This is a genomic window from Streptomyces sp. NPDC059787 (assembly GCF_042732315.1).
Taxonomy (GTDB): domain Bacteria; phylum Actinomycetota; class Actinomycetes; order Streptomycetales; family Streptomycetaceae; genus Streptomyces; species Streptomyces atrovirens.
The window spans coordinates 340,879-398,549 of sequence record NZ_JBHWHX010000001.1 but is presented as its reverse complement, the minus strand read 5'-3'; the positions used below and the strand labels follow the sequence as shown (position 1 = coordinate 398,549).

The following is a 57,671-nucleotide window of genomic DNA, read 5'->3' as shown; positions in this document are numbered from 1 at the left end:
GACGCGGCCGTCCAGGCACTCGGGGAAGCCGGTGAGCTCCTCGACCTTGGTGACGGGGACGCCCGCGGCGGCGATCCTCGCGGCGGTGGACCCGGTGGAGACGAGCTCCACGCCGGCCTCGTGCAGGCCGCGCGCGAGGTCCTCGAGGCCGGTCTTGTCGTAGACGGAGACGAGCGCCCGTCGGATGGCCCGCTTGTTGCTCTCGGCGGTCACTGGATAACTACCTTTCGTCCCTCAATGCGGTAGCCGTTGCGGGCGAGGAGCCCCACGACCTCGACGAGCAGCCTTCGCTCGACGTCCTTGATGCGCTCGTGCAGAGCGCTCTCGTCGTCCTCGTCCCGGACCTCCACCACGCCCTGCGCGATGATCGGCCCGGTGTCGACGCCGTCGTCGACGAAGTGGACGGTGCAGCCGGTGACCTTGGCGCCGTACGCGAGTGCGTCCCGTACGCCGTGGGCTCCGGGGAAACTGGGCAGCAGGGCGGGGTGGGTGTTGACGAACCGCCCGCCGAAACGCGCGAGGAACTCCTTCCCCACGATCTTCATGAACCCGGCGGACACCACGAGGTCGGGTTCGTGGGCGGCGACGGCCTCGGCGAGCGCCGCGTCCCACTCCTCGCGGGTCGGGTGGTCCTTGACCTTGCACACGAAGGTCGGCAGCCCGGCGCGCTCGGCGCGGGCCAGCCCCTCGATGCCCTCGCGGTCGGCGCCGACGGCCACGATCTCCGCCCCGTACGCCTCGGCGCCGGTGGCGGCGATCTCGTCGAGGAGCGCCTGGAGGTTGGTGCCGGATCCGGAGACCAGCACGACGAGACGCCTGGCGCGCTCGGCCACGGGCTTGGCGGCCACGGTGGGGCCCTTTCTCGGGGAGCGTCTGTACGGTCGGCGGCACAGCGCTTTGTACATTCCTACGAATGCTTCGCGTCCCCGGATACGGGGAAGCCTACGAAGCGGCCGACCGTCAGCAACGATACCGGCACACCGGGCGGCCCCCACGGGACGGGGGCGTGGCCGGAAGGTAGCGTCTGGGAAGAGCCGGTCCTGGAACGTCGGGGCGCGTGGGAACGCGAACCGTGCACCGGGCGTTCACAGGATGACGGACCCGGGCAGCGGAGAGCCGACGGGAACGCGCCGGTTCACCAGCCCAGTCGTAGTCGAATACGTCGTGCGAGGCGGCCTCGCCGGACCACGCCGTGCTTCATTAAGGGGAAGACGCTCACTTGATGCCGGACCGCAGCCTGCGACTTCTCACGTTTCCCCAGCAGTCCGCCCAGGGAGGGGAGCGGGGTGCCGTGCTGCTGCGGGAGCGCCCCGCCTCGCCGCCCGACGCGCCCCGCGGCGAGGGCGGCGACGACGGGCGCCGTGGTGACGAAGGCGCCCGGGAGCCCCAGGACAGCAACCCGTTCGCGCCGCCGCCGGAGGGGACTCCCGACCGGCCCTGGCAGCCGAGGCACCCGTCCGGCGGGGAGGGCGGCGACCGCCCCTCCTGGGGCCGGAACTGGAGCGACCGGCAGCCCGGCCGCTCCCCCGGCGGTTTCGGTGAGCGCCCGCGCGGCCCCGAGGGGCAGGGCGGCGGTCCCCAGGGGCCCGGCATGCGCTGGGATCCCACGGACCCGGCCCAGCGCCGGGCGCGCCTCGCCCTGCTGTCCGGCATGTGGGCCTTCTTCTTCGGCCTGTTCAGCTGGCCGTACGTCGCGCTGCTGCTGGGCGCGCTCGCCCTGTACTGGGGCATCAGCGCCCTGCGCGGCAAGCCCCGTGCGCAGGACCCGGACGCCCCGGCGCCCGAGCCGAAGGGCCGCCCGCAGACCACGGCCGCGGTGAGCGGACTGGTCACGGGGTCGCTGGCGCTCGCCCTGGTCGCCGCGTCCTTCACGGCCCAGCTGGTCTACAGCGACTACTACACCTGCACCGACGACGCCCTCACCCAGGAGGCCCGCCAGTCCTGCGGCGATCTCCTCCCGGAGCAGCTGCGCGACCTCCTGGGGGACGGCGGCTGACACCCGTTCTCACTCCCGTGCGCCGGGCGTGGGGCCCTCCTCGCCCGGGGCGGTGATCGCGTCCCGCACGCCGAACGGCATGTCCCAGTCCCACAGGTCGGGCGCGGGCTCCCGGGTGCGGTGGAGCAGGTACGGCTCGTCGGGGTCGTCGTGCGGGAGGGGCGGGACCGGCCTGCCTCGTACGGGCGGCGCCGGCTTCGCCGCCTCCGGGGTGCGGTGGTTCCGTGGCGCACCGGGCATCGGCAGCCGGTTCCCCGGGATCCGGGGATTCCGTGGTGATCCGATCCCAAGAAGCCGGCTCCCCGGGCCCCGGCGGTTCCGTGACGATCCGGGACTCGGGAGCCGGTCTTCCGGAGCCCGGCGGTTCCGTGACGACCCCACTCCCGGAAGCCGGCTCCCCAGGCCCCGGCGGTTCCGTGACGATCCGGGACTCGGGAGCCGGTCTTCCGGAGCCCGGCGGTTCCGTGACGACCTCACTCCCGGAAGCCGGATCCCCACGCCCCGGCGGTTCCGTGGCGATCCCGGCACCGGCAGCCGGTTCCCCGCCTCGCCTCCGGGTGGGCGGCGGCGCCAGGCTCGTACCGTCAGGGCCGTGGGGACCGCCACCAGCGTGAGCCATGCCAGTGTCGCGGCTCCCACCTGCCACCACACCGGGCCGAACCGGGAGAGCGCGGCCACTCCCAGCGGCCCGCCCGCGAGCGCGGCGAGCACGGACAGCAGGGCCGCGCACAGCACGGCCGTCAGTCCCGCCGCCCCGGCGGTCCGGCCACGGGTCCAGGCCGGGGCGGGCGCCGGTCCGCTCCGCGCGGCGCCCCGGCCCACGAACCACCCCGCCACCAGTCCGGCCGTCACCGGCAGCGCCGCCGCCGCCCAGTTCGGCGCGGTCCCCGCTCCCGCGTCCGGCACCGCCGCGAGCAGCGGGAACGGCGGCAGCGACGGGGCGGGCGGGGAGAACAGCGGGGTCACTCGGGCACCGGTCCCGAGGAGGAAGCCGGGGCCGAGGGCGTACGCCGCCGCCCACACCACGGCGTTCGGCGCCAGCGTGACGCAGAGCAACAGCACCGCCAGCCATCCCGACCAGCCCTCCGTCAGCCGCAGGAACGCCTGCCGGGTCTCCCCGCCGTGCCATCCCAGCGACACCGCGAGCAGCAGCGTCCCGCCGCCGGCCAGCACCGCCGCCCCGGCCGCCGCCGCCCGCGCCACGACTCCGGGACGGCCGTCCGGTCCGAGGACCAGATGGCGTGCGCCCCTCGGCAGCACCGCGCCCAGCACCCGCTCCAGCGGTCCGCTCGGACGGCCGTACGCCGTCCACACCCCCGCGCCCGCGGCCAGTCCGGCGACCAGCGGCACGCACACGGCGGTCCCCTCCCACGCCGGCCGCAGCCCGCCGCCCGCGCAGTAGAGCGCGGCGGGCGCGCCGACGGCGAGGTAGCCGAGGAGGACGCCCGCCCACGCCGTACGGCCGGGGACCAGCGGGGTCTCCCCGGCGCCGCCCGCGCCGCCCTCCGCCGCGTCGCGGGCCGCCCGGTGCAGCAGCCACACCGGCAGCGCGAGCAGCAGCAGCGGTGGGACGCCCACGGGTGCGGGAACGCCGGAGAGGGTGTCGGCGCGGACCAGTTCGGCGCCATGGGCGAGCAGCCACAGCGCCGCCGCGACGTGCAGGGCGCCGCCGGGCCCGCTGTCGGGGTAGGGCGAGCTGATCCACAGCAGGATCACGAGGACGGCGAACGCCGCGAGCCCCAGTACGGCCGCGAGGGCGCCGCCGAGGAGGCCGGAGGCGAGCCCCGGCGAGCGGTCGCGCACGCGGGTGAGCAGGGCGGCCGGCGTCGTACGGCGAGCGGTCATCTGGTTCACGTCCGCCATGCTCCCAACGACACGCGCTTTCCCGGTGTAACGGGCGAAGCACGGCTGTGTCGCTCAATATACGTTTATGTACTTTTCCGGACGGAGGGGCGCCCAGTGACACGGAGCCCCGCCACCCCGCTCCCCTCACCCGACGAACGCCGGCACCTGCGCGCGGCGGCCTCACTGACGCGACGTCAGCTCGCGGAACGTGTGGGCGTCCGGCCCGGGACGGTGCGTGCGTGGGAGTCCGGCCGCAGCACACCGCGCGGCCGGAACCGGGAGGCGTACGCGAAGCTGCTGGCCGGCCTGGCGGAAGGGACCGCCGACGGCGGGGCCCGGGAGTCCGTCCCCGTTCGGCGGGAGGAGGCCGCGGCGGCGGTGACGGTGTGCTTGGAGGAACCGGCCGGTGACGGCCTTCGCGGCGCGGTCGCGCCGGAACCCTCCGCGTTCGCGCAGGCGCCCCCGCCGTCGTCGGCCTCCCGCGAGGGGCGGCTGACGCCCGCTCAGGCCTTCGACGCCCTGTACTCCTTCTGTGCCCCCGCCCTCGTCCGGCAGGCCTATCTGCTCACCGGCCACCGCGCACTCGCCCGCGAGTCCGTGGAGCGGGCCTTCCAGCTCGCCTGGGACCGCTGGCCCGAGGTGGCCCGGGACCCGGACCCGGCCGGCTGGGTGCGCGCGGCGGCGTACGAGTGGGCGCTCTCCCCGTGGCACCGGTACCGCCGCCGCCACCGGCAGCCCGAACCGCCGCCCCCCGACGAGGACGACCGGGCGCTCCTGGAGGTGCTGCTGCGCCTGCCGCCGCCGTACCGCCGCACGCTCCTGCTGTACGACGGCCTCGGCCTCGGTCTGCCCGAGACGGCGGCGGAGACGGAGGCCAGCACCCGGGCGACGGCCGGCCGGCTGACGCACGCGCGCGAGACCGTCGCCGCCCGGCTCCCGGAACTGTCGGACCCGGGCGAGCTGCACCGGCGGCTGGCCGAGCTGGCCTCCACCGGGCGGCTGCGGGCGGCCGAGCCGCCGGTGGTGCGCGGCGGCAGCGAGCGCCGGGCCCGGTTCTGGACCCGGGCCGCCGTCACGTTCACGGTCGCACTGATCGGCACCACGGCGCTCACCCTGTGTACGGCCCCGACCGGCTACGAGCCACCGGTGCCGCCGGGCGAGACGGTGCGGGGCGTTCCGCCGCGGGTGGCGCCCGGACCCCTCTCGGAGGACGAGCGGGAGCTGCGCGACCGGCTGCGGGAGGAGCTGCCGGGGGGACCGGAACGGCTGGCGCCGCAGACGCGTTGACCTGGGCCGGAGACGACGGTGGGCCCGTCCCCCACTGCGGGGAACGGGCCCACCCGTACGGTGTCGCTCGGCGTGGCTCTGCGCCGCCCGCTCAGCCGGCGAGGATCGCGCGCGCCAGCTTCGCCGTCTCGGTCGGGGTCTTGCCGACCTTGACGCCGGCGGCCTCGAGGGCCTCCTTCTTCGCGGCGGCCGTGCCGGAGGAGCCGGAGACGATGGCGCCGGCGTGGCCCATGGTCTTGCCCTCGGGCGCGGTGAAGCCCGCGACGTAGCCGACGACCGGCTTCTTCACGTTCTCCGCGATGTAGGCCGCGGCCCGCTCCTCGGCGTCGCCGCCGATCTCACCGATCATCACGATCAGGTCGGTGTCGGGGTCGGCCTCGAACGCGGCGAGCGCGTCGATGTGCGTGGTGCCGATGACCGGGTCGCCGCCGATGCCCACGGCGGAGGAGAAGCCGATGTCACGCAGCTCGTACATCATCTGGTACGTCAGCGTGCCGGACTTCGAGACCAGGCCGATACGGCCCGGCTTGGTGATGTCGCCCGGGATGATGCCGGCGTTCGACTGACCGGGGGTGATCAGACCCGGGCAGTTCGGGCCGATGATCCGGGTCTTGTTGCCCTTCTCCACGGCGTACGCGTAGAAGGCGGCGGAGTCGTGCACCGCGATGCCCTCGGTGATGACGACCGCGAGCGGGATCTCGGCGTCGATGGCCTCGACCACGGCGGCCTTGGCGAAGGCCGGCGGGACGAAGAGGACGGACACGTTGGCGCCCGTCTTCTCCATCGCCTCGGCGACCGTGCCGAAGACCGGGATCTCGTTGCCGTCGATGTCGACGGACGTGCCCGCCTTGCGGGGGTTCACGCCACCGACGATGTTCGTGCCGTCGGCCAGCATGAGCTTGGTGTGCTTCATGCCCGTGGCACCGGTCATGCCCTGGACGATGACCTTGCTGTCCTTGTTGAGGAAGATAGCCATGGCTGTCTTAGTCCCTCTTCCCTTACTTCGCAGCCGCGAGCTCGGCGGCCTTGTCGGCCGCGCCGTCCATGGTGTCCACGCGCTGCACCAGCGGGTGGTTGGCGTCGGAGAGGATCTTGCGACCCAGCTCGGCGTTGTTGCCGTCGAGGCGGACGACGAGGGGCTTGGTGACTTCCTCGCCCTTGTCCGCGAGCAGCTGCAGCGCCTGCACGATGCCGTTGGCGACCTCGTCGCACGCGGTGATGCCGCCGAAGACGTTGACGAAGACGGACTTGACGTCCGGGTCGCCGAGGATGATCTCCAGGCCGTTCGCCATGACGGCGGCGGAGGCGCCACCACCGATGTCGAGGAAGTTGGCGGGCTTGACGCCGCCGTGCGCCTCACCGGCGTAGGCGACGACGTCCAGGGTGCTCATGACGAGACCCGCGCCGTTGCCGATGATGCCGACCTCACCGTCGAGCTTGACGTAGTTGAGGTTCTTCTCCTTGGCGGCCGCCTCGAGCGGGTTGGCCGAGGCCTTGTCCTGGAGGGCCTCGTGCTCCGGCTGGCGGAACTCGGCGTTCTCGTCCAGGGAGACCTTGCCGTCCAGGGCGATGACGTCACCGGAGGCGACCTTGGCCAGCGGGTTGACCTCGACGAGGAGCGCGTCCTCGGCGACGAAGGTCTTCCACAGGGTGACCAGGACGTCGGCGACCTTGTCGGCGACCTCGGCCGGGAAGTTCGCGGCCTCGACGATCTCGCGGGCCTTGGCGGGGGTCACACCCTCGTTGGCGTCGATCGGCGTCTTGGCGACGGCCTCGGGGCGGGTGGCCGCCACCTCCTCGATCTCCATGCCGCCCTCGACGGAGGCGATGGAGAGGAAGGTGCGGTTGGCACGGTCGAGGAGGAAGGAGACGTAGTACTCCTCCAGGATCTCCGGGGCCGTCTCGGCGATCATCACCTTGTGGACCGTGTGGCCCTTGATGTCCATGCCGAGGATGTTGGTCGCGTGCTCGACCGCCTCGTCGGAGGTGGCGGCGAGCTTGACGCCGCCGGCCTTGCCTCGGCCGCCGACCTTCACCTGGGCCTTGACGACGGACTTGCCACCGAGACGCTCGGTGGCTGCGCGGGCCGCCTCAGGCGTGTCGATGACTTCACCGGCCAGCACCGGTACATCGTGCTTGGCGAAGAGGTCCCTCGCCTGGTACTCGAACAGGTCCACGCGCTTCCGTCCCTATCAGTGATCTCGCGGTTCGTTGGATGCGTGGGCGTGCCGCGAAGGGCAACGTGACGTCCGCTGTGTCACAAGGGAGGCGCACACGGTGTCCGAGCGCGCGGCATGTCCGTCTCGCAGGTTATCGCCGCTTGGGGGACCTCTCTAAATCGCGGGTCACACGTGAGCGGTGATACCTGTCACATGATGCCTCCATCTCTGGCACGGCGTGCCGGGCGTGAGGGGCCTCACCGGGCTGGGGTTGGCCCGGTGAGGCCCTTTCGAACAGCCCGGAGGGGCGGTGAACGCCCTGTTCTCCGGGATGCGGGGTGGCCGGCCCCCACCCCAATGGGGGCCGGCCGCCCCTCCACGAGGTTCCGACCGGACAGTCCGACGGCTTTCGGCTGTCCGGGTCCTGATGCCCCGCGGAGCCTTTGGCACCCGTGAGTCGGGTACGGGTGGAACACGGAGGGTGCCGGACGGGCAGGCCGACGCGCTGCCCTCGCGCGCACGTGTCCGTGGCGAGGAGGGGGCGGCCCTAAGCGGGTGAGACCGGAACGTCCCGGTACGGGTCCCGCGTACCGGTCGCCTCGGCGCGCTCGGCGGCGCCGGGTACGAGCCGGAGCGGCGGCCGGTGATGTGCGGTGACGGCGCAGGCGTCACCGTGCCGCGGTGCGCCGTGGTCCACGGCCGAGCGGCTGCCCGTCGTGCCGTCCGGCTGACCGGCGGGAGCACCGGGAGCGTGCGGTGCGGGGGCCGGGGCGGTGCCCTCGGCCCGCACGGCGTCCTGTACGGCGTTCCGCGTGGGCCGGTGTCCGTGGTCGTCGTGCGTCGCGCCGACGGCACGGGCCGGCTCCGGGCCGTGGGTGACGGGGCCCGCGGCCGGCCGCCCCGGGGCCCCGGACGGTCCGCCCGACCCCTTCGGCTCGTCCGGGGCGTCCCGCCCCGGCGCGTCGGGCGGCGGTGTCGAGGCGTCCGGCTGCGGGTCGGGTGTGCTGGGCCCGGGGAGCGGCTGTTCCGGTGCGTCGGGCAGGTGCGGGAGCTCCGGCAGCGGCGCGGGCTGCTCCAGGCCCGGGAGCGCGGGCAAGGTCGGCAGGGCGGGGAGCGTGGGCAGGGCGGGCAAGGTCGGCAGGGCGGGGAGCGTGGGCAGGGCGGGGAGCTGCCCCGGTGTCACCTCGTCCAGCCGGTCGGTCACCGTGCCGACCAGTTCCCCGGCCGGCCGTACGACCCGCTCGTCCACGGACCGGACCACGGTCTCGGTCAGCGGACGGATCGGGTCGGTCACGTCCGCGCGCGGCACGGTGAGGGCCTCGACGACCGACGCGGGACGACCGTTCGAGTCCGGGTCGGGCGCGGTGCCCGAGCCGGTCGGCACCACGGATCCGATGGTGACGGACCCGACGGCGGAGGAGGTCACCTCGACCGGCCCGCCGTCCGCCGCCCGTGCCCGTTCCCCGCACAGCACGCCGAGCGCGAACACCGCGCCCACCAGCAGTGCCAACCGGACCGCACGCCACCCGGCCGCCGCGCGCATCGCGCGCAGAGCGGCACCGGGCACGGCTGCTGACCAGGTCAAGGGGGGCGGGTCCTCCCGGACGGCGGGACGGATGAAGGCACTTCACGGGTCCCTGTAATCGAACAGCGCCGATCCTCGCACGCGACTCCCGAGGTTGCGCAAGCCCTCCGTTACCGATGGGTACTCATGTCCGTTTTCACCGGCCCGAGTCCGCTCCTCATCCCGCGTCCGGTATCGGCAACGGCCGCTTCTCGATCGCCGCCGCCATCACCTCCGGGAACAGATCGGGTGTACAGGCGAACGCCGGTGCGCCCAGCTCGGCGAGCGCCGCCGCGTGCTCCCTGTCGTACGCGGGCGCCCCCTCGTCGGACAGCGCGAGCAGCGTCACGAACCGCACCCCCGACGCCTTCATCGCCGCCACCCGCTTGAGCATCTCGTCGCGTATGCCCCCTTCGTAGAGGTCGCTGATCAGCACGACCACCGTCTCCGCCGGCCGGGTGATCCGCGACTGGCAGTACGCCAGCGCCCGGTTGATGTCCGTACCGCCGCCGAGCCGCGTGCCGAAGAGCACGTCGACGGGGTCGTCGAGCTGGTCGGTGAGGTCGACGACCGCCGTGTCGAACACGACGAGCCGGGTGTCGACCGACCGCATGGAGGCGAGCACCGCCCCGAACACCGACGCGTACACGACGGACGCCGCCATCGACCCGGACTGGTCGACGCAGAGGACGATCTCCTTCTTCACCGACCGCGCGGCACGCCCGTAGCCGACGAGCCGCTCGGGCACGACCGTCCGGTGCTCCGGGAGGTAGTGCTTGAGGTTGGCGGCGATCGTGCGGTTCCAGTCGATGTCGTGGTGGCGTGGCCGGCTGACGCGGGCGCTGCGGTCGAGGGCGCCCGTGAGGGTGGCCCGGGTGCGGGTGGCGAGCCGCTTCTCCAGGTCCTCGACGACCTTGCGCACGACCGCTCGTGCCGTCTCCTTCGTCGTCTCCGGCATCGCCTTGTCGAGTGACAGCAGCGTGCCGACGAGGTGGACGTCGGCCTCGACGGCCTCCAGCATCTCCGGTTCCAGCAGGAGCGTGGCGAGGCCGAGCCGGTCGATGGCGTCGCGCTGCATGACCTGGACGACGGAGGAGGGGAAGTAGGTCCGGATGTCCCCGAGCCAGCGGGCCACCGACGGTGCCGACGCTCCGAGCCCCGCCGAACGGTCCCGGCCCGCCTGCGGTCTGTCCCCCTTGCCGTAGAGCGCGGCGAGCGCTCCGTCCATCGCGGCGTCCTGCCCGGACAGGGCGTGTCCGGTGCCGTCGGCCGGGTCCCCGCCGAGCACGAGCCGCCAGCGCCGCAGCCGCTCCCGCGCCGGGTCCGTCGTCGTGGCCGCCTCGCCCTGTGTGTCCGTCATGCCGTCACCTCCGCCGGTTCGTCGCGCGCTCCCCCGTCGTCCCCGTCCGGCCCGAGCAGCAGCCGCAGGACCGGCAGCACGGCGTCCGCGCGGGCGGTGTCGGGGTCGGGGGCGAAGCCGGGGGTGCCGGACAGCGCGGTCGCCGCGCTCCCGCGTGTCCCCGGTCCGCGCCGGACCAGTTCACCGAGGGTGCGCCGCACCCCCGGCTCGTACGCCGAGAACGTCCGCCGCAGCAGCGGCAGTACGTCCGTGAACGCCTCCGCCGGTACGTCCGTCAGCCAGGTGTCGACCAGCCCGAGCAGCCGCTCGTCGTGGACCAGGAGCAGTCCGCCGCCCGAGCCGCCGCCGACGAAGCCCTCGATCCACGCGGCCGCGTCCGCCGGCGGGGTGCCCGGCGACAGCACGAGCCCCATGAGCCGCGCCGCCTCGTCCTGCGCCAGCTCCCCGTCGTCCAGCAGCAGCCGCACGGACCGCCCCCGTATGACGCCGGGCACGGTGTCCCGTGCGGACAGGGTCCGCAGCACCGACTGCCAGCGGGCGCGCAGCTTCCCGTGGCCCGGTGCGGGGGCGTCGCCGAGGAGACCCATCGCGCCGTGCACCGCGTCGACATGGCGCCGCATCCCGTCGGCGGCGTCCGCGTCCAGCGCCGCGCAGGCCGGGGGCAGTCCGACGAAGACCCGCTCGGCGAGACCGGCGGCGACCTCGGCCAGCACCGCGGTGTCGGTGCCGCGTACGTCGCCGTAGCGCAGCGAGCGGACCAGGGCGGGCAGCGCCTGGGCGAGATGGCCGACGTCCGTGTCGAGGGCCGCGCGGTCGGTGAGGATCCGCATCACCGTGGGCAGCGCCTCGGGCAGTGCGGCCAGCAGGCAGTGCTCGGCGAGCCCGGTGACCTCGGCGAGGCCCCGCGCGCCGACGGCGTCCGCCTCCGCCTTGGCGGTCGCGGCGGCGAGCACGGTCGTCCCCCAGACCCCGGCCTCGGCGACCCGCACGGACAGCTCGGGCTCCCAGCGCAGCCGCCAGGTCTCCCGGAAGGTCCCCGTGCCGCCACGTGCGGCGGCCGGCTCTCCCCAGCCGATGCCGAGCAACCGCAGCCGGTGCAGCAGTCTGCCGCGCTCCGCGTCGGTCTCCTTGCGCAGGTCGAGCTCCAGCTCCCGCTCCCCGGCCTCGGGGCTCAGCCGCAGCCGGCGCTGGATCCGCGCGAGGTCCCGCTGCAACGGCACGGCGGGTGCCGTCGTCGGCACCTCCCCGAGCGCGTCGCCGACGACCAGCCGGTCGTGCACCAGTGCCAGCGGCACGTCGGAGCCCTCGCACATCACCGCCCGTACGGCGTCGGTCGTCTCGCTCAGGCCGGGCAGCGGACGACCGCGCAGCACGGCGAGGGTCTCCGCCAGCCGTACGGCCTCGATGACGTGCGCGGAGGAGACGGTCCGGTCCTCGGCCCGCAGCAGCCCGGCCACCTTGGTCAGCCACCGCTCGACCGGCCGGTCCGGAGCGCCGAACAGGTGCCCGTACCAGCCCGGGGAGTCGATGCCCGCGCCGTAGCCGCTCGTCCGGGAGAGTCTGCGGTGGGTCCAGGGCACCCAGGTCATGTCCGTCTTCACCCTGGGCAGCCCTTTCAGCAGGGCGCGGTCGGCGGCGACGGTGGCCTTCCGCCGCAGCGCCGGCACGTGCCAGGCCCCGCAGACCACGGCCACGCCGTCCTCGAACTCCCGCCGCGCCGCCCGGATCCGCAGCCGCATGTGCGCCTCGCGCACGAGGTCCCGCCGGTGTCCCCCGTTTCCGTACTCCTCCCGCAGCGCGGTCATGGCCTCCTCGAGCGCGGTGAACGACGCCATCGCGTCCCCCTCGCCCACGCCCCGGTGCTCGACGACGTCCTCCCACCACCGCTCCGCGTCGTCGTACCCGGCGGCTTCGGCGAGCGTCCCCAGGGGGTCGACCCGCACGTCGTCGCCCGCGCCGGGCTCGGGGTCCTCGTCGTCCTCCCAGGCCAGGGTGTGCGTGGCCGGCAGGTCGATGAAACGGGCCGGGACCTTGTGCTCCACCGCCCAGCGGAGCGCGACCCACTCCGGGGAGAACTCGGCCAGCGGCCAGAAGGCCGAGCGGCCGGGTTCGTCCACCGCGTGGGCGAGCAGCGCGACGGGCGGTCGCATGTCCTCCTCGGCGGCGAGCGGGACCAGCGCGTCCGCCTCCGGCGGGCCCTCGATCAGCACGGCGTCCGGCCGGGCCTCCTCCAGGACCGCCCGGACCGCCCGTGCGGACCCCGGCCCGTGGTGCCGCACGCCGAGCAGGAGCGGCCCCACGGTGTCCGCCCTCCTGTCGTCCTTCATCCACTGACCTCCCGGCAGGCCCGGTAGAAGTCCTTCCAGCCGTCGCGCTCGCGGACCACGGTCTCCAGGTACTCCTGCCAGACGACGCGGTCCGCCGCCGGGTCGCGGACGACCGCGCCGAGGATGCCCGCGGCGACGTCCCCGGCCCGCAGCACGCCGTCGCCGAAGTGGGCGGCGAGCGCCAGCCCGCCCGTGACGACGGAGATCGCCTCGGCGGTCGACAGCGTGCCGCTGGGCGACTTGAGCTTCGTACGGCCGTCGGTGGTGACCCCGTCGCGCAGCTCGCGGAAGACGGTGACGACCCGGCGGATCTCGTCGATGCCGTCGGGCACGGCCGGCAGGTCGAGGGAGCGGCCGATCTGGTCGACCCGGCGCGAGACGATGTCGACCTCCGCCTCCGGGGTCTCCGGCAGCGGCAGCACCACGGTGTTGAAGCGGCGGCGCAGGGCGCTGGACAGGTCGTTGACCCCGCGGTCGCGGTCGTTGGCCGTGGCGATCAGGTTGAAGCCGCGGACGGCCTGCACCTCCTGGCCCAGCTCCGGTATCGGCAGCGTCTTCTCCGACAGGAGGGTGATCAGCGTGTCCTGGACGTCGGCCGGGATGCGGGTCAGCTCCTCGACGCGGGCCGTCATGCCCTCCGCCATGGCCCGCATCACCGGGCTGGGCACGAGGGCGTCGCGGCTGGGGCCGTGGGCGAGCAGCCGGGCGTAGTTCCAGCCGTAGCGGATGGCCTCCTCCGGGGTGCCGGCCGTGCCCTGCACGAGCAGGGTGGAGTCGCCGCTGACCGCGGCGGCCAGGTGTTCGGAGACCCAGGTCTTCGCGGTGCCGGGCACGCCGAGCAGGAGCAGGGCGCGGTCGGTGGCGAGGGTGCTCACCGCGACCTCGACGATGCGGCGCGGGCCGATGTACTTCGGCGTGACGACCGTGCCGTCCGGCAGTGTGCCGCCGAGCAGGTAGGTGGCGACGGCCCAGGGCGACAGCCGCCAGCGGGCGGGGCGGGGACGGTCGTCCTGTGCCGTCAGCGCGGCGAGTTCGGCGGCGAAGGCGTCCTCGGCGTGCGGTCGCAGCGTCTGCGCGGGCGACGCGGCCGCGGTCGCGGCGTTCGCGGGCGCGGAGCCGTTCCGCGTCGGGTCGACGGGCGTCGGTCCAACGGACACAGTCATGGCGGAGTCCCCCTCCAGCTCGGCCGGTTCGGATCTGTCACCAACCGTGCACCACGCCACTGACAATCGCTCTGACCTGCGCGAATGCGCTCGCCGGGGCGATTGTCAGTGCCGGGATCTAGTTTCGGTGGCATGACTCAGCAGGGGGTGCGCTGGACCGCGGACCAGGTGCTGGCACTGGCGCCTGACCCCGCGTCGCGCAGGGCGGGGAGCAGACTCGGCGCGGCCGGTCCGTGGTCCGGGACCGGCAGTTCGGGAGAGGGGACGGTGTGGGGGCTGTGCGAGGGCAGTGGGAGCACTCCGTACCGGACGGTCGTCGACATCGCGGACGCCTCCGGGCCCGCGTACCACTGCAGTTGCCCGAGCCGTGAGTTCCCGTGCAAGCACGCGCTCGGTCTGCTGCTGCTCTGGTCGGGCGGGGACGGGGCGGTCCCGCGGGGGGAGGCTCCGGAGTGGGCCGAGCAGTGGATGGCGGGCCGGCGCACGCGCACGGAAGAGAAGCGGACCTCGGGCTCCTCGGGTTCCGCCGGTCCGGAGGCGGCGCGGCGCAGGGCGGAGCGCCGGGCCGAGCGGGTGACGGCGGGCGCGGTGGAGCTGGAGCAGCGCCTGGCGGATCTGCTCCGCGGCGGCCTGGCGGCGGCCGAGCAGTCGGGGGACGGGCTGTGGGAGGAGACCGCGGCCCGCATGGTCGACGCCCAGGCGCCGGGGCTGGCCGCCCGGGTGCGGGAGCTGGGGGCGCTCGCCGGCACCGGGCCGGGCCGGCCGGTGCGGCTGCTGGAGGAGTGCGCGCTGCTCCACCTCCTCGGCCGGGGCTGGCTGCGCCGGGAGCGGCTGCCGGAGGGCCTGGCCGCGACGGTCCGCTCCCGTATCGGCCTGCCCGCGCCGGCGGACGGTCCGGCGGTACGGGACCACTGGCTGGTCCTCGCCCAGTACGACACGGCGGACAGCCGTCTGACGACCCGCCGCGTCTGGCTGTACGGCACGGGCTCGGGGCGCACGGCACTGCTCCTCTCCTACGGTGCGGCGGGCCGCGCCCCGGAGCTCGCGCTGCCGGTCGGGCTGGCCCTCGACGCGGAGCTGTCCGCGTACCCGGGCGCGGGGCAGCCACGGGCGGCCCTGGGTGAGCGGTTCGCGCCGCCCGCGCCGACGGACGTACGGCCACCGGGGACGACGACGGCCCGGGCGGCGGCCCGCTACGGCGAGGCGCTGCGCGACGACCCCTGGCTGGACTCGGTCCCGGTGACGCTGGACCGGGTGATACCGGCTCCGGACGGTGACGGCTGGCAGCTGGCCGACGCCGACGAGGACGCGGCCCTGCCGCTCACGCCGGCCGCGCGGTCCCGCCCCGGTCTGTGGCGTCTGGTCGCCCTGTCGGGCGGCGCCCCGGTCAGGGTCTTCGGCGAGTGCGGCCACCAGGGATTCACTCCGTTGGCGGTATGGCCGGAGGGGCCCGGTGCGGCGGTGCCGCTGTGCTGAGCGGCGCGCTCACCCCCGTTCCCGTCCGCCCCAGGAATCTTTCGGACATCACTGGACACTCGGCGCGTGTGAGTCTTCGACCGTGCCGGGACGCCCGTCGGAAAGGAAGCTCATGAGCAGGACGACCACCGCCGTGGACGCGCCTCTCCCGGATTCCTGGGAGGAGCTGGTGACCACGGCCCTGCTGGGCACGGACCGGCGTACACCGGCGGGCTCCGCGCCCGGGCCGGACGCGCCGTCGGCCCTGCTGGACGCGGCGGCCGTGGCGACCGTACGGCGACGTGCCGGGCTGCGGCCCGGGCGGGCCGCGGAGCGTCCGCGGCCGGCCCCCGAGGACCCGCGCCCTCCGCTGCCGTCCGCCGCCGCGCGCCGGCTCGCCATGCTGCTCGCCGACCGTCCCGGCACCGCGGGCGGTGGCCGCCGGGGCGCGGCTCCGGACCTCATGGAGCTGCTGCCCCAGTGGCTGGCGGCGGCGAACGCCCGCGGTTTCGCGGCGCCCCCGGCCGCGCTGCCCGCCCTGCTCGACGCCGCGCGAGGACGGACCGACCTGCGTCCGGCGGCGCTGCGGTTCGCGGGGCCGCGCGCCCGGTGGCTGGCCCGGTTCAACCCGGACTGGCGGTTCGCCCTGCGCTCCGCACCGGGCGGGGGCACGTCCGTGCCCCGTCTCCACGACACGGAGGGCATACGGCGGCTCTGGCAGGAGGGCCTCTTCGCCGAACGGGTCGCCCTCCTCACCGCCCTCCGCTCCCGCAAGCCGGCCACCGCGCGGGAACTCCTCTCGGCGAGCTGGGCGACGGAGCGGGCGGAGGACCGCCTGATGTTCCTGGACTCGCTGCGCACCGGGCTCGGCCCGGACGACGAGCCCTTCCTGGAGCAGGCCCTGGCCGACCGCAGCCGCAACGTACGGGCGACGGCGGCGGAGCTGCTGTCGGCGCTGCCCGGCTCCGCGCTGGCGGAACGCATGGCGGTCCGGGCCGGGGCGTGTGTGGCCGTCGACCACACGCGGGACACACCGACGATCGCCGTCGAGGCGCCGCACGAATGCGACGCGGGCATGGAACGCGACGGTGTGATGGCCAGGGCCCCGGCGGGCCGGGGCGAACGGTCCTGGTGGCTCGGCCAGTTGGTGGAGGCGGCACCCCTGGGAAGCTGGTCGCGGCGACTCGGCGGGCGTACGCCGCGGGAGATCGTGGCGCTGCCGGTGGCGGACGACTGGCAGAGCGAACTGCACGCGGCCTGGTGCCGGGCGGCGGTACGGCAGCGCGACGCGGCGTGGTCCCGGGCGCTGCTCGGGGAGCCCTCCGCGCCGGAGGCGGGCGGTCCGGGGGCGGTGTCCCTGGCCGAACGCGCCAAGCTGCTCGGCACGCTGGACGCCGCCGAACGGGCCGAGTGGGTGGCCGGATTCATCGAGACGCATGGTCTGTCCGAGGCGTTCCAGCTGCTCGGGGTGTGTGCCGTGCCCTGGGCGGCGCCGGTCGGACGGGCGGTGGTCGACGCGCTCGACATCGCGCGTGACGCAGGGAGTTATCCATGGAGTTTCAGCGGAGTCATGGGCCTGGCCGAACGCTGCCTCGACCCGTCCGAGGCCGGCCGCCTCGACGCGCTCCTGGCGATACCGGACGAGCCGGAGAACGCGTCACCCGGAGCCGGCGGCTACTGGTCGGAAGCCTTCCAACGCCTGGTCACCACCCTGCACCTACGCGCGACCATCCTCACAGAACTGACCCCGCCCACCTCGTGACCACCCCCGGTCGCACCTCCGCGGGCAGCTGCGCCGCGTCCACCGCGGGCAGTCGTGCCGCCGTTCCCGCGGGCAGTCGTGCCTCCCCCAGAGCCCGAAAGGGCCTGGGAGGTACCCCCAGGGCGATGGGGGTCCCCCCGCTCGAGCGGAGCCGAAAGTGGGGGAGGGTGGGCGATGGGGGCACCTCCCAGGCCGTTCAGGCACTGGGGGAGGCACCCCGCAAGCGCCGGGCAGCGCGACCCACCCCCGCCCCGCACCGACTCCGGGGCACCGGGGCCGGGGCCCCGGCCCGAGCGCGGCACGCGAGGCGCCACAAAGCCGCCCTACGCCTCCGCAGGCTGCCGCACGTTCGCCCGCACCCAGTCCACGATCGACGCCGTGGTCGCCCCCGGAGTGAAGATCTCCGCGACACCCTTCTCCTTCAGCGGAGCGATGTCCGCCTCGGGAATGATCCCGCCCCCGAAGACCAGAATGTCCGCCGCGTCCCGCTGTGCCAGCAGTTCGATCACCGCTGCGAAAAGCGTGTTGTGCGCCCCGGAGAGGATGGACAGACCGATCGCGTCGGCGTCCTCCTGGATCGCGGTGTCGACGATCTGCTCGGGAGTCTGGTGAAGCCCGGTGTAGATCACCTCCATACCGGCATCGCGCAGCGCCCTCGCGATCACCTTGGCCCCGCGATCGTGGCCGTCGAGCCCCGGCTTGGCCACCACCACGCGGATCGGACCGGCTGCCACACCCATCACTGCCTCCATGAAGCGACTACATCCATCCCTGCCGACAAGTACCGCACACATCCGTCATGCCGTACACATCGTCCGGGCGCCCCGTCCCGAACCGGCCGGGGAAGTGAACGAACGTTATCTCCAGCATCCCGCAACCGGCAGTTTCACGGTGCACAGCGAGGGGCAAATCACACGGAGGGACACGTTCACCGCGCAGCGTTCCCGGGCTCCGGGCCCCGCGCACCGCACGCCCGTGCACCACTCGGGCAGCGGTGGGAACATGCGCACAAGGGATTCGCACCGAGGCCGCCGCACCACCGCGCCCCCTCCACGCATCGCACGCGCGCACCGTCGACCGCTCTCGCAGCGATTTCCCATGAGGGCACACGGGGGACAGGGCTGTCCTCCCGCGTGCCGACAGGAGGTCGGCCATGAAGGTCACCGAGGCAGCTCTTCCCTTCCTGCCGCTCTGCCGGCGTCTTCTGCCGACCCGGCTGGCGGATCTCTCCCTGACCCTGCTGAAGGCGACCGCCCTGGAGCTGGCGATCCTGGCGGGCCACCTCCTGCTCTATCCCGCCGGCATCGTCCAGGAGCGCCGGGGCGCGCGCCCCGCTCTGCCCTCCCCGGACGGCGCCGCGCAGCTGCCGGCGGAGGCCAAGCCCCCGGTGGTGCTGCTGCACGGCTTCATCGACAACCGGTCGGTCTTCGTCCTGCTGCGCCGCAGCCTCGCCCAGCACGGCAGGCAGCAGATCGAGTCGCTCAACTACTCTCCGTTGACCTGCGACATCCGTATCGCGGCCGAACTGCTCGGCCGACACATAGAGCAGGTGTGCGAACGCACGGGCAGCCGCCGGGTCGATGTGGTCGGGCACAGCCTCGGTGGGCTCATCGCGCGGTACTACGTGCAGCGGCTGGGCGGTGACACCCGCGTGCGGACGCTCGTCACGCTCGGCACCCCGCACTCCGGCACACGCGTCGCACCGCTGGCCAACGCGCACCCCATCGTGCGCCAGATGCGCCCCGGCTCACCGGTGCTCGAGGAGCTCACCCAGCCCGCGCCGGGCTGCCGTACGCGCTTCGTCGCCTTCTGGAGCGACCTCGACCACATCATGGACCCGCTGGAGTCGGCGTGCGTCGAGCACCCCGACCTGACGTCGGTGAACGTACGGGTGAGCGGCGTGGGCCATCTCGCCCTGCCCGTGCACCCGGCCGTGGCGACCCGCATACGACAGGCCCTGGACACGGCGCACCCCGGAGAGCCGTCCACCGGCCGCCCGGAAGGCCTGACCGTGGCTTGACGACCGGCCGCCCGGAAGACGTGACCGCGACCCGACCGCCGCCCGAGCGCGACACGCCCGGCACCGGCGCCACGGGACAACCGGAACCGCGCGCCCCCCTCGACAGCGATCCGAACAACAACGGTCCAAGACGGCCCACTTATCGCCGTCGACCACCCATCGCCTCGAACAAACCTCGAACAAAAAGCCAAGACCGCGCCCGTCGTCCGCCAAAAGACAACCGATTGCCCGTTTCCTGCGCGCGCGAAACCTGCGGAAGATTGTCGTGCCCGCATACCGCCGGGTACAGTCGCCGCACTGCTCTGGCAGCCCCTGTTGTCGAGGCGAAAGAGAAGTTGGTGAACGACCGTCACCCGTCGGGGACCATGGACCCGGCTCCGGCTTCCGATGCCGCTTCGGCGCCCTATGCGTCGTACGGCACCCAGGAAGCCCAGTACGGCGACTTCACCACGTACGGCGGCTACGACGCCACCGGTTATGCCGCCACCCACTTCGGCACGGGCGGCCACACCACCGGGGGCTTCGCCACGGATCCCCTCTTCGGTGACCTCCCGGGCGGCGGTCAGGACACGGGCGCGTACGACACCACCGGACACTGGCCCACGGACGGCCAGGACACCGGCCACTACGACATGTACGCGGCCCAGCACGTGTCCTCGTACGACACCGGCGGCTACGACACGACCTCCTGGACCACTGGCCATCACCCGCTGACGGCGATCCCGCCGCAGGCCGCCTCGCCGGAGACCAGCGGTCAGTGGGACTCCGGTGAGTGGCTCCAGCCCGATCAGGCCGGGAACCCCGCCGACCGGACCCAGCAGTGGGACTGGGGCACACAGACTTTCGACAGCGGTGTCTACGACGCCACGCAGTGGAACTCCGACGGCGGCGACACCGCCGCCCCGGCGCCCGCGTCCGACGCCTACGAGCCGCAGGCGGAGTCCTTCGACCAGGAGCCCTACGAGGAGCCCACCGCCCAGGAGCCGGCCGACACCGGTGAGCTGCCCGCGGTGCACCTGCTCGAAGGGCAGGAGGAGACCGTCCCCGCCCCGTCGCCGCGCGCGGCCTCGCGCGCCGGGTCGCGTTCCCGCCGCCGTACGCCCGCCAAGCGCTCCGCGCTGCTGACGGTGGCCGTGCCCTCGGCGTGCGTGATGGGCGTCGCCGGTATCGCCGCGGCCTCGGTCGGCAACCTGACCGACGACGGCGGCCAGGAGACGGCGACGACCGCGGCGGACGCCCAGCCGGTGAAACCGTCCGCCGCCAACATCAAGCTGGACACCCAGCTGGAGAGCCTCGCCGCCGGCGCCGACGACTTCGCCGACCGGGCCAGCCGCACCCAGGAGCGCATCGACCTCAAGGCGCAGCAGGCGGCCGAGCGCAGGGCGGCCGCCGAGGAGGCGGCCCGCAAGGAGCGGCTGCGGCCGAAGTTCGCGCTCCCGGTCGCGCAGCACGGACTCAGCGCCTACTACGGCCAGTCCGGCATCAACTGGATGTCCGTCCACACCGGCATCGACTTCCCCGTCCTGTACGGCGCGACGGTGATGGCCGCCACCGACGGCACGGTGCGCACGCAGCTCAACTCCGCCTACGGCAACATGATGATCGTGACGGCGAAGGACGGCACGGAGACGTGGTACTGCCACCTCTCCAGCTACCAGGTCGCCTCCGGTACGACCGTGAAGGCCGGCGACCCGATCGCCTTCTCCGGGGACTCCGGCAACTCGACCGGTCCGCACCTGCACTTCGAGGTCCGCCCCGGCGGGGGCTCGGCGATCGACCCGCTCGCCTGGTTCCGCAGCCACGGCCTCGACCCGTCGTAGGACCTCACCCCCGACGGGTCGCGGCCCGCGGCTACAGCTTCTCCACCGGCGCGTACCGCAGCAGCAGCCGCTTGGGCTTGGTGTCCCCGAAGTCGATCGTCGCCTCCGTGTTGGCACCCGTGCCCTTCACCGCGACCACGGTGCCGAGGCCGAACTGGTCGTGCGTGACCCGGTCCCCGATCGCCAGCGACACCACGGGCTTGTCCGCGGTCCGCCTGGTGGCGAAACCGGAACCGCCCGACGCCGACGAGCGCGAGCGGGACGACGACAGCGAGGCCGCCACCCCCGACACCGGACCGGAGGACACGGGCTTGCTCGCCCCCGTCCGCTTCCACTCCAGGTGGGCGGCCGGGATCTCCTCCAGGAACCGCGAGGGCGGGTTGTAGGACGGTTGGCCCCACGCGCTGCGCAGCGTCGACCGGGTCAGGTACAGCCGCTCACGCGCGCGCGTGATGCCGACGTACGCCAGGCGCCGCTCCTCCTCCAGCTCCTTGGTCTCGCCGAGGGCGCGCATGTGCGGGAAGACGCCGTCCTCCATGCCGGTGAGGAAGACGACCGGGAACTCCAGGCCCTTGGCGGTGTGCAGGGTCATCAGCGTGATGACGCCGGAGCCGTCCTCGTCCTCGTCGGGGATCTGGTCGGAGTCGGCGACCAGGGCGACCTGCTCCAGGAAGTCGGACAGCGCGACCGACTCGCCCTCGCCGCGCTCCTGCTCGAACTCCAGGGCGACGGCCGCGAGTTCCTGGAGGTTCTCGATCCGGGTCTCGTCCTGCGGGTCGGTGGACGCCTGCAACTCCGCGAGGTAGCCCGTACGTTCGAGGATCGCCTCCAGGACCGTCGCCGGGCCCGCCCCGGACTCCACGACCGTACGGAGGTCCTCCATCAGCGTGTTGAACCGCTTCACCGCGTTCGACGAGCGCGCGGCCATGCCGTACGCCTCGTCGACGCGCCTCAGCGCCTGCGGGAAGCTGATCCTCTCGCGCTGCGCGAGGGCGTCGATCATGGCCTCCGCGCGGTCGCCGATGCCCCGCTTGGGGACGTTGAGGATACGGCGCAGCGGCACCGAGTCCTCGGGGTTGGCGAGCACCCGCAGGTAGGCCAGGACGTCCCGGACCTCCTTGCGCTCGTAGAAGCGGACACCGCCGACGACCTTGTAGGGCAGGCCGACGCGGATGAAGATCTCCTCGAAGACACGGGACTGGGCGTTGGTGCGGTAGAAGACGGCGACGTCGCCCGCCTTGGCCTCGCCCGCGTCGGTGAGGCGGTCTATCTCCTCGGCGACGAACTGGGCCTCGTCGTGCTCGGTGTCCGCGACGTACCCGGTGATCCGCGCGCCCGCGCCGGCGTTGGTCCACAGGTTCTTGGGACGGCGCGACTCGTTGCGCTCGATGACGGCGTTGGCGGCGCTCAGGATGGTCTGCGTGGAGCGGTAGTTCTGCTCCAGCAGGATCGTGGTCGCGTCCGGGTAGTCCTCCTCGAACTGGAGGATGTTGCGGATCGTCGCGCCGCGGAAGGCGTAGATCGACTGGTCGGCGTCGCCCACCACGCACAGCTCGGCGGGCGGCACCTCGGGCTCGGACGGTGCGCCGGCGGGGCGCTCGGAGGTGCCGACGAGCTCGCGGACCAGCGCGTACTGGGCGTGGTTGGTGTCCTGGTACTCGTCGACCATGACGTGCCGGAAGCGGCGGCGGTAGTGCTCGGCGACGTCCGGGAAGGCGCGGAGCAGATTGACCGTCGTCATGATCAGGTCGTCGAAGTCGAGGGCGTTGGCCTCCCGCAGCCGCGACTGGTAGAGCGCGTAGGCCTGGGCGAGGGTCTTCTCGAAACCGTCGGCGGCCCGGGCGGCGAAGTCCTCCTCGTCGATCAGCTCGTTCTTCAGGTTGCTGATCTTGGCGCTGAAGGACTTCGGCGGGAAACGCTTGGGGTCGAGGTCCAGGTCGCGGCAGACCAGGGCCATCAGACGCTTGGAGTCGGCGGCGTCGTAGATCGAGAACGACGACGTGAAGCCGAGCTTCTTGCTCTCGCGGCGCAGGATGCGCACGCACGCGCTGTGGAACGTCATGACCCACATGGCGCCCGCGCGCGGGCCGACGAGCTGCTCGACGCGCTCCTTCATCTCGCCCGCGGCCTTGTTGGTGAAGGTGATCGCGAGGATCTGGCCCGGATGGACGTGCCGCTCGGCCAGCAGGTGGGCGATGCGGTGGGTGAGCACGCGGGTCTTGCCGGAGCCGGCGCCGGCCACGATGAGCAGCGGGGAGCCGGAGTGCACGACGGCGGCGCGCTGGTTGTCGTTCAGCCCTTCCAGCAGCGCGGCGGCGTCGATCACCGGGCGCGGGGCGCCGTCGCGGTAGTAGGTGTCCCGGTCCGGCGGCACGTCGAACTTCCCGCCGAACAGGTCGTCCGGGATCTGCTCCGGTCCGTGCTCGTCCTCGGGCGGTGGCGGGGGCTCGCCCTCGGGGCCCCGCTGGGCCTGGAGGTCCGCCAGGAAGCTGTCGTCAAAGAGGCTGCTCATCGCTCTCCGAGTCTAGGCCGCCCCACCGACAACCCGGGGCCACCCCGGGAACATCCCCGGAATCCTGCGGCCGGGACGGGACGCGCACCCTCCAGAACCAGCGCCTCACCCTGAGTGACACCGCACACAAGGTCACGAAAATGTATCGGGCATATCACCCATCAACCTTCACAGGGGCCACACCAGTTGGCTACGGTGCGGGCGGGCCGCACGACCCCCACCGGCGAACCTCGCCGGGCCGCGCGGCCTCCGCCGAGTCCGTCACTGCCCTCACGGCAGCCGGAGCCGGGGACCCACCGAGACCATGGGGTGAATCGGCCCACTCCCTCACGGAGCGGCCGTAGGGCAACCCTTCCGAACCACCCGCCCGAACCCGACAGCTAACCCGGTAGGCGGAGCTTTGGAAGGAGTCGCCTCCCTTGGCGTCGCACCGCAAGTCGCGCACCCCCGGCACGCGCGTGGCAGGCATACGGACCCCGGCCCTCGCCACGGCCGCCCTGACCTCCGTGGCCCTGCTGTCCCAGACGGCCACCGCCGCCCCCTCCGACGACGGCAGGCCGAGCCTGGAGGAGGTCGAGAAGAAGGTCGACGATCTCTACCGCCAGGCGGAGTCGGCGACCGAGAAGTACAACGCGGCCAAGGAGAAGACCGCGAAGCAGCGCAAGCAGGTGGACACGCTCCTCGACGACGTGGCCAAGCGCACCCAGAAACTCAACGAGGCGCGGGCGGAGCTGGGTTCCTTCGCCGCCGCCCAGTACCGGACCGGCGCCGGTGTCCCCGACACCGCGACCTTCCTGCTCGCGGACACCCCGCAGGACATCTTCGACCAGCGCCAGGTGATGGACCGGATGACCGGCCGCCAGAAGGAAGCGGTCGACGACTACGTCACCCGGCAGTCCGAGACGATGAAGAAGCGCCAGGAGGCCACCGAGAGCCTCGAGACGCTCACCGACACCCAGGGCGACCTGAAGACGGCCAAGGCCACCGTCCAGAAGAAGCTCACCGACGCGCGCGAGCTGATGTCGAAGCTGACCGCCGAGGAGAAGGCGCGGCTCGCGGCGATCGAGAAGGAGAAGCAGAAGGAGGCCGCCCGCAAGGCCGCCGAACTCGCCGAGCAGCAGAAGGCCCAGGAGGCCGCCGCCGCCCAGCAGGACAGCGGCACCTCGGGCAGCGCCTCCGGGTCAGCGGGCTCGGCCACCACGCCGTCCACGTCGACGGACTCCTCGTACGCCGCCAAGGCCGAGAAGGCCCTCGCCTTCGCCCGCGCGCAGATCGGCAAGCCGTACGTCTGGGGCGCCACCGGCCCCGGCTCCTACGACTGCTCCGGCCTCACCCAGGCCGCCTGGAAGGCCGCCGGCGTCACCGTTCCGCGCACCACCTACGACCAGGTGAACGCGGGCACGACGGTCCCCGTCTCCCAGGCCCGACCCGGTGACCTGGTCTTCTTCTACGACGACGTCACCCACGTGGGCATCTACATCGGCAACGGGATGATGATCCACGCGCCGAAGCCCGGCACGTACGTCCGCGAGGAGTCGATCTACTACGACGGCGAGTCCTCGATCCACAGCGTGGTGCGCCCCGCCTGACCCGCTCGGGAGGGGCGGGGACGGCCCTCCGGCGTCGTCCCCGTCCCGCTCCCCCTTTCCGTGCTGGTCCGTGCCACGGCACGCGGCGCCCGCACTCCCCCTGCAAACGCCGACGGCGGTGACGCTGTCCGCGTCCACCGCCGTCGGCACCCCCCGGCTCGGGGTCCGGGGCATGTTCTGCCGTGGGCCGCGGTCACGTCCGGGCCCGTGGAGCGGGGATCAGGTCCACAGCACCGCGATGAAGACGTTCGTCACGGTCAGCAGCCCGACCAGACCGAACAGGCCCTTGTCCACCTTCTCGTCGTCCCGCTTCACGTACACCAGACCGAGGATCACGATCAGCAGGGCCAGCTTCACGCCGATCTTGATGTTGTCGACGGAGTAGTCCTGGGCCTGGTTGAGGCCGACCAGGACCACACCGGTGACCAGCATCGTCAGCGCGCCGTGCAGCATCGCGGGGACGAACCGGGCGGTGCCCGCGCCCATCGCCTTCATCTGGGTGAGGAAGCCGCCGAGGAGCGACGCGATGCCGATGATGTGCAGACCGACGAAGAGGTGGATGAGTACGTCCATGAGGCCGGAGCCTAGCCATAGCCGCCTCGTAGCACTCCGGCGCCCTCAACCGTCCTTCCTCCGCCATATCGGTCATCACTCCGAGTAAAGGCTACGAAGCCGGAACGGGATCCTGGTCACTTACGGTCACCCGACGGTCCGCTCGCGTCACTTCCGCACAACCCGTTACCAGGGATACGCGGCCGGGCCTAGCGTCCTCCTCCAGGTGCCCGGCTCTCCACCGCCGCCCGGTCCAGGGGCGGCAACCGGACACCACCGCCGAGAAGGTCCGGCGGCGGACGGCTCCCCTGTGCACCCCCGCCGCCGGACCACCGGACGGCAGTCCGCTCCGCGCGGTCGTCGGAAAGGACGGGAATCCAGGTGGCAGCGCACCGCAGGCCCCGACAGCGCGTCGCGGGCGGCACCACGGCCCGCGCGGTCACCGCCGTCGCCCTCGCCGGCGCGGCCACCGCGACCGGCTTCGACGGGACGGGACACGCCGAACCGCAGCTGACACCGGGCCAGGTCAAGGCCGAGGTCGACAGGCTCTACCGGGAGGCGGAGACCACCACCGAGAAGTACAACGGCGCCAAGGAGAAGGCCGAGTCGGCCCAGCGGCGGCTGCGCGACCTGCAGGACGAGGCGGCCCGCAGGAAGGACCGGCTCAACTCCGCGCGGGACGCCCTGGGCACGGTCGCCGCGGCGCAGTACCGCGGCAGCGGCCTCGACCCCGCCCTGCAGCTCTTCCTCTCCGAGGACCCCGACGGCTATCTGGACGGCGCCGCGCTCGCCGAACGGGCGGGCAGCCGCCGCCAGGCGGCGGTGGGACGCGTACGCACACAGCTCCGGGAGATCGAGCAGTTGCGCGGCGCCGCACGCGTCGAGGTGAAATCGCTGACGTCCCGCCGCGCCGAACTCGAGCGGCACAAGAAGACGATCACCACCAAGCTGACCGCCGCCCGCCGGCTGCTGTCCCGGCTGACCCCCGGGCAACGCGCGGGACTCACCGACGGAACCGACCGTGCCCCGCACTCCTCGACGGACGCCCGGGACGCAGCCCTCGCGGCTCCCGGCCCCCGCGCGGCGGAGGCCGTCTCCTACGCCTACGCCAAGCTCGGCAGCCCCTATGTCTGGGGCGCGACCGGCCCGGACGCCTTCGACTGCTCGGGCCTCGTCCAGGCCGCGTACCGCTCCGCCGGTGTCTCCCTGCCCCGCACCACCTACGCCCAGATCGACGCCGGCCGTCGCGTCCCCCGCTCCGAACTCCGCCCCGGAGACCTGGTCTTCTTCTACTCCGGCATCAGTCACGTCGGCATCTACGTCGGCGACGGCCGCATGATCCACGCCCCGAACCCCTCGGCCCCGGTCCGCGTGGCCCCGATCGACGAGATGCCCTTCGCGGGCGCCGCGCGGGTGGTCTGAACGGCCCGCTCAGACCAGTCGCCGCGCCGTCGCCCAGCGGGTCAGTTCGTGGCGGTTGGAGAGCTGGAGCTTGCGCAGGACCGCCGAGACGTGGGACTCGACCGTCTTCACCGAGATGAACAGCTGCTTGGCGATCTCCTTGTAGGCGTAGCCGCGGGCGATCAGCCGCAGGACCTCCCGCTCACGCTGGGTGAGGCGGTCGAGGTCCTCGTCGACCGGCGGGGCGTCGGTCGAGGCGAAGGCGTCCAGGACGAAGCCGGCCAGGCGGGGGGAGAAGACGGCGTCCCCCTCCTGGACCCGGAAGATCGAGTCGACCAGGTCGGTGCCGGTGATCGTCTTGGTCACATAGCCGCGGGCACCGCCCCGGATCACGCCGATCACGTCCTCCGCCGCGTCCGACACGGACAGGGCGAGGAAACGGACCGGCTGCTCGGCGTCGCCCATCAAAGGGGCGCAGCGGCGCAGCACTTCGACGCCGCCGCCACCGGGCAGGTGCACGTCGAGCAGGACCACCTCGGGCCGGGTCGCGGTGATGACCGTGACCGCCTGGTCGACGTCGGCGGCCTCGCCGACCACCTCGACACCCGTCTGCGCGGTCTGCCCTATCTCCGCCTGGACACCCGTGCGGAACATGCGGTGATCGTCGACGAGGACCACCCGCACATGACGCCCGGCACTCTCCGCCGGTCCCGTCGTTCCGTTCGCCTCGGTCGGCTCGCTCATGACGTCTTCTCCGCCCTCTCCATCTCCAGCTCGACCTCCGTGCCGCCGTCCGGCACCGCGCGCAGCCGCGCCGTGCCTCCGTTGCGCTCCATGCGGCCGATGATCGATTCCCTGACGCCCATGCGGTCGGCGGGTATCGAGTCCAGGTCGAAGCCGGGGCCGCGGTCCCGGACGGACACGAAGACCGTCCTTCCCTCGACTTCGGCGTAGACCTGCACCGCGCCTCCCTCGCCACCGTACTTGGCGGCGTTGACCATCGCTTCGCGCGCGGCCTGCATCTGTGCGCCGATTCTCTCGTCGAGCGGGCAGTCGCCGACGACCACCACCTCGATGGGGACACCGTGCTTGTCCTCCACCTCGGCGGCGTTGCGCTTCACCGCCTCGGCGAGGGTGGCGGGTTCGTCGTCCTCGTCCTTGCCGTTGCCCTCCGGCTTGTAGAGCCAGGCGCGCAGGTCGCGCTCCTGGGCCCGGGCCAGGCGGCGCACCTCGCCCGCGTTGTCCGCGTTGCGCTGGATCAGGGTGAGGGTGTGCAGCACCGAGTCGTGGACGTGGGCGGCGACCTCCGCGCGTTCCTGCGCCCGGATGCGCATCAGGCGCTCCTCGGAGAGGTCCTGGGTCATGCGCACGAGGTAGGGGCCCGCGAGGAGGGTGATGCCGACGAGGACCGCGAGGGCCGCCTGGAGCACCGAGCCGAGGTGGCTGCCGGAGCCCCGCAGGACGAAGATGCCCGAGGCGCCCGCCGTCACCAGGAGCACACCGGCCCCGGCCCGCAGCAGCGTGACCGTGCGCCGGCGGCGGCCGACCTCCATCCAGCGGGCCCGGCGGGCGTTGTCCGCCTGCCGCCAGACCAGGGCGACGCCCGCGCCGACCAGCACGGTCGGCCAGAGGTAGGCCCTGGCCCCGTTGGTCAGGTTCACGTTGCCCACGAAGATCATGGCCACGACGACCATGAGGAGCAGGGCGACGATCTGCCCCTTGTCCGGTTTCCGGGTGACGAGTCTGCGCCGGCCGTCTGGCGAGGTCTCCGTCGTCACCAGCGAGGGCGGCTTCTGCGCGTCCACACCGCCGACGCCCAGCGGTACGAAGAACCAGAACGCGGCGTACAGCAGCGCGCCGAGCCCGTCGGCCATGAACAGGCCGACGAAGACGAGACGTACCCAGATCACGGGCAGCCCGAGGTGTCCGGCGAGCCCCCGCGCCACACCACCGAGCCAGCGTCCGTCACTGCTGCGGTAGAGCTTGCGCGGCGGCCGCGGCTCGACTACGGGCGCTGCTGCGGCTTCCGACATGCCAATGATGGTCACACGCCCGGAGTACCGGAGCATCAGGGTCGGCCCCGGAGACTCCCCTGATCTCCACGGCCCCGGTCCGTCGGACGCTCCCCCGGTCCCGCTCGGGGACCGATATCAGGGTCCGGCCAGGGTCGTACCGACTGCCGCCGCGGCGGCTCGCCCGTCACCATGGACCCATGACCGATCACCAGCACGCCGCGACGGGTCCGGGACCCGTCGCGGGCCCGGGGGGAGCGACCGCCCCGCCACCGGAGCCGGCCGACGAGAGCGGGCACTTCCGGCGCGACCGCCGGCACCAGATGCTCGGCGGGGTGTGCGCGGGGCTCGGCCGGCAGTGCGACATGGACCCGGTGATCTTCCGGATCACGCTCGCGGTCCTGTCCGCCACCGGCGGCATCGGCCTCATCTTCTACGGCTTCGCCTGGCTCTTCGTCCCGTACGAGGACGAGGAGGAGAACGAGATCCGCCGGCTGCTGACCGGCCGGGTCAACGGCCACACCCTGACGGCCGTGCTGTTCGCGCTGGTCGGCTGCGGCGTCTTCCTCACCATGCTGAGCAACGACGGAGTGCTGAGCTTCGCCGTCATACTGTCCCTGCTGCTCGCCGGCGCCGGGTACTGGTCACGGCGGCGCGGTGCGCCCAGCCCCGACCACATAGCCGCCCAGGCCGTGGCCGACGCCCCGCCGGAGCCCCAGGCACCGCCGGCCCCCTCCGCCTTCCCGTCGTGGTGGCGTGACCCCATCGTCAAGGACGGCACCCACGTCGGGGGCACGGGTTATCTGTGGGGCCCCCGGGACGCCCGCGACATGGACGTCGCCGCCGCCGTCGACAGCGGGCCCGGCCCTCGCACCGGCACCCGTGGGAAGGCGTACGCACCGCCCCTCCGTCCCCCGTTCCCGCGCGACCCCCGTGGCGGGATCGGCGGCCGGGTCTTCCTGCTCGCCCTGCTCGCGGGCGGCCTCGGTGCCGGGCTGACGTGGGAGAGCCACCCCCTCGGCACCAGCCTGCAGACCGGCCTCGCCTGCGCGCTCGCCGTCTTCGGTCTCGGCGTGGCCGTCAGCGCGTTCCTCGGCCGCACTGGGGCGGGATCGATCATCCTGGCGGTCGTCACGGCGGGCCTGCTCGCCGGCTCGGCCGCCCTGCCCAAGGACATCGGCACCGACTGGAAGCAGACGACCTGGGCGCCCGCCTCGGTCGCGCAGATACGCCCGGCCTACGACCTGGGCGCCGGCGAGGGCGAACTGGACCTGTCCGCGGTACGTATCCCCGAGGACCGCACCGTCTCGACGCGGGCCGACGTCGGCCTCGGCCGGATCCACGTGATCGTGCCCAGGGACGTGACCGTGAGGCTGAGCGTCGATGTGGGAGTGGGGGACATCCAGTTGCCGGGCGACAGGCAGAAGGACGTGGACGTGGCACCGGGCAAGCACAAGGAGGTGACCCTGGAGCCGCCGGCCGGCGTCGAGGAGGCGGGCACGCTCGACCTCGATCTCCAGGTCGGCGCGGGACAGGCGGAGGTGAGCCGTGCTGCGTCATGAGTTCCAGCCGGGCAGGCTGGTGGCCGGTGCCTTCCTCGTCCTCGCCGCGGTGATCTACGCCGGTGACGCGGGCGGCGCCTGGGACACTCCGTGGTTCGTGGTGATCCCCGTGGTCACCGGCGGGCTCTGCCTGGCCGGCGCGGTGGGTTCCCTGACCGGCCTCGTACGGCGGCGCCGAGGCAGGTCGGTCCCCCGGAGGACCGACGCGGAGACGGCGCCCTGAGCGGGCGTTACCGGTACTCCCCCGTCCGCTGCCGCCGCCGCGCGCGAAGAGCGGCGTCCACGGACAGCAGCGGGGCGCCCGCCAGCAGCAGCGGAGTCCAGGCCAGCAGATACGGGAGGTCATTGCCGTAGTAGTACGGATCGGCGGCCCAGCTCACGGTCAGCCACAGGCTGAGGGAGATCAGCGCGCCGCCCAGGGCGGCCAGGCGGGTGAGCAGACCGAGCAGGGTGCCGATGCCGACGGCCAGTTCTCCGAGGGCGATGGCGTAACCGAAGGCGACGGGGTTCTCCAGCGCCATGTCGACCAGGGCGGGGAGGGCGGAGGAGTCGCGGACGCCGCGCATCATGTCGCCGATCGAGCCGGCGCCGGAGTCCTTCATGAACGCGCTGTCCGTGAGTTTGTCGAGGCCGGCGTAGATGAAGGTGATTCCGAGGAAGAGGCGTAGGGGGACGAGGGCGTAGCGGGTGGCGGTGTCCCGCCAGTCCCTGTCGCCGCCGAGGTGTGGGGAGTGCGTGTCCGTGCGCATACCGTGAGTCATCGCTGTCCGCCGCCTCTCACTGCCGTGCCGGCACTCCTCGACAGACCATACGTACGACGAATGAGGGCGGCTCAACCCTGAGGACGGGGTTTTCTTCGGAGTGCGGTGCTTGTGGGTGCCTCGCGTTGGAGTGGGCCGGGGGTGTCTGCGCAGCCCGGCGCCTTGTGAGGTGCCCCGCGCCGGTGTGGACCGGGGGATGTTCGCGCAGCCCGGCGCCTTGTGAGGTGCCCCGCGCCGGTGTGGACCGGGGGATGTTCGCGCAGCCCGGCGCCTTGTGAGGTGCCCCGCGCCGGTGTGGACCGGGGGATGTTCGCGCAGCCCGGCGTCAGCGGGGTGCCGTCGCGCCCACCCGTGCCGCCCCAGCGGCACGAATGCCCGCGGGAACGGGGGCGGGGTGCCGTCGCCCCCGCCCTCCCCCAGCGCCCCAGCGCCCCAGCGCCCCAGCGCCCCAGCGCCCCAGCGGCACGACTGCCCGCGGATCGCGGGAGCGGGCGTCCGGCTAGTCCGTCACGTCGATTGTGTAGCGGTTTGTTTCTGTGCCCGCTGCCGTGATGACCTGGACCTCCACTCGGCCCGGTTCCACCTCTGCCGGGACCGGGACGGTCAGGAGTGTGTCTGTCGGGTTGTCGAAGCCGCCTGTGACCGGGACCAGCGGTACGTGCACATTGACCGGTCCGACCCGGACCACCATCCGGGACAGCCGGTCCGCCCCCTGGGCGCCCACCGGAACGAACCCGGCGCCCCGGATCTCGATGTCGTCACCGGTCCGGATCGGCGCGTCCAGGTCGCCGGCCTCGCGCGCCCGCACCACCGAAAGGATCACCGGACGGCCGCCCTCCGCGTACTTCCCCGCGAGATACGTCGCCGCCGACACCAGCACCACCACCGCGAGTCCCCACGGCAGATCCGGCAGCTGGTCCGGCCTCCGGGCCAGCCGCACCGCCGCGAACACCAGGGCGACACCGCTGATCACGACGTACTGGATGTCGGCGAAGCTCCCCCGCCCCGAGTCGTCGGTCAGCAGGTCCGCCGCCCTGGGCCGGTACGCGCGTACCTTCTGCAGCCGCTGTCCCAGCACCCGCAGTCCGACCACCCGCCGCACCAGCACGGCGATCCCGCACACCACGGCCAGCACGGTCACCACACCGGCGCCGCGGGCGAGTTCCATCCCGTCGATCAGCGCGTCCCGCTCCCGGTTCCCGGAGGCGGCCGCGAGCTGCCCCACCAGAACGAGCACCGCGAACGCCAGGAACAGCACCCAGCACGCGGCCACCGCGCGGGACGTGGAGAGCCGGTTGTCCTCCCCGATCACCGGCGCCAGCGCACCTCCGCGCGCCCGGTGGAACCACGACGCCGCGGTCAGCGCCCCGGCCACCACCAGCGCGGCCAGCAGCCCGGCGGTGCGGGCGGCACTCCACCCCGCGCCGATCGCCGTGAGCGCCTGCCCCAGGAGCAGCAGCACGACGCCCGCCCACACCACACCCGCGGTCCGCCGCCACAGCCGTACCAGCCACGCCGCGCCCTCGGCCCGCCCCCGTTCGGCGACGATCTCCGCGGCCTGCGTCAGCTCCTCCGACACCCACTGCCGGGAGGCGGAGGCGGAGTGGGCCACCGCGGCCGGCACTCCCTGTCCGGCCGCGAACTCGTCCCGCTTCAGCAGGAACGCGGCGACCGCCCGCCGATGCCCCTCACGCGCCCCGTGCGGACAGTCCCCGCAGGTGCAGCCCCCCTCGTGGGCGCCCGTGTCGGGGCCGCCCCGCCTCGCCTCCTGCACCGCCACGCCCGAAGCCCGCCTTCCCCACCGTCAAAGCCACCGAAGTCATCGAGGCCGTCAGAAAACACGACACAAGTCCCCCACGACGAAAGCGAATTGTGCCCTACCCCGCCGCCTTCCCGTCCGGCAGGCCCGGTCCGGACGGGTGAATTTCACGGCGCCGTGTTGACCTTGCCGTCTACTCCAGCAGATCCGGCTCGCTCCGGCTGATGTCCTGCCACATCGGCTGGTAGTTGATCCATGCCACCAGGTCCCCGCCCAGCTGCTCCCGCGTCGCCACCGCCTGCCGGTGGTCGATGAGGACGGGCCGGCCCGCCGCCTTCGCGGTGAGCTGCACCTGGCAGGACCGCTCCATCGTCACGAACCACCAGGCCGCCGCGTCCACCGAGTCGCCCACGGTGAGCAGCCCGTGGTTGCGCAGCACCAGCGCCTTGTGGGAGCCGAGCACATCCGCGATCCGCCTGCCCTCCTCGGCGTCGACGGTGACGCCGCTGTAGGCGTCGTAGAGGGCGTGGTCCTCGTAGAAGGCACAGCTCTCCTGGGTGATCGGGTCGAGCAGGTCGCCGAGGGCGGCGAGGGCGCGGCCGTGCACCGAGTGGCAGTGGGCGACGGCGACGACGTCGGGCCTGGCCGCGTGCACCTGGGCGTGCACGGTGAACGCGGCCTGGTTGACGTGGTGGCCGCCCTCGACGACCTGGCCGTCCCGGTTGGCGAGCACCAGGTCGCTCACGGTGACCTGCCGGAAGGGCATCCCGAACGGGTTGACCCAGAAGCAGTCGCTGAACTCCGGGTCGCGTGCGGTGATGTGCCCCGACACACCGTCCTCGTAGCCGAGCCTGCCGAAGAGCCGCAGCGCGCCCGCGAGCCGCTCCTTGCGGTGCCGGCGCTCGTCGTCGACCGACTCGTGCATGGGCGGCATGGCGAAGCGCAGTTTGTCGGTGGGCAGCGGCAGGGGCGGCGTGGGCCCGTGCATGAGTCCTCCCGCGGGGGGTGTGCGTACGGGGCGGAAGTTACCGGCGGGCCGCGCCGGACGACAGCTCTGTTCCGTAACGCCGGATACCCGACACAGGATGTCCGGTATCCCTTTCACACTCGGTCCATGCACACGAATTGGGCGGCCTTCACCGCCGCCGAACACGAGTTCGCGAAGACCGTGGAGGAGCGCTTCGCCGCGTACACCCACCACGTCCTCGCGACCCTGCGCAAGGACGGCTCACCGCGTACCACCGGTCTGGAGGTCCGCTTCCTGGACGGGGAGCTGTGGTTCGGCATGATGCCGGACTCGCTCAAGGCGCTCGATCTGCGCCGCGACCCGCGCTTCGCGCTCCAGGCGAATCCGGGCGACGGCACGGGCATGGGCGGCGGCGACGTCCGGATCGGCGGCCGGGCGGTCGAGATCGCCGACGGCGACACCCGGACCCGGGCCAGGTACGCCGAAGAGGTGGAACCGCCGGAGCCGTTCCACCTCTTCCGCACCGAGCTGACGGAGGTCGTGAGGACCTACGTGGAGGACGAGAAGTACCTCGTCGTCCAGGTCTGGAAGCCCGGAGAGCCGGTGCGCACCCTCAAACGGACCTGAGGACCCGGAAGGGTCACTCCCACTCGATGGTGCCCGGCGGCTTGGAGGTCACGTCGAGGACGACGCGGTTGACGTCCCGCACCTCGTTGGTGATCCGGGTCGAGATCTTCGCGAGGACGTCGTACGGCAGCCGGGACCAGTCGGCGGTCATGGCGTCCTCGCTGGAGACGGGGCGCAGCACGATCGGGTGACCGTAGGTGCGGCCGTCGCCCTGGACGCCCACCGACCGCACGTCCGCGAGCAGGACGACCGGGCACTGCCAGATGTCCCGGTCGAGACCGGCCGCGGTCAGCTCCTCGCGGGCGATGGCGTCGGCCTCGCGGAGCAGGTCGAGCCGCTCCTTGGTGACCTCGCCGACGATACGGATGCCCAGGCCGGGGCCGGGGAACGGCTGGCGCTGGACGATCTCCTCGGGCAGGCCGAGCTCCTGGCCGACCATCCGGACCTCGTCCTTGAACAGCTTGCGCAGCGGCTCGATCAGCTTGAACTCGAGGTCCTCGGGGAGGCCGCCCACGTTGTGGTGGGACTTGATGTTGGCGGTGCCGGTGCCGCCGCCGGACTCGACGACATCGGGGTACAGGGTCCCCTGGACGAGGAACTCCACCGCCGGACCTTCGTCCGCGATGATCTCGGCCTGTGCCTGCTCGAAGACCCGGATGAACTCCCGGCCGATGATCTTCCGCTTCTCCTCGGGGTCGGAGACGCCCTTGAGCGCGGTGAGGAACCGCTCCTGCGCGTCCACGACCTTGAGCTGCACGCCGGTCGCGGCGACGAAGTCCTTCTCGACCTGCTCGGTCTCGTCCTTGCGCATCAGGCCGTGGTCGACGTACACGCAGGTCAGCTGGGAGCCGATGGCCTTCTGGACGAGCGCGGCGGCGACGGCGGAGTCCACGCCGCCGGACAGACCGCAGATGGCGCGCTTGTCGCCGACCAGCTCGCGGATGGCGTCGACCTGCTCGTCGATGACGTTGCCGGTGGTCCAGTCCGGGGTGAGGCCCGCGCCCCGGTACAGGAAGTGCTCCAGCACCTGCTGCCCGTGCGTGGAGTGCATCACCTCGGGGTGGTACTGGACGCCGTAGAGCTTCTTGTCGTCGTTCTCGAACGCGGCGACCGGGACGATGTCCGTCGAGGCGGTGACGGTGAAGCCCTCGGGGGCGGCGGAGCAGGCGTCGCCGTGCGACATCCAGACGTCCTGCTCGTCCGGGGTGCCCTCGAAGAGGGTGGAGGAGTTCCTGGCGACGTGCAGGTCCGTACGGCCGTACTCGCGGGCGCCGGTGTTGTCCACCTGGCCGCCCAGGCTCTGGGCCATGAGCTGGAAGCCGTAGCACATGCCGAAGACGGGGACGCCGGCCTCGAAGATCTCGCGGTCGAGACTAGGGGCGCCCTCCTCGTACACGGACGAGGGGCCGCCGGACAGGATGATCGCCGCGGGGTTCTTGGCGAGGATCTCCTCGACCGGCATGGTGCTCGGCACGATCTCGCTGTAGACCCGCGCCTCGCGGACGCGACGGGCGATGAGCTGGGCGTACTGCGCGCCGAAGTCGACGACCAGGACGGTGTCGGGCGCGTTGGCAGCGGGAGACGCTGATGACACGAGGTGCCTTCCGGCGGTGGGGCGGGGGTCTTGTGCCTCCCAATTCTACCGAGGCGGCGGCGGGCCGTGTCCCGCCGCCGGGACCGGATCCCGTCTCACCATGCGGCCCGCGTTGGACAGCCGCGGCCGGCCGGGCATACTTGCCCCATGCTCACGCACCCGACCTTCCTCTTTACCTATGGCGACCGGCCCGCCGGCTGCCATGGTCGTGCTGCTTGAGCAACTGACAAGCGACTTCCCAGGCGCCCCGGGCCGACAAGGTCCGGGGCGCCTGGCGTTTTCCTCCGGACCCTGTCGCTCCGGGGCACCGCACCCATCCACGAGGAGCCCCGGCATGACCACCACCACGACGGAGTCGACCGAGAAGACCGGCGCCCGCACCACCGAGGCCGCCGAGCTGATCACCGGTGCCCGCGAGCGGATCGACGCGCTCGACGACCGGATCATCGGCCTGATGCAGGAACGGATGGCCGTGTCGGCCGTCATCCAGAAGGAACGGATCGCCTCCGGCGGGCGGCGGGTGAACCTGTCCCGCGAGATGGAGGTCCTCGCCCACTACCGGGACGCCCTGGGCAAGCCGGGCACCACGCTCGCGATGACCCTGCTGGAGCTGTGCCGCGGCAGGATCTGAATCCGCGCTCGCGGTACAGACGTACGCACAGTCCTCACCCGTACGGCGCGTGACCGGTACCGGAACCGCCTCGTTGGTACCGGTGTCCGCGTCGGCCAGGGGCGGGCACGAGCAGCACCACGTGTGGCTCGCCGGAGCGATGAGACGTGCGGATCGTGTCGTACGTCGTGGGACCTCGCTCCGGGGAAGTGACCGGACGGCAGGGGACAGCGGCCCGGTCACCCCAGAGAACGGCCGGTCCCGGGGACGCCCGGGACCGGCCGGCGGAAACCCGCCGCACGCCTCAGGTGCGGGTCACGACTCCGCAGCCCGCGTCGCCGTCGGCCGGTTCCAGGTCCTTGCTGCGGTCGTACGGGTCGCGGGCCGGTCCGGTCGGCTCGGGGCGCCCCTGCCGGTCGGCGAGGAACTGCGGACGGATGAAGCCGTCGCCCTCCCGGCAGTCGTCGTTGGATATCTCGCCGTTGACGTCGGTGATCCAGATGTGTCCCTCGTCGGCCTGGAACCTGGCGGGGTCCACGGCGTCCACCTCGACCGTCCGGCGGACGATGGCCCTGCTCACCTCGTCGCCGCCGCCGACACGGGCCATCGGGTACACGAAGGTGTAGTCGGCCTTGATCACGGCCCTCCCGGCGGTTCCCTCCACGGCCTCGACCGTCATACGGCCACGCACCCGCACGTCGCCCGCCAGTTCGACCTCCGCGGGGTCGAACCGGGTGAACGTCCACACCGGGTCGTTCTTCTCCGTGGGTTCGCGCAGGGCGTCGCGCAGATCGGCGAGGTACTCCTTCTCCGCCGGGTCCACGAGGTCCAGCGCCTTCTTCGGCTGTTCGCCCTTCAGTACCGCGGGATCGAGGTTGGCGGCGACCAGGAACTCCTTCGTCCCCTTCAGCACGGCCTGGATCCGGGCGGCGGGGACCCCGTTGACGGCCTTCGCCTCGGGCAGCCGGATGGCGTCCACCCCCGCCTCCCACCGGGCGGCCGGGGACCCGGCGAACGGCTTCTCGCGCGTGGGGACGTCGGCGGCGACGTCGGGGGGCGCGGTACTGGGGCGGCCCGTCTCGGGGGAGAGCGGAGTGGCGTCGGCCGCCCCCGCCTCGTCCTCGCCGAGGCCGCCGGGCAGCCAGGACAGCGCGGCCGACGGATTGACGGCGACCACGGCCAGTGCCACGGCGACCACCACCCCGACCGCGCTCCAGACCCGGCGCCGCCGCGACGGGCGACGCTCCAAGGCCTGCAAGGGCCGACTCGTGCGCCACCCCTCGGGCGGGGCGGGCTGCGCCGCCTTCCGCTTCCTGCCCGTGCGGCGCCTGCCGCCGCCGACCGCCCTCGCCTGCGCCTCGTCCATCGCCCGCAGCCGCTCGGTCACCATGCGCGCCCGCGCCGAAGGCTCCTTGGGGGCGGAGGCACGGATGTCGCGCTCACTGTCCTGGACGAACTTCTCCCAGACGTCGTCGGGGAGGGACGAGGACTCCGGTCTGCTCTCTTCGGACGGCTGCTCGGCCACGGGGTCGCGGGCTTTCTCTCGTTGGCGGTCGTAGGCGGACGAGCGTACGCCAGTGACGATCATGCTTCACACGTGATCCAGATCACATGAAAAATCACTGACCGCCAGGACAACCATCTGCGCGCCTGGCTGATCACACTCACTGACATCCTCGCGGACCACATGGACCACATGGACAAGGGAGAAGGACCTGAGCTCGGAGGGGGGCACAGGTCCTTTTTCCTTGTCCGTTCTTCCTCGGCGCCGTCTTTCCCCGGCCGTCTCAGTCCTGCTTCGGCGGCACCGCCGGTATCCCCAGGAACGGCAGCCGCAGCGCGCCGAACGCCTCCGCCGGGACCGCCGGGGACTTCGGCTCGACCGGCTCCAGGCGCCGGTAGGCCTCCCCCTGCGCGGGGCGCGGATCGGCCTCGCCCTTGTTGGGCCAGTACGACATCGCCCGCTCGGCCTGTGCCGTGATGGTCAGGGAGGGGTTGACCCCGAGGTTCGCCGAGACCGCCGCCCCGTCCACGACCGAGATACCGGGGTGGCCGTAGAGACGGTGGTACGGGTCGATCACACCGGTCTCACGGGACGCGCCGATCGGGCAGCCGCCCAGGAAGTGGGCGGTCAGCGGCATCCCCGTCAGCTCGCCGACGTTGGAGCCGGCGAAGCCGTTGATCTCGGCCGCCAGCGCCGACGCGCCGTCCGTGGCCGCCTTGATCTGCTTGGGGTTGGGGGCACCGTGGCCCTGCCGGGCGGTGAGCAGCCCGCGGCCGGCCCCGGACGGCTTGAGGTACGTCGTCAGGGAGTTGTCCAGCGACTGCATCACCAGCCCGATGATGGTCCGCTCCGACCAGCGCCGGTTGGACAGGGAACGCAGCAGCAGCCAGGGGTGCCGCGCCGCGCCGCCCAGCCAGCCGAGCACCCTGGCCGCACCCGAACCGCCGCCCGCGTACGGCACCTGGAGGATGGACAGCCCGCCCATCGAGTTGGAGCCGCGGCCGTAGCGGACCGGCTCGATGTGGGTGTTCTCGTCGGGGTGGATCGACGACGTGATGGCCACACCGCGGGTGAAGTCGGCCTTCGGCGCGCCGGTGGCCCTGCGGTAGCGGCGGTCGTCGGTCTGCGCACCGACGAGGGCCTCGGAGTTGGTACGGGTCAGCTCACCCAGCTTGTTCGACAGGTGCGGAAGCTGCCCGCCCGCCTTCATGCGGTGCAGCAGCGTCTGGGTGCCGTAGGTGCCGGCGGCCAGGACGACCCGGCGGGCGCGGAAGGTACGGCCCTTGCCCTTGCGGCGGTCGTCGGTGGGGAGCGTGGCGACCGCGTATCCGCCTCGGGAGTCCTCCGTCACCGACACGGCCGTCGTCATGGGGTGGACGACCGCGCCCGCCTTCTCGGCGAGGTGGAGGTAGTTCTCGTTGAGGGTGTTCTTCGCGCCGTGCCGGCAGCCGGTCATGCACTCGCCGCACTCGGCACAGGCCCGGCGCGACGGCCCCGCCCCGCCGAAGTACGGGTCGGGTACCTCCTGTCCCGGCTTCGCCTTCGCCTTCCCGTCGGCGTCCTCGCCGTCGCCGAAGAAGACGCCGACCGGGGCCATGTGGAAGGTGTCGCCCACCCCCATCCGCTCGGCCGCCGCCTTCAGGTGCACGTCCGACGGCGTCATCGTCGGGTTGAGCCGTACGCCGAGCATGCGCTTCGCCTGGTCGTAGTACGGGCCCAGCTCCTCCTGCCAGTCGGTGATGTGCCCCCACTGCGGGTCGTCGAAGAACGGCTTCGGCGGTACGTAGAGGGTGTTGGCGTAGTTGAGCGAGCCGCCGCCGACGCCCGCGCCGGCCAGCACCATGACGTTGCCCAGCAGGTGGATGCGCTGGATGCCGTACATGCCGAGTTTCGGCGCCCAGAGGTAGTTCTTCAGGTCCCAGGAGTTCTTCGGCAGGGTTTCGCGGGTGAAGCGGCGGCCGGCTTCCAGGACGCCGACGGTGTAGCCCTTTTCTGTCAGGCGGAGGGCGCTGACCGATCCGCCGAAGCCGGATCCGACCACGATGACGTCGTAGTCGTAAGTGTCCTGGGGCACGTGTGCTCCTCGTTGAGTCAAATGTGCTGACCGTCTGTGGTGGATCGCGCTCGCGCGGCGGAGCCGCATATCGATGCAGCCCCGCGCCCCTGAAGGCATCTCACCTGAACCGGAGTGTCTTCATGAGGCGCAGGCTGCGGCTCATGAAGGCCGCGTACTTCTCGTCGTCCATGCCCAGTGACGGGGCCATCGGGAGGAGGCGCTGGTGGGCGACCGTCTGGGCCTCGGTGTACTTGAGGATGCCCTCGGAGCCGTGGCGGCGGCCGAGGCCGGAGTCCTTCATGCCGCCCATCGGCGACTGGACGCTGCCGTACGCGGGGGCGTAGCCCTCGTTGATGTTGACGGTGCCGGTGCGCAGGCGCGCGGCGACCTCGCGGCCGCGCCGGGTGTCCTTCGTCCAGACGGAGGAGTTCAGGCCGTACGGGGTGGCGTTGGCGCGTTCGACCGCCTCGTCGTCGGAGGAGAAGCGGTAGATCGAGACGACCGGGCCGAAGGTCTCCTCGGAGCAGACGCTCATCGGGGCCTCGACGCCGTCGAGGATGGTCGGCTCGTAGAAGTAGGGGCCGATGTCCGGGCGGGCCGTGCCGCCCGCGAGCACCTTGGCCCCCTTGGCGACGGCGTCGTCGACGTGCCGGGTGACGGCGTCGAGCTGGCGCTGCCCGACCAGGGAGCCCATGTCGGCGCCGTAGGCGAGGGAGGTGCCGAGGCGGATCGCCCTGGTCCGGGCGGCGAAGCGCTCCAGGAAGGCGTCCGCGACCGACTCGTGGACGTACAGCCGCTCGATGGAGATGCACAGCTGGCCGGCGGAGGAGAAGCAGGCGCGGACGGCGCCCGCGGCGGCCTTGTCGAGGTCGGCGTCCTCCAGGACCAGCATGGCGTTCTTGCCGCCGAGTTCGAGGGAGACGCCGACCAGGCGGGCGGCGGCGCCCTGGGCGACCTCGCGGCCGGTGCGGGTGGAGCCGGTGAAGGAGACGTAGTCGGCGTGCCGGACGACCTCGGGGCCGACGACCGGGCCCTCGCCGAGGACGACCTGGAAGACGTCGGCGGGCAGTCCGGCCTCGATCAGCAGGTCACGGGCCCACAGCGCGGTGAGGCAGGTCTCCGTGTCGGGCTTCATGACGACCGCGTTGCCCGCGACGAACGCCGGGAGCGCGTCGCCGACGGAGAGTTCGAGGGGGTAGTTCCAGGGGGCGATCTGGCCGACGACACCGCGCGGGTGGCGCAGTTCGGTGACCTTCGTGAGGGTCGGCATGGCGCCCGCGTGCCGCTTGGGCCGCAGGTAGGCGGCGGCCCGGCGGCCGTAGTGGCGGGCGGCGACGGCGACGGCCTGCACCTCCTCGTGGGCGTGCAGCCGGGCCTTGCCGGTCTCCAGCTGGATCAGGTCGAGCACCTCGGCCTGGCGGCTCAGCACCAGGTCGTGGAAGCGCAGCAGGACGGCGGCACGCTCCCGCACCGGGATCCTCGCCCAGACGGCCTGGGCGGCGCGGGCCGCCTCGAAGGCCTTCTCCACGTCCTCGGGCGTCGACTCGGGCAGGTCGGCCAGCTTCTCGCCGGTGAACGGCGTGTGGTTGGCGGTCCGGCCGGAGCCGGCCACGCCCTTGGTGAGCTGGGCGACCAGCTCCGGCGTGACCACGTCGGCGGCGGTGCGGGCACCCGCCGGCGCGGGGGCGAGGGGGTTGGTGCCGGTCGTTTCCCGGGTCTGCGCGTCCGTCATGAGCCGCAGGGTATGCCCGGGGGAACACTTTGTGTACCCGTCGGTAACGGATTCACCCACCGCTCACACACCACGCCAGTGAGCGCTGGCAACAAAGCCCCTGATCAGGGTGTTGACGGACATCGGCCCGTTCAGAGCTGGTGGACGTCCCACGAGTCGACGACCGTACGGGCGATCTCCCGGCCGGCCTCGGCGAAGTAGCCCTTGCCCGGGTACACGATCCAGAGCCGGTACATGTCGCCGTCCTTGTTCCGGTAGTACATGACCTGCGCCTCGCGCACCAACGCCGGAGTGGTGGTCGTCGTGTAGACGATGGTGTTCGTGGCCGCCTCACGGTCCTTGTAGGTCGTCTCGCGCGGCTTGCCCCTCGGGGCCGGCGTGTCGGCGATCCCCCAGCCGTACTCGCCGTCCTTCAGCTCCTCCCAGTGCGCGAACGCCCGTTCCGAGGCCGAGGCCTCGATGTCGCCGTTCTTGTCCTCGGCCTTGATGTCGCGGTCGACCTCGACCCGCACCAGTCCGCTCGGGTCGGTGAAGGAGGCGACGGTGCCGTCCGAGTCCTCGGCCTGCTCGTCCTGCGCGAAGTCCTCGGGCACCGCGACGCCGGCGCCCACCTTGCTCCCGAGATCGTGCTTCTTCCAGCCGTCCGGCAGCGGTCCCGCGAACGGTTCGGCGATCAGCAGATACGCGGCCAGCGCTCCCGCGACGACCGCCGCGCCCAGCCCCGCCAGCGTCCTGCGGCCGATCCGGACGCCCTTGCCCCCGCCGGATTCCCCGGCCGGGAACCGGGCGACCCGCGTGGGCTGAGGGGCGGGCGGGTTCGCGGCCGTCTCCAGCACGGCGCGGACCCGGGCGGCGTCCGGGCGGCGTGCCGGGTCCTTCTGCAGCAGGCCGGTGATGACCTCGGCCAGCGGCCCCCGCGCGGAGGCGGGCGGTGCCGGGGTGGCGTTGAGGACCGACTGGAGGGTGGCGGGGGTGTTGCTGCGGCGGAACGGCGAGACGCCCTCCGTCGCCGCGTACAGCACCACGCCGAGCGACCACAGGTCGGATGCGGGGCCGGGGCGCTGGCCCAGCACCCGTTCCGGGGCGATGTACTCGGGCGAACCGACGAAGCCGCCGGTGTCGGTCAGACTGGTCTCGCCCTCGATCTGCGCGATGCCGAAGTCGGTGAGGACGACCCGGCCGTGCCGGCCGAGCAGCACGTTGTCCGGTTTGACGTCCCGGTGCAGGATGCCCGCCGCGTGGGCGGCCTCCAGCGCGCCGAGCACCTCCAGGCCGACCCTGGCCGCCTCGCGCGCGGAGAGGGTGCCCTCCTCCTGCAGCACGGCGCCCAGTGAACGGCCCTGGACCAGTTCCATCACGATCCACGGCCGGCCGTCGACCACCGCGACGTCATGGACGTTGACCACCGCGGGGTGGTCGAGCCGGGCGGCGGCGCGGGCCTCGCGGCGCATCCGCTCGGAGGCGTTGGAGCGTTCGCGTTCGGGAAGGTGGTCCGGGACGCGGGGCTCCTTGACGGCGACCTCGCGGTCCACGGTCTCGTCCTTGGCCCGCCACACCGTGCCCATGCCGCCGTGCCCGAGCTTGGCGAGCAGCCGGTAACGGCCGGCGATCAGCCGCCCGGTGCCCGGGTCGTTCCGCGGCTGCGTCCGCGTCTGTGCCGGAACCACCTCGGTCGGTGCCGCGTACGGGTTGCCGGGGTGCGGAACGGACGTGGGCGGGTTCGGGTTCGGCGGTTGCAGACCAAAACTGGTTGGCTCGTCGGCCCCGTGGCGGGCTCCCCCGTTGCTGCTCATGGTTCATCCATATCGCGCCAAGCCCTCGCGTATCCACAGCGGATGCCGACCGGTCACAGACCCGTGACTCTCGCGGGGACTTATCTCCCGTTTACGGGGTTATGCGGCCGGATCGAGGAGTCGGTCGCCGTGGGAGTGGGCGAGGGCGTCGGGGTCCCGGTGGGTGGTGCGCTCGCGGGTGTCTCCGGTGCCGTGCTCGCCGGTGTACCGCCCCCGTCGCCGCCCCGGTCCTGCAGGAGCAGCGCCGCCGCGGACACCCCCGCTCCCGCCATGGCGGCGACGGCCAGGGCCGCGACGAGCGCGCCCCTGGCGGGCTGCCGCCGGACCGGACGCGCCTCGGGCCCCCCGCCCGCTTCCTCCCGCCGCACCGGGGGCCGCCGGCGGGGCGTGTCCCGGTGCGGGGGCAGCAGTCCGGGCGGCGCCGACTCCGGCGTACGGCCCGTCTCCCGGAACGCCCGCAGCATCCGTTCGGCCCGGTCCGCGTCCAGCCGGCGGTCGGGGTCGCGCTCCAGCAGGCCGCGCACCACGGGAAGAATCGGTTCCGCCTCGATGGGCGGCCGTATCTCGTCGACCACGACCGCGTGCAGGACCCCGCCGAGGGAGTCCCGCCGGAACGGCGACTCGCCGCTGAGCGCCGTGCACAGCAGCGCGCCCAGCGACCACAGGTCGGACTCCGGTCCCGTCCTGGCGCCGGACATCCGCTCGGGGGCGGTGTACTCGGGTGAGCCGACGAAGGAGCCGGTCTCGGTGAGCGTGGTGGCGCCCGACACCCGGGCGATGCCGAAGTCGGTGAGGACGACCCGGTCGGTACCGTTCTCCAGCAGGACGTTGGCGGGCTTGAGGTCGCGGTGCAGCACACCGGCCGTGTGGGCGGCGCGCAGCGCGCCGAGCAGGTCGACGCCGATCCGCGCGGCCTCCGCGGCGTCGACCGGGCCCCGCTCGGCGACCCGGTCGGCGAGGGACGGACCGTCGATCAGCTCCAGGACGATGTACGGGCGTTCGTCGTCCTCGACGACGTCGTGGACGACGATGATGTGCGGGTGGCTCAACTGGGCCAGGGCACGCGCCTCGCGCAGGGTGCGGTCCCGCTGCCGCCGGGCGTCCGCCGCGGAGAGCGTCTCATCGAGGGGGAGTTCCTTGACGGCGACACCCCGTCCGAGCAGTTGGTCGGTGGCCCGCCAGACCACGCCCATGCCGCCGCGCCCGAGCCTCGCCTCCAAACGGTAACGGCCCGCTATGACACGGCCGTTGGTCCTGGCGGTCGCGTTCTCGGCGTCCCCGTCGGTCCCCATGGGCCCATCATGCCCCACCGGATGTGTGCCCTCCGGTACGGCGATTCGGCCAAGCGGCGCGCCTCCGTGCCCGCCACGGGGGTCAGGGCTCGCGCCACCCCTTCAGAACCGTCTCGAACTGCTCGCCGGTCGTGGCCCAGTCCTCGGCCGGCCCGGACATGTAGATCGCGTACTCGACGCCGTCCCGCGAGAGGTACATCTGATCGACCGCCCGGCGCGGGCCCGGGAAGTCGGTGTCCTTGGCCAGCGCGGTCCAGATGTACTCCAGCCGGGCGCTCTCGCGGTCCCGGTAGACGCGGCGGTCCAGCCCCAACCGCTGGTAGCCGACCAGGCGCTGCCCTATCTGCCGGTCCAGGTCCCTCAGGTGCTCGTACGGGTCGTCGAAGTCGGACGAGTCGTCGACGGCGATGCGGATGAAGTGCTTGCCGCCGTCGGGCGTGTAGTCGACCTGACGGGTCTCCTCGTCGAAGACCTCGCGCTCCCAGTCCTCACCGGGCAGGGCGATGCCGAAACCCCAGGGGTCGTCGCGGCGCACCCAGCCCTCCGGGAGGTTTCCCGGTGACTTGGTGGTCGCCCCCGTCTTCGTGGGGCTGGGCGTCGGGGCCGGGGAGGGGCCGGCGGTGGTGCCGCCCCGGTCCTCCTGCTGCTGGAGCATCACCGCGGTGCCCCCGCCGATGATCGCCGCCAGGACGACGACCAGGGCGATCACCCGCCCGCGCACCCGCCGACGAGGCGCGGCGGGCGGCCCGTACGGCTGCTGGACGACCGTGGGACCGCCCTGCGGATACCGCGGGGCGGCCTCGGGCCCGGCCTCGTACGGCTGGGGGGCAGGGGCGTCGACGACCTGGGTCGGCACGTACACCTGCGCCGCATGCGGACGCCGCCCCTCCGCCGCCTCGGCGAGCAACTGCTCGGCCTGGGCCGCGTCGGGCCGGGTGGCCGGATCCTTGCGCAGGAGTGCGCTGATGACGGGCCCGAGGGGGCCGGCGTGCTGCGGTTCCTCGGCCTCCTCCTCGACGACCGCCTGCATGGTGGTCAGCGGTGACGTGCGGCGGAACGGGGACAGGCCCTCCACCGCCGTGTACAGCGTCGCGCCGAGCGCCCACAGGTCGGAGGAGGGGCCGGGGTCGTGGCCACGGACCCGCTCGGGCGCGAGGTAGTCGACCGAGCCGACGACCTCACCGGTGCGGGTGATGGCCGTGTCGCCGTCGATCTGCGCGATGCCGAAGTCGGTGAGCAGCACCCGGCCGTCCCGGGCGAGGAGGACGTTGCCGGGCTTGACGTCACGGTGCAGTACACCGGCGGCGTGCGCGGCGCGCAGGGCGCGCAGCACCCACAGGCCGACGCGCGCGGCCTCGCGGGGGTCGACGCGCTCCTGTTCCTTCACCGCGTCGGCCAGCGAACGGCCCTCGACCAGCTCCATCACGATCCACGGCCGGCCGTCGTGTTCCAGCACGTCGTGCACGGTGACGACGGCGGAGTGGTTGATCCGCGCGGCGGCCCGTGCCTCCGCGCGGGTGCGTGCCAGCAGCGTGACCTGTTCGCTGTCGGAGACGTAGAGCGCCGCGGTCAGTTCCTTGATGGCGACGACCCGGTGCAGCACCTCGTCGTGGGCGCGCCACACCCGGCCCATGCCACCGCTCCCGATGGATTCACCGAGCCGGTAGCGGCCCGCGACGAGCGAGCCCTGCATCTGATTCACGTTGCCCCGCAATGGTCTTGACAGGGTCAGCGTAAGTACCCCGGTGCGTCCTGGGAACCGAGGGGGTGCCATGGAGACCGCACTGTGACAGTTGTCGCTGTATGGGGTGTCAGGCAACCAAAACCCCTGTGCCTGCGTGGAGTCGGTGGTTCAGCCGGTGTACCGGTAGGTCGCCGCGGCCTGCTCGTAGAGCCGGGTCACCTCGTCCCGTTCGGCCTCCGGTCCGCGTACCTGCACCACGTGGTAGCGGCCGTCGATCAGCGCCGCGAGGTTGCGGACGTACAGCTCGCCGCCGTCACCGGTCCAGGTGAACTGGCCCTCGGCCATGGTGCGTCCGCCGACCTCGATGGTCTTCAGACCGGTGGAGGTGGCCCAGCTGGAGTCGCGGTAGGGCTGCAGCTCGCGCTCGTCGTCCCGCTGGTAGGCCATGGGGTCGCTGCCGTACCGCTGCGCGCTGTCCCGGCCCGGTACGACGATGAGTTCGAAGTCACCCTTGGCGTAGACGACCTGACCGCTTCCGTTCTTCGCGGTGCGCTGCCAGCCCTCGGCGACGGCGACCCGGAAACCCTCCGGGTCCTTGGCCAGGGTGAAGCCGTCGGCGGCCTCGGGGCCGGTGGTCTGCGTCTCGGTGGAGGCGGCCGACTCCTCGGGGCTGTTCTCGGGACTGTCCTCGGGCTTCGGCGGGTTCTGCTCGGCGTCCGGAGGGCTCGGCGCGGGGCTCACCTCACCGGCGGCTCCGGTGCGGTCGGCCGAACCCGAGTCGCCCTCACCGGACTTCGGCATGAACAGCATGGCGTACGTGACCGCCGCCGCCATGGCGAGCAGCACCAGCAGGAGCAGGGTGCGGCCGAGCCGGCGCGGGGAACCGGCGCCCTGTCTGGCCCGCTTGTGCCGCCCGTGGTGCGCGGGGAGTCCGGCACGGCGCCTGCGCACCAGCTCGCCCCGGCGCCGTATGACGGGCAGCTTGCTCGCGTCGGCGGGCGGTGCCGCTATGACGTGCACACCCGCCTCGGGCTCGGGCGCGGAACGCACCAGCGAACGCAGCCAGCCGCGCAGCTCCTCGAAGTCGAGCCGCTCGGTCGGGTCCTGACGCAGCAGCGATTCCACGACCGGCCGCAGCGGCCCGCACTCCTCGGCGAACGCGGGCGGCTCGGCGCACACCATCTGCACCAGCTCGGCCGTCGACTCCTCCGGGTAGGGCGCGTGTCCCTGTACGGCCCGGAACAGCAGGGAGCCCAGCGCCCAGAGGTCGGTGGCGGGGCCGATCGGGGCGGCCAGCTGCCAGTTCTCGTGCACGGGTCCGGCCTGCTCCGGCGCCCACCGCTCGGTCACGGGCCCGACGACGGCCATGCGCGCCTGCCGCGCCCGCTCGGCGGCCAGCGCGGTGGCCGGGCCGCGGCGCGCGGGGGCGTGGGCCACCAGGTCGTCCCAGCGTGCGGGCGGGGCGGCAGCCACCGGTTCGAGGGCCGCGGGGGTTTCGGGTGCTCCGGGGGCGGTACGTCCGCTGCCGCCCCCGCTGCCCGTACGGGGTGCGGCCCCGTGCCAGCCGGTGGCGCCCACGCCATAGGGGTCGGCTATCTGTCCCGGCGGGATCGCGGCGGCCGTCGTGCCCGCGCCCTCGTCCCCCGGCCGGGAGACGTACGGCGGCTGCGCGGAGCCGCTGCCGTGCTGCGGGGCGGAGGCCGGGCCGCCGTCGTCCTCGGGGGCGGGCCGGGCGCCGGGCAGGGCGGCGCGGCCGTTCTGCTGGGCCTCCTGCACCCGGGCGGCGGCACGGGCACCCGCCCGGTACGCGGCGATCGCCCCCGCACGGGCCGCCCGCACGTCGCCCGCGCTGTCGAGGGCCTTGGGGGCCGCCACGGGCGAGAGACCGCCCGCCGTGTCCGCCCCACCGCCGGACATCCGGCCGGCCCGTGCCTCGATGGCGGCCCGGCGCGCGGCATCGGGGTCGGGCTCGGGCTCTCGGGTGAACCCGGGCGGCCAGGACGGGCCGCGCCCGGCGTCCGGCGTGCCCGCGGGTGCCACCGGCCCCAGGGCCTCGATCGCCCCCGCTGTCCGCCCCGGCTCCTCGTCCGGAGCGGGCACCGGGTCGTACCCGCACAGTGCCTCCTCCGCCGCACCGACCGCGAGACCGGTGAGCATCACCCGGCCGTCGTCGCAGACGAGCACCGTGCGCGCGGTGATGTTGCGGTGCACCCAGCCGTGGGAGTGCAGTACCCGCAGTGCGGTCAGGACGTCGGAGGCGACCTCGGCCGCCCGGTACGGGGACAGCGGCTTCTCGGCGAGCAGGGCGGCGAGCGGACGCGCGGACACGAGTTCACTGACGATCCACAGCGAACCGCCCTCCGCGAACACGTCGAAGACCTGGTCCAGGCGCGGATGGTCGGGGATGGCGGCCGCCGCCTGCGCGGCCTCGACGGCGCGTCGCACGACCGGGTCGGCGGGCCGCCGCGTGCCCCCGCGCGCGGGCCCGGGGCCGCCACGCCGCGCACCCCTGTCACGGGCGGTGAAACCGTCGGGCAGCCCCTCCGCGTCCAGTACCTCGGCCTCGACGACCTCCGGCAACGGCACCTGTCTGACCAGGACTTCCTGCCCGCTGTAGGTGTCGAAGGCGCGGGTCTCGGTCAGTTCGTACTCGTCGGAGGGCGGCAGCGGCAGGCGGTAGCGGTCGGCGAGGACCCGTCCCGCATAGTCGTCCACGTTGCCTCCCCCGGCACTACGGTCGATCGGTTCCGTTCGCCCGGCGGGCCGTTCCGGCTGCGTACGGTCCGCAAGCATTCACGATACGTGCCGGAGGCAACCCGCAGAGAGGGGATGCCACATCTGACTCCCCATTCCGCGGACCGGTCATGCTCAGGACTTCGGCCGGAACGTCTCCGTCAGCGTCCGCCAGGTGTCCTTGCGCTGATCGCTGCTCCAGTCGGCGGCCTTGGCCGTGTACATCAGCCCGTACCCGAGCCGGTCGCCGACGACGGTCCCCCGGTCGATGGACCGGTACTTGGTCCCGCTCTCCACATAGGTGAACTCCCAGTCGGCCGTGTCCCAGCCCCGGTAGTCCACCGCCTCTATACGGATCCGCTGGTACTGGGAACGCACCATGGCGCGTTCCTGGTTCTTCCAGTCCGCGACCGGGTCGTCCTTCGGCGTGGTCGTCCAGCCGATGAGCAGTTTCTGCCCGTCCGGCCCGGTGAACCGGTCCCCGGCGGCCCCCGTCGACTGGAACTTCCATCCCTCGGGCAGCCCGATCGAGTACCCCTGGTTCCCGTCGTACGTCTCCGCCGCCGACGTACCGCCGCCGTCCTCTTCCTCTTCCCCTGCCTCTTCCCCGGCCTCGTTCTCGTCCCCGGCCGATCCACCGGCGCCGGCGCCCGCGGTGGCGGTCGCCGAGCCCGCTCCCGTTCCCGTTCCCGTCGACTCGGTCGCCGTGCCGTCGGTGTGGGTGCCGTCGCTTTCGTCACCCTTGGTGTCGGCGCTCGGGGTCCCGCTGACGACGGTCCCGCCGCCGCTGCCCCTGGCTCCCTTGTCGCCCTCGTCGTCGCCGCCGAGGGTGAGGGCCAGCACGGTGCCGAGCACGGCGAGCACCGCGACCACCGCGATGATGATCAGCGTCCGGCGCGGCACCACATCGGTGAGCGGCGCCCGCGGCACGGCCCTGGCCGGCAGGTCCGGCGGCGTCATCACCGGCCAGCCCGAACTACGGCCACCGGTGGCCGGCTTCTGCCGCGCGGCCCCCTGCGCACCCGGGCCGGACGCCTGGGCGGGCTTCACGGCCGGGGCGGAGGGCGATGCCGCGCCGGGCCTCGTCCCGGAGGCACCCGCCGACGTGCTCCTGGTTCCCGCGGCCGGTGCGGCGGCCGAAGCGGCTCCGCCACCGCCGGACTTGACGCGGGTCGCCGCGGCGGCACCGGCCGAGCCGGCCGCCACCGCCGCCTTCCGCACGGAACGCAGCGCGCCCCGCAGCTTCTCCCCGGCCTCCTCGCCGCGCCTGCCCCCGGTGCCCGCCCGCCCGTCCGGCCGCTCGGGCAGCGGCACGACCTTCGTCGCGTCCGCCGGTTCCCCGGCCTCCTTGGGCGAGGGCGCGTCGAGGACCGCGTTCAGCATGGCTCGGGCGCCGCTGTCGTCGAGCCGCTGGGCGGGGTCCTTGTTGAGCAGCCCGTAGATGACGTCCCTGAGCGGTCCCGCGTTCTTCGGCTCGTCGAGCGGCTCGGTCATCACCGCCGTGAGCGTCGCGATCGCGGACCCCTTGTCGTACGGCGGAGTGCCCTCCACCGCCGCGTACAGCAGCCCGCCGAGCGACCACAGGTCGGCCGCCGGTCCCGGCTTGTGCCCGCGGGCCCGTTCCGGGGAGATGTAGGAGGGGGCGCCGACCAGCATGCCGGTCGAGGTGATGGACGGGTCGCCCTCGACCTGGGCGATGCCGAAGTCCGTGAGTACGACCCGGCCGTCCTCGGCGATCAGCACGTTCGACGGCTTCACGTCACGGTGCAGGATGCCCTCGCGGTGCGCGGAGCGCAGGACGTCCAGGATGGCGAGGCCGACCTCCGCCGCGCGCCGCGGCTCCAGCAGGCCGTCCTCCCGGATGGCCTCGGCGAGCGACTTGCCCTCGACGAGTTCCATCACGATCCAGGGCCGGTCGTCCTCCTCGACCACGTCGAAGACCGTCACGGCGCTGTTGTTGCGGATCCGCGCGATCGCCTTGGCCTCGCGCAGGGTCCGCGTGATCAGCCGCCGCTTCTCGTCCTCGTCGATGTTCGACGGGAAACGGAGCTCCTTGACGGCGACGGTCCGCCCCAGGGTCTCGTCCTCGGCCCGCCACACCGTGCCCATGCCGCCGCGGCCGAGCACGTCTCCCAGCCGGTACCGCCCGGCGAGGAGACGTGCGCTCTTGTTCTGACGGGATGTCCCCGCCCGCTCCGCCTCCGACATGCGTCCCCTCATGCAACCCGCCCTGACAGAGCCTTCATTGTCCCTCACCCGACAAGTGGTCGACGCCCAGGGTGCCTCTGGCCGCACATCGGGCCCGGCGCGCACGGCACCCGGGTGACGGACGCGTCCCCCCGCCCTGCATGATGGGCCTCCGACACGGGAGGAGCCGGGATGCCGCCGCTTCGGACGCTACTGGCCGTTCCTGTGTCCCTGGCGCTGCTCGCCCTGGCCCCGACCGCCTCCTCGGCCCCGGCCCTCCCGCCTACGGACACGCTCCTTCCGCTGCTGGTCACACGGGGTGGCGCCCCCGCCGCGGCCCTGCTGGCCCTGGAGGAGACCGGCTCCCGTTACGCCGATGCCGGCCCGGGCATCGAGCGTGCCGACCACTTCCGCGCCGGCAGCATCACCAAGACGTTCGTCGCCACGGTCGTCCTGCAACTGGCCGACGAGGACCGCCTGTCTCTGTCCGACACCGTGGAGGAGCATCTGCCCGGCCTGGTGCGGGGAGCGGGCAACGACGGCCGCGCGCTGACCCTGCGGTCCCTGCTCACCCACACCAGCGGCCTGTACGACTTCTCCGCGGACACGCGAGGCACCGTGCCGGTCACCCCTCTTCAGGCCGTACGCATCGCACTCACCCACCCCCCGGCCGACCCCGGCCGCTTCTCCTACTCGAACACCAACTACGTCCTGCTCGGCCTGGTCGTCGAACAGGTCACCGGCCGCTCGTACGCCGCCGAGGCCGAGCGCCGCATCATCGCTCCGCTGCGCCTGACGGGCACCTCCTTCCCGGGTTCCCTGACCTCTCTGCCCTCGCCGCACGGCCGCTCCTACGCGGCCGACGGAACCGACGTCACCCGGCTCGACCCGCGGGTGGCCGGCGCCGCGGGCGAGCTGGTGACCACACTCGCCGACCTGGACCGCTTCTACGCGGCCCTGCTCGGCGGTGAACTGCTGCCCCCGCGCCGGCTGCGCGAGATGCTCGACACCCGCACCGCACACGGCTCGTACGGCATGGGCCTGTTCCCTGTGACGCTTCCGTGCGGCACCACGGTGTGGGGACACAACGGGCGTATCTCCGGCAGCTACGTGCGCACCGCGGCCACGGTCGACGGCCGTCGTGTCCTCACCTTCCGCGTGAACACGGAGGCGATGGCGGACCCCGGTCTCGAACCCGCGGTGCTCGCGGCCGAGTTCTGCCCTCGCACCTCCTAGAACGACCGGGTTCCGAACGAAGATCCCGGATCCAGCCATCCGTTCGAGTGATTCGGACAGGTGGCCGGCGGCTCGCAGCCCACGACTCGCGGCCTGCGGCCTGCGGCCTGCGGCTACAACGGCACGATGTCCGGTGCCCCCAGCCGTGCCGCGTCCGCCGTCAGGTCGTCGGGCTGCCGCTGCGATTCCCGTTCGGCCTCCACCCGCTTCTCGTAGTGCCGCACCTCGCGCTCGATCTGGTCCTTGTCCCAGCCCAGCACCGGCGCCATCAGCTCGGCCGCCTCACGGGCGCTGCGCGTCCCCCGGTCGAACGTCTCGATCGAGATGCGGGTGCGCCGGGTCAGCACGTCGTCCAGATGCCGCGCGCCCTCGTGCGAGGCGGCATAGGTGATCTCGGCACGCAGATAGTCGTCGGCGGCCCGGAGCGGCTCGCCCAGTGAGGGGTCCGAGGCGATGAGGTCCAGGACCTCCTCCGCCAACGCGCCGTACCGGTGCAGCAGGTGCTCCACCCGTACCGTGTGCAGGCCGGTGCGTGCGGCTGTGCGCGCCCGCGCGTTCCACAGCGCGTGGTAGCCCTCGGCGCCGACCAGCGGCGTGTCCTCGGTGACGCAGTCGGCGACGCGCACGTCGAGTCCGTGCACCGCCGCGTCCACCGCGTCCTTGGCCATGACCCGGTACGTCGTGTACTTGCCGCCCGCCACCACGACGAGTCCGGGTACGGGATGCGCCACGGTGTGCTCGCGGGACAGCTTGCTCGTGGCGTCCGACTCACCGGCGAGCAGCGGCCGCAGACCGGCGTACACGCCCTCCACGTCGTCCCGCGTCAGCGGCACCGCGAGCACCGAGTTCACGTGTTCCAGCAGGTAGTCGATGTCCGCGCTGGACGCGGCCGGGTGCGCCTTGTCGAGGTCCCAGTCGGTGTCCGTGGTCCCCACGATCCAGTGCCGACCCCAGGGTATGACGAACAGCACGGACTTCTCGGTGCGCAGGATGAGCCCGGTCGTGGAGTGGATGCGGTCCTTGGGGACGACCAGGTGGATGCCCTTCGAGGCGCGTACGTGGAACTGTCCGCGTTCGCCGACCATCGCCTGGGTGTCGTCGGTCCACACCCCGGTGGCGTTGACGATCTGCTTGGCGCGGATCTCGTACTCGCCGCCGCCCTCGACGTCCTGCACCCGGGCGCCCACGACGCGTTCGCCCTCGCGCAGGAACCCCGTGACCCTCGCGCGGTTGGCGGCTTTCGCGCCGTACGCCGCCGCCGTGCGCACCAGCGTCGCCACGAACCGGGCGTCGTCCATCTGGGCGTCGTAGTACTGCAGGGCTCCGACCAGCGCGTCCTTCTTCAGACAGGGTGCCACCCGCAGTGCGTGACGGCGGGTCAGGTGACGGTGCACGGGCAGGCCGCGCCCGTGCCCCCGGGCCATCGCCATGGTGTCGTACAGCGCGACGCCCGATCCGGCGTACCACCTCTCCCAGCCCTTGTGCCGCAGCGGGTACAGGAACGGCACCGGACGCACCAGATGCGGAGCGAGCCGCTCCAGCAGCAGGCCGCGCTCCTTCAACGCCTCCCGTACGAGCACGAAGTCGAGCATCTCCAGATAGCGCAGGCCACCGTGGATCAGCTTGCTGGACCGGCTGGAGGTGCCCGACGCCCAGTCACGCGCCTCGACCAGGCCCGTGGACAGGCCGCGCGTCGCGGCGTCGAGCGCCGTACCCGCGCCGACCACGCCGCCGCCCACCACCAGCACGTCCAGCTCGTGCTCGGCCATGGACGCGAGTGATTCGGCGCGCTGCGCCGGCCCCAGTGTCGCTGTCCTCACCGCTGCCTCCCGCTCATCGGTCGCATCGGCCGCACCCGTCGGGCGAAGCCCGGTCCCCCACCCTCATGCCCAAATTCTGACCGGCTTGCCCGACTTCAGCCACCACGGACCCCAGCCTGTGGACAACCCCCAGCGGAACGACTCACCGAAACTCAGCCGACCAATCCCCTATATCGGTCATATTTACTCCTAGTCTGACATTGCGCTCGCCTGCCCAGTCCACAGGGCTTGCGCACCTGTCGCACTCCGGTTATTGGGAAGGACGGCCCACGCCATGCCCGCAGATCTCGCCGTCATCGGACTCGGCCCGTACGGCCTGCCCCTGGCCCAGGCCGCCGTCACCGCCGGCATCTCCACCATCGGCTACCGGACCGGCCCCGAGGAGGGCTCCCTCAGCGCCGCCGAACAGCGCCGCATGCTCGCGCGGGGCTTCCGTACGACCGCCAACGCCGCCGAGCTCGGCCGGGTGCGCACCGCCGTCATCTGCGCACCCACTCCGCGCGGTGCGGACGGCGGGCTGGATCTGGGCCAGGTGGAGACGGCCGCCCGCACCCTCGCCGCCCGGCTGCGCCCGCACACCACGGTGATCCTCGAGTCCCCCGTGCCCCCCGGAACGACGGAGGGGCCCCTGCTGCGCCTGCTCGAATCGGATTCGGGCCTCCGCGCGGGGCGCGATTTCCACCTCGCCTACTCCCCGAGCCGCGTCGACCCCGGCAACCGCGATCACACCCCCGCCAACACCCCGAAGGTCATCGGCGGCCTCACTTCCGCCTGCACGGAGTCGGCCGCCGCGTTCTACGGACGGATCACCGACAAGGTGGTACGCGCGCGTGGCCTGCGCGAGGCCGAGACCGTGCAGCTCCTGGAGACCAACTTCCGGCACGTCAACATCGCCCTCGTCAACGAGATGGCCGCCCTCTGCCACGACCTGGGCATCGACCTGTGGGACGTCCTCAGATGCGCGGAGACCAAACCCTTCGGCTTCCAGGCGTTCCGCCCCGGCCCCGGCGTCGGCGGCCACGCCGTCCCCCAGGACCTGACCGCCCACGCGGGCCGCACCCTGCGCATGGCGGAACTCGCCCAGGAGGTCAACAACCGCATGCCCCGCTACGTCGTGCAGCGCGCCGCCGCCCTCCTCAACGAGCACGGCAAGTCCGCGCGCGGCGCGCGGGTACTGCTCCTCGGCGTCACCTACAAGCCCGACCTCGCCGACCGGCAGGGCTCCCCGGCCCAGGAGATCGCGGTCCGGCTGATGGAGCTGGGCGCCTCCGTCAGCTACCACGACCCGCACGTACCGTCCTGGAACGTCCTCGACCACCCCGTCCCCCGCGCGGACTCCCTCTACGAGGCCGCCGCCGACGCCGACCTGACGATCCTCCTCCAGCAGCACCGCACGTACGACCTCCAGGGCCTGTCGGTGAAGGCCCAGCTGATGCTGGACACACGGGGGGCCACTCCTACGGGGGCGGCGCATCGGTTGTGAGGAGGGGGCGCGTGGAGGGCTGCCGCGCCACGGGGGTTGGTGGTAGGCGGGCTGTTGCGCGGGTACGGTAGAAAAAAAGGTGGAGCCCACCGCAGCAGGCACTGCGGCAGGCTCCTGAATGGTGAACGAGTGTCCACCCCTAGCTTTCATAGGGGTGGCTGCTCACCATCCGTGAATCCACAAGATGCACCTCCTCCGAAACTTCACCATCCGCAGACGGATCCGATCCCAGGCGGTGGGCTTGCGGTGACGGCCCATGGCGCGCCCCCTTCCACGATGCCGCCAACAGCCCGGTAGGCGGTCCGTCCGGAATTCGGGCCGGGCCCCGAGGGCCGGGGTCCGGAGACGATCTCCTTGGAAGGGGGCGCCCCAGAGAGCTGGGTCGCCGGAGACAGACATTACCGACCCGGAATCGCCCCTCTGCCACAGATTCGCCCTGAAGACAACCGTGCGCCCCCTGAGCGCCACGCGCGCCCCACCCGGGCACGCGAAGGGGCCGGTCACCTCACCAGGTGACCGGCCCCTCAGTGCTGTATCAAAGTGTCCGCACGGCCCTACCGCCGGTGCTGCGAGTCCGCCACCGTCACCTCGACGCGCTGGAACTCCTTCAGCTCGCTGTAGCCGGTGGTGGCCATCGCGCGGCGCAGGGCGCCGAAGAGGTTCATCGAGCCGTCGGGGGTGTGGGACGGGCCGGTGAGGATCTCCTCCAGCGTGCCCACCGTGCCGAGGTCGACCTTCTGGCCGCGCGGCAGCTCCTCGTTGACGGCCTCCATGCCCCAGTGGTTGCCCCGGCCCGGACCGTCCGTCGCACGGGCCAGCGGGGAGCCCATCATCACGGAGTCCGCGCCGCAGGCGATCGCCTTGGGCAGGTCGCCGGACCAGCCGACACCGCCGTCCGCGATGACGTGCACGTACCGGCCGCCGGACTCGTCCATGTAGTCGCGGCGGGCGGCGGCCACGTCGGCGACCGCGGTGGCCATGGGCACCTGGATGCCGAGCACGTTGCGCGTGGTGTGCGCGGCGCCGCCGCCGAAGCCGACGAGGACGCCCGCCGCGCCGGTGCGCATCAGGTGCAGGGCGGCCGTGTACGTGGCGCAGCCACCGACGATCACCGGGACGTCGAGCTCGTAGATGAACTGCTTCAGGTTCAGCGGCTCGTGCGCGCCGGAGACGTGCTCCGCCGACACCGTCGTACCGCGGATGACGAAGATGTCCACGCCCGCGTCGACGACGGCCTTGGAGAACTGGGCGGTGCGCTGCGGGGAGAGCGCGGCGGCGGTGACCACGCCCGAGTCGCGCACCTCCTTGATGCGCTGCCCGATCAGCTCCTCCTTGATGGGAGCGGCGTAGATCTCCTGGAGGCGGCGGGTGGCCGCCTCGGCGGACAGGCCGACGATCTCGTCCAGCAGCGGCTGCGGGTCCTCGTAGCGCGTCCACAGGCCCTCGA

The 57,671-nt window shown here is 72.9% G+C and carries 42 protein-coding genes and 1 riboswitch (2 of these 43 only partly in view); of the genes, 14 read left to right on the top strand and 28 right to left on the bottom strand.

The window, feature by feature from the left end; all coding sequences use genetic code 11:
- Nucleotides 1–213, bottom strand: the start of a protein-coding gene (purH, locus tag ACFV5H_RS01940; protein ID WP_385048087.1) for a bifunctional phosphoribosylaminoimidazolecarboxamide formyltransferase/IMP cyclohydrolase. 1,374 nt of this gene lie to the left of the window's left edge; 213 of the gene's 1,587 nt are visible here — the first part of the coding sequence; its start codon is at nt 211–213; its stop codon lies off the left edge, out of view.
- The gene (purN, locus tag ACFV5H_RS01935) at nt 210–848 is read right to left on the bottom strand and encodes a phosphoribosylglycinamide formyltransferase (protein ID WP_384706668.1); all 639 of its coding nucleotides are present in this window, start codon (nt 846–848) and stop codon (nt 210–212) included. Before purN ends, purH begins: the two co-directional genes overlap by 4 nt.
- 374 nt (nt 849–1,222) lie before the next feature.
- Here purN and ACFV5H_RS01930 point away from each other — a divergent pair, with 374 nt between their 5' ends.
- Nucleotides 1,223–1,996 (top strand): hypothetical protein, encoded by a 774-nt coding sequence (locus ACFV5H_RS01930; RefSeq protein WP_385192234.1) that lies wholly within the window; start codon nt 1,223–1,225, stop codon nt 1,994–1,996.
- Nucleotides 1,997–2,005: 9 nt separating this feature from the next.
- Here the strand turns inward: ACFV5H_RS01930 and ACFV5H_RS01925 are convergent, their stop codons facing one another.
- The gene (locus tag ACFV5H_RS01925) at nt 2,006–3,859 is read right to left on the bottom strand and encodes a DUF6350 family protein (protein ID WP_385048093.1); all 1,854 of its coding nucleotides are present in this window, start codon (nt 3,857–3,859) and stop codon (nt 2,006–2,008) included.
- A gap of 96 nt (nt 3,860–3,955) precedes the next feature.
- On the opposite strand from ACFV5H_RS01925, the gene ACFV5H_RS01920 reads away from it, so the two are divergent.
- The gene (locus ACFV5H_RS01920; RefSeq protein ID WP_385048096.1) at nt 3,956–5,128 is read left to right on the top strand and encodes a helix-turn-helix domain-containing protein; all 1,173 of its coding nucleotides are present in this window, start codon (nt 3,956–3,958) and stop codon (nt 5,126–5,128) included.
- Nucleotides 5,129–5,219: 91 nt separating this feature from the next.
- On the opposite strand, the gene sucD is transcribed toward ACFV5H_RS01920, so the two are convergent.
- From sucD to ACFV5H_RS01890, 6 genes are all read right to left on the bottom strand, one after another.
- Nucleotides 5,220–6,104, bottom strand: a complete 885-nt coding sequence (gene sucD, locus ACFV5H_RS01915) for a succinate--CoA ligase subunit alpha (RefSeq protein WP_385048099.1) — start codon at nt 6,102–6,104, stop codon at nt 5,220–5,222.
- A gap of 22 nt (nt 6,105–6,126) precedes the next feature.
- The gene (gene sucC, locus ACFV5H_RS01910) at nt 6,127–7,305 is read right to left on the bottom strand and encodes an ADP-forming succinate--CoA ligase subunit beta (RefSeq protein WP_385048102.1); all 1,179 of its coding nucleotides are present in this window, start codon (nt 7,303–7,305) and stop codon (nt 6,127–6,129) included.
- Between the two features lie 529 nt (nt 7,306–7,834).
- Nucleotides 7,835–8,872 (bottom strand): hypothetical protein, encoded by a 1,038-nt coding sequence (locus ACFV5H_RS01905; RefSeq protein ID WP_385192231.1) that lies wholly within the window; start codon nt 8,870–8,872, stop codon nt 7,835–7,837.
- Nucleotides 8,873–9,029: 157 nt separating this feature from the next.
- Entirely contained in the window at nt 9,030–10,211 is a 1,182-nt protein-coding gene (locus ACFV5H_RS01900; RefSeq protein ID WP_385048108.1) for a vWA domain-containing protein, read from the bottom strand.
- On the bottom strand, nt 10,208–12,538 hold the full coding sequence (locus ACFV5H_RS01895; protein ID WP_385192229.1) for a DUF5682 family protein: 2,331 nt from the start codon (nt 12,536–12,538) through the stop codon (nt 10,208–10,210). The genes ACFV5H_RS01900 and ACFV5H_RS01895 overlap by 4 nt, the downstream gene beginning before the upstream one ends.
- A complete protein-coding gene (locus ACFV5H_RS01890) occupies nt 12,535–13,701 on the bottom strand; it encodes an AAA family ATPase (RefSeq protein WP_385048114.1) in 1,167 nt (388 codons plus the stop codon). Before ACFV5H_RS01890 ends, ACFV5H_RS01895 begins: the two co-directional genes overlap by 4 nt.
- Before the next feature lie 132 nt (nt 13,702–13,833).
- Here ACFV5H_RS01890 and ACFV5H_RS01885 point away from each other — a divergent pair, with 132 nt between their 5' ends.
- A complete protein-coding gene (locus tag ACFV5H_RS01885) occupies nt 13,834–15,177 on the top strand; it encodes an SWIM zinc finger family protein (RefSeq protein WP_385192226.1) in 1,344 nt (447 codons plus the stop codon).
- Nucleotides 15,178–15,289: 112 nt separating this feature from the next.
- Nucleotides 15,290–16,918, top strand: a complete 1,629-nt coding sequence (locus ACFV5H_RS01880; RefSeq protein ID WP_385048120.1) for a DUF5691 domain-containing protein — start codon at nt 15,290–15,292, stop codon at nt 16,916–16,918.
- Nucleotides 16,919–17,241: 323 nt separating this feature from the next.
- On the opposite strand, the gene ACFV5H_RS01875 is transcribed toward ACFV5H_RS01880, so the two are convergent.
- Nucleotides 17,242–17,658: a cobalamin B12-binding domain-containing protein gene (locus ACFV5H_RS01875; protein WP_030871236.1), complete on the bottom strand. Its 417-nt coding sequence runs from the start codon at nt 17,656–17,658 to the stop codon at nt 17,242–17,244.
- A 413-nt stretch (nt 17,659–18,071) separates the two neighbouring features.
- Here ACFV5H_RS01875 and ACFV5H_RS01870 point away from each other — a divergent pair, with 413 nt between their 5' ends.
- On the top strand, nt 18,072–18,938 hold the full coding sequence (locus ACFV5H_RS01870; RefSeq protein ID WP_385048123.1) for an esterase/lipase family protein: 867 nt from the start codon (nt 18,072–18,074) through the stop codon (nt 18,936–18,938).
- A gap of 365 nt (nt 18,939–19,303) precedes the next feature.
- The gene (locus ACFV5H_RS01865; RefSeq protein WP_385048288.1) at nt 19,304–20,758 is read left to right on the top strand and encodes a peptidoglycan DD-metalloendopeptidase family protein; all 1,455 of its coding nucleotides are present in this window, start codon (nt 19,304–19,306) and stop codon (nt 20,756–20,758) included.
- Between the two features lie 31 nt (nt 20,759–20,789).
- Here the strand turns inward: ACFV5H_RS01865 and pcrA are convergent, their stop codons facing one another.
- On the bottom strand, nt 20,790–23,270 hold the full coding sequence (gene pcrA / locus ACFV5H_RS01860) for a DNA helicase PcrA (RefSeq protein ID WP_385192223.1): 2,481 nt from the start codon (nt 23,268–23,270) through the stop codon (nt 20,790–20,792).
- 240 nt (nt 23,271–23,510) lie between these two features.
- Nucleotides 23,511–23,682, top strand: a riboswitch (cyclic di-AMP (ydaO/yuaA leader).
- A gap of 7 nt (nt 23,683–23,689) precedes the next feature.
- Here pcrA and ACFV5H_RS01855 point away from each other — a divergent pair.
- Nucleotides 23,690–24,859 carry an NlpC/P60 family protein gene (locus tag ACFV5H_RS01855; RefSeq protein ID WP_385192220.1) on the top strand — a complete coding sequence of 390 codons (1,170 nt, stop codon included), beginning with the start codon at nt 23,690–23,692 and terminating at the stop codon, nt 24,857–24,859.
- A 219-nt stretch (nt 24,860–25,078) separates the two neighbouring features.
- Here the strand turns inward: ACFV5H_RS01855 and ACFV5H_RS01850 are convergent, their stop codons facing one another.
- Nucleotides 25,079–25,432: a hypothetical protein gene (locus ACFV5H_RS01850; RefSeq protein ID WP_030829675.1), complete on the bottom strand. Its 354-nt coding sequence runs from the start codon at nt 25,430–25,432 to the stop codon at nt 25,079–25,081.
- Nucleotides 25,433–25,792: 360 nt separating this feature from the next.
- Here ACFV5H_RS01850 and ACFV5H_RS01845 point away from each other — a divergent pair, with 360 nt between their 5' ends.
- Nucleotides 25,793–26,833: an NlpC/P60 family protein gene (locus ACFV5H_RS01845; protein ID WP_385048132.1), complete on the top strand. Its 1,041-nt coding sequence runs from the start codon at nt 25,793–25,795 to the stop codon at nt 26,831–26,833.
- A 9-nt stretch (nt 26,834–26,842) separates the two neighbouring features.
- Here the strand turns inward: ACFV5H_RS01845 and ACFV5H_RS01840 are convergent, their stop codons facing one another.
- Nucleotides 26,843–27,556 carry a LuxR C-terminal-related transcriptional regulator gene (locus tag ACFV5H_RS01840; protein ID WP_385048135.1) on the bottom strand — a complete coding sequence of 238 codons (714 nt, stop codon included), beginning with the start codon at nt 27,554–27,556 and terminating at the stop codon, nt 26,843–26,845.
- Nucleotides 27,553–28,845 (bottom strand): PspC domain-containing protein, encoded by a 1,293-nt coding sequence (locus ACFV5H_RS01835; protein WP_385048138.1) that lies wholly within the window; start codon nt 28,843–28,845, stop codon nt 27,553–27,555. The genes ACFV5H_RS01840 and ACFV5H_RS01835 overlap by 4 nt, the downstream gene beginning before the upstream one ends.
- A gap of 179 nt (nt 28,846–29,024) precedes the next feature.
- Between ACFV5H_RS01835 and ACFV5H_RS01830 the strand changes: the two genes are divergently transcribed.
- Both ACFV5H_RS01830 and ACFV5H_RS01825 read left to right on the top strand, forming a co-directional pair.
- Nucleotides 29,025–30,386, top strand: a complete 1,362-nt coding sequence (locus tag ACFV5H_RS01830) for a PspC domain-containing protein (protein ID WP_385192218.1) — start codon at nt 29,025–29,027, stop codon at nt 30,384–30,386.
- Nucleotides 30,373–30,609, top strand: coding sequence for a hypothetical protein (locus tag ACFV5H_RS01825; RefSeq protein ID WP_385048143.1), 237 nt, complete (start codon nt 30,373–30,375; stop codon nt 30,607–30,609). The genes ACFV5H_RS01830 and ACFV5H_RS01825 overlap by 14 nt, the downstream gene beginning before the upstream one ends.
- A gap of 7 nt (nt 30,610–30,616) precedes the next feature.
- Here the strand turns inward: ACFV5H_RS01825 and ACFV5H_RS01820 are convergent, their stop codons facing one another.
- From ACFV5H_RS01820 to ACFV5H_RS01810, 3 genes are all read right to left on the bottom strand, one after another.
- Entirely contained in the window at nt 30,617–31,147 is a 531-nt protein-coding gene (locus tag ACFV5H_RS01820; RefSeq protein WP_385192216.1) for a DoxX family membrane protein, read from the bottom strand.
- Between the two features lie 499 nt (nt 31,148–31,646).
- Nucleotides 31,647–32,927 carry a hypothetical protein gene (locus tag ACFV5H_RS01815; protein ID WP_385048148.1) on the bottom strand — a complete coding sequence of 427 codons (1,281 nt, stop codon included), beginning with the start codon at nt 32,925–32,927 and terminating at the stop codon, nt 31,647–31,649.
- Between the two features lie 172 nt (nt 32,928–33,099).
- Complete coding sequence (locus tag ACFV5H_RS01810; RefSeq protein ID WP_385048150.1) at nt 33,100–33,894, bottom strand: class II aldolase/adducin family protein; 795 nt, start codon at nt 33,892–33,894, stop codon at nt 33,100–33,102.
- Between the two features lie 126 nt (nt 33,895–34,020).
- Between ACFV5H_RS01810 and ACFV5H_RS01805 the strand changes: the two genes are divergently transcribed.
- On the top strand, nt 34,021–34,500 hold the full coding sequence (locus tag ACFV5H_RS01805; protein WP_385048153.1) for a pyridoxamine 5'-phosphate oxidase family protein: 480 nt from the start codon (nt 34,021–34,023) through the stop codon (nt 34,498–34,500).
- Nucleotides 34,501–34,513: 13 nt separating this feature from the next.
- Here ACFV5H_RS01805 and guaA read toward each other — a convergent pair whose 3' ends face one another.
- Nucleotides 34,514–36,094, bottom strand: a complete 1,581-nt coding sequence (gene guaA, locus ACFV5H_RS01800) for a glutamine-hydrolyzing GMP synthase (RefSeq protein ID WP_385048155.1) — start codon at nt 36,092–36,094, stop codon at nt 34,514–34,516.
- Between the two features lie 334 nt (nt 36,095–36,428).
- On the opposite strand from guaA, the gene ACFV5H_RS01795 reads away from it, so the two are divergent.
- Nucleotides 36,429–36,725 (top strand): chorismate mutase, encoded by a 297-nt coding sequence (locus ACFV5H_RS01795; protein WP_385048158.1) that lies wholly within the window; start codon nt 36,429–36,431, stop codon nt 36,723–36,725.
- A 283-nt stretch (nt 36,726–37,008) separates the two neighbouring features.
- On the opposite strand, the gene ACFV5H_RS01790 is transcribed toward ACFV5H_RS01795, so the two are convergent.
- The 8 genes from ACFV5H_RS01790 to ACFV5H_RS01755 form a co-directional block, all read right to left on the bottom strand.
- A complete protein-coding gene (locus ACFV5H_RS01790) occupies nt 37,009–38,292 on the bottom strand; it encodes a hypothetical protein (protein WP_385192214.1) in 1,284 nt (427 codons plus the stop codon).
- A 199-nt stretch (nt 38,293–38,491) separates the two neighbouring features.
- Nucleotides 38,492–40,282 carry a GMC family oxidoreductase N-terminal domain-containing protein gene (locus ACFV5H_RS01785; RefSeq protein ID WP_385048164.1) on the bottom strand — a complete coding sequence of 597 codons (1,791 nt, stop codon included), beginning with the start codon at nt 40,280–40,282 and terminating at the stop codon, nt 38,492–38,494.
- Nucleotides 40,283–40,382: 100 nt separating this feature from the next.
- The gene (locus ACFV5H_RS01780) at nt 40,383–41,996 is read right to left on the bottom strand and encodes a succinic semialdehyde dehydrogenase (protein WP_385192212.1); all 1,614 of its coding nucleotides are present in this window, start codon (nt 41,994–41,996) and stop codon (nt 40,383–40,385) included.
- Nucleotides 41,997–42,127: 131 nt separating this feature from the next.
- On the bottom strand, nt 42,128–43,789 hold the full coding sequence (locus ACFV5H_RS01775) for a serine/threonine-protein kinase (protein WP_385192210.1): 1,662 nt from the start codon (nt 43,787–43,789) through the stop codon (nt 42,128–42,130).
- Nucleotides 43,790–43,869: 80 nt separating this feature from the next.
- Nucleotides 43,870–45,081 (bottom strand): serine/threonine-protein kinase, encoded by a 1,212-nt coding sequence (locus ACFV5H_RS01770; RefSeq protein WP_385048172.1) that lies wholly within the window; start codon nt 45,079–45,081, stop codon nt 43,870–43,872.
- An 82-nt stretch (nt 45,082–45,163) separates the two neighbouring features.
- On the bottom strand, nt 45,164–46,774 hold the full coding sequence (locus ACFV5H_RS01765; RefSeq protein WP_385192208.1) for a protein kinase: 1,611 nt from the start codon (nt 46,772–46,774) through the stop codon (nt 45,164–45,166).
- 159 nt (nt 46,775–46,933) lie between these two features.
- The gene (locus ACFV5H_RS01760; RefSeq protein ID WP_385192205.1) at nt 46,934–49,480 is read right to left on the bottom strand and encodes a protein kinase; all 2,547 of its coding nucleotides are present in this window, start codon (nt 49,478–49,480) and stop codon (nt 46,934–46,936) included.
- A 153-nt stretch (nt 49,481–49,633) separates the two neighbouring features.
- Nucleotides 49,634–51,706 (bottom strand): protein kinase, encoded by a 2,073-nt coding sequence (locus ACFV5H_RS01755; protein WP_385192203.1) that lies wholly within the window; start codon nt 51,704–51,706, stop codon nt 49,634–49,636.
- Nucleotides 51,707–51,877: 171 nt separating this feature from the next.
- On the opposite strand from ACFV5H_RS01755, the gene ACFV5H_RS01750 reads away from it, so the two are divergent.
- Nucleotides 51,878–52,921, top strand: coding sequence for a serine hydrolase domain-containing protein (locus tag ACFV5H_RS01750; RefSeq protein WP_385192200.1), 1,044 nt, complete (start codon nt 51,878–51,880; stop codon nt 52,919–52,921).
- Between the two features lie 113 nt (nt 52,922–53,034).
- Here ACFV5H_RS01750 and ACFV5H_RS01745 read toward each other — a convergent pair whose 3' ends face one another.
- The gene (locus tag ACFV5H_RS01745; RefSeq protein WP_385048186.1) at nt 53,035–54,741 is read right to left on the bottom strand and encodes a glycerol-3-phosphate dehydrogenase/oxidase; all 1,707 of its coding nucleotides are present in this window, start codon (nt 54,739–54,741) and stop codon (nt 53,035–53,037) included.
- Nucleotides 54,742–55,015: 274 nt separating this feature from the next.
- Between ACFV5H_RS01745 and ACFV5H_RS01740 the strand changes: the two genes are divergently transcribed.
- Nucleotides 55,016–56,224 (top strand): nucleotide sugar dehydrogenase, encoded by a 1,209-nt coding sequence (locus ACFV5H_RS01740; protein ID WP_385048188.1) that lies wholly within the window; start codon nt 55,016–55,018, stop codon nt 56,222–56,224.
- A 554-nt stretch (nt 56,225–56,778) separates the two neighbouring features.
- On the opposite strand, the gene ACFV5H_RS01735 is transcribed toward ACFV5H_RS01740, so the two are convergent.
- Nucleotides 56,779–57,671, bottom strand: the 3' portion of a protein-coding gene (locus ACFV5H_RS01735) for a GuaB3 family IMP dehydrogenase-related protein (RefSeq protein ID WP_385048191.1). Its footprint extends 232 nt past the window's final position; only the last 893 of its 1,125 coding nucleotides appear in the window; its start codon lies beyond the right edge, outside the window; its stop codon occupies nt 56,779–56,781.

Bases quoted from the DNA above. Each gene is read 5' to 3' on its own strand.
- ACFV5H_RS01755 (WP_385192203.1), bottom strand. From the start codon at position 51,706: ATGTCGGAGGCGGAGCGGGCGGGGACATCCCGTCAGAACAAGAGCGCA.
- ACFV5H_RS01805 (WP_385048153.1), top strand. From the start codon at position 34,021: ATGCACACGAATTGGGCGGCCTTCACCGCCGCCGAACACGAGTTCGCG.
- ACFV5H_RS01790 (WP_385192214.1), bottom strand. From the start codon at position 38,292: ATGATCGTCACTGGCGTACGCTCGTCCGCCTACGACCGCCAACGAGAG.
- ACFV5H_RS01890 (WP_385048114.1), bottom strand. From the start codon at position 13,701: ATGACTGTGTCCGTTGGACCGACGCCCGTCGACCCGACGCGGAACGGC.
- ACFV5H_RS01795 (WP_385048158.1), top strand. From the start codon at position 36,429: ATGACCACCACCACGACGGAGTCGACCGAGAAGACCGGCGCCCGCACC.
- ACFV5H_RS01895 (WP_385192229.1), bottom strand. From the start codon at position 12,538: ATGAAGGACGACAGGAGGGCGGACACCGTGGGGCCGCTCCTGCTCGGC.
- ACFV5H_RS01780 (WP_385192212.1), bottom strand. From the start codon at position 41,996: ATGACGGACGCGCAGACCCGGGAAACGACCGGCACCAACCCCCTCGCC.
- sucD (WP_385048099.1), bottom strand. From the start codon at position 6,104: ATGGCTATCTTCCTCAACAAGGACAGCAAGGTCATCGTCCAGGGCATG.
- ACFV5H_RS01750 (WP_385192200.1), top strand. From the start codon at position 51,878: ATGCCGCCGCTTCGGACGCTACTGGCCGTTCCTGTGTCCCTGGCGCTG.
- ACFV5H_RS01820 (WP_385192216.1), bottom strand. From the start codon at position 31,147: ATGACTCACGGTATGCGCACGGACACGCACTCCCCACACCTCGGCGGC.
- ACFV5H_RS01930 (WP_385192234.1), top strand. From the start codon at position 1,223: ATGCCGGACCGCAGCCTGCGACTTCTCACGTTTCCCCAGCAGTCCGCC.
- ACFV5H_RS01830 (WP_385192218.1), top strand. From the start codon at position 29,025: ATGACCGATCACCAGCACGCCGCGACGGGTCCGGGACCCGTCGCGGGC.
- ACFV5H_RS01810 (WP_385048150.1), bottom strand. From the start codon at position 33,894: ATGCACGGGCCCACGCCGCCCCTGCCGCTGCCCACCGACAAACTGCGC.
- ACFV5H_RS01850 (WP_030829675.1), bottom strand. From the start codon at position 25,432: ATGGACGTACTCATCCACCTCTTCGTCGGTCTGCACATCATCGGCATC.
- ACFV5H_RS01880 (WP_385048120.1), top strand. From the start codon at position 15,290: ATGAGCAGGACGACCACCGCCGTGGACGCGCCTCTCCCGGATTCCTGG.
- ACFV5H_RS01740 (WP_385048188.1), top strand. From the start codon at position 55,016: ATGCCCGCAGATCTCGCCGTCATCGGACTCGGCCCGTACGGCCTGCCC.
- ACFV5H_RS01865 (WP_385048288.1), top strand. From the start codon at position 19,304: ATGGACCCGGCTCCGGCTTCCGATGCCGCTTCGGCGCCCTATGCGTCG.
- ACFV5H_RS01835 (WP_385048138.1), bottom strand. From the start codon at position 28,845: ATGTCGGAAGCCGCAGCAGCGCCCGTAGTCGAGCCGCGGCCGCCGCGC.
- ACFV5H_RS01775 (WP_385192210.1), bottom strand. From the start codon at position 43,789: ATGAGCAGCAACGGGGGAGCCCGCCACGGGGCCGACGAGCCAACCAGT.
- ACFV5H_RS01840 (WP_385048135.1), bottom strand. From the start codon at position 27,556: ATGAGCGAGCCGACCGAGGCGAACGGAACGACGGGACCGGCGGAGAGT.
- ACFV5H_RS01770 (WP_385048172.1), bottom strand. From the start codon at position 45,081: ATGGGGACCGACGGGGACGCCGAGAACGCGACCGCCAGGACCAACGGC.
- pcrA (WP_385192223.1), bottom strand. From the start codon at position 23,270: ATGAGCAGCCTCTTTGACGACAGCTTCCTGGCGGACCTCCAGGCCCAG.
- ACFV5H_RS01900 (WP_385048108.1), bottom strand. From the start codon at position 10,211: ATGACGGACACACAGGGCGAGGCGGCCACGACGACGGACCCGGCGCGG.
- ACFV5H_RS01925 (WP_385048093.1), bottom strand. From the start codon at position 3,859: ATGGCGGACGTGAACCAGATGACCGCTCGCCGTACGACGCCGGCCGCC.
- ACFV5H_RS01875 (WP_030871236.1), bottom strand. From the start codon at position 17,658: ATGGGTGTGGCAGCCGGTCCGATCCGCGTGGTGGTGGCCAAGCCGGGG.
- ACFV5H_RS01765 (WP_385192208.1), bottom strand. From the start codon at position 46,774: ATGCAGGGCTCGCTCGTCGCGGGCCGCTACCGGCTCGGTGAATCCATC.
- ACFV5H_RS01870 (WP_385048123.1), top strand. From the start codon at position 18,072: ATGAAGGTCACCGAGGCAGCTCTTCCCTTCCTGCCGCTCTGCCGGCGT.
- ACFV5H_RS01885 (WP_385192226.1), top strand. From the start codon at position 13,834: ATGACTCAGCAGGGGGTGCGCTGGACCGCGGACCAGGTGCTGGCACTG.